The sequence below is a fragment of the Flavobacterium sp. CSZ genome (assembly GCF_015350725.1).
Lineage (GTDB): Bacteria > Bacteroidota > Bacteroidia > Flavobacteriales > Flavobacteriaceae > Flavobacterium.
This window is the reverse complement of the sequence record NZ_JADKPQ010000006.1, coordinates 230,686-288,356: the sequence shown is the minus strand read 5'-3', so window position 1 is coordinate 288,356 and position 57,671 is coordinate 230,686. Positions and strand designations below refer to the sequence as shown.

Here is a 57,671-nt window from a genome sequence, read left to right as displayed (position 1 = left end):
AACCCAACTTATGAATTAGCCTATTGGAACTGGGCTTTGAAAACAGCTATTGCCTGGAAGAAAAAACTAAACCAACCAGTACCTGAAAAATGGGAAAATGTTTTGGCTAAATTATCTCCCTTACCAGTTGCAGATCAGGTATATCTGGCAACAGAAAGCGCCAAAGATTCCTATATCAATCCGGAATTCAAAACCGATCATCCATCGGTATTAGGAACTTTTGGGATGCTGCCAGAAACGTCGCTTTTAGATAAAAAAATCATGAAAAATACTTTTGATCTGGTTTGGAAAACATGGACATGGGATAAAACCTGGGGATGGGATTTTCCAATGACAGCCATGTCGGCAGCACGTTTGCAAATGCCCGAAAAAGCAGTTGATGCCTTGTTTATGAATGTAACGACAAATACGTATTTAAAAAACGGACACAATTATCAGGCAGAAAGATTAACGCTTTACCTTCCCGGAAACGGAGGATTGTTAACCGCTGTGGCCATGATGTGCGCCGGTTGGGACGGAAGCACAGAACAAAATCCGGGTTTTCCAAAAGACGGAACCTGGAAAATACAAAGTGAAGGATTTAAAAAGATGTTTTAATTTTTTTAGAGTTACTAAGTTGCTAAGACTCTGAGTTGCTAAGTTTTTATTATGGTTTAATTTGGCATTTCGATTTCTATGATAAAAATATTTTTTTTCAGGAGCTAATCCCGCTATCCGTTGCAATCCTTTGTGGCGAAACCCGCCACAAAAGGATTTCCACTTCTATCTGGGCTAGGGCATTCGTTTTCATAACAATATTTTCGTCTAGTTTGTATGAAATGACAAATTTGATTTTAAAAACTTTGCGACAAATAAAAAAAATCCGTGAAAACCAGCTAAAACCCGTTCAATCAGTGGCCAATAACTAACTATAAAAAACACCAATCATGAAGCATAAAATTTTACTATTATTTCTTTTATCAAGCTTAGTTTCATTCGCTCAAAGGCAAATGGAAGATTTAGATCGTGGTGTAATTGCAATAAAAGACAAAGGTCATTTTTTTATTGGATGGCGGGTTTTAGGAACAGACTCAGATAATTTGGCTTTTAATTTATACCGAAAAAGTGGTACTAAGAAAGCCATCAAATTAAACGAAAAACCCATTTTGGGCGCAACCAATTTTGTAGACACCAAAGCCAGTAGTCAGCAGGAAAATACCTGGTTTGTAAAAACAGTTCTTAAAGGGAAAGAAACCGATGCAAAAGGAAGTTTTACCATTCCCGCCCAAAGTCCCGACAAAGACTATTTATCAATAAAATTAAAACCAGTTGAAGGATATATACCCAATGATCTTTCGGTTGGCGATTTAGACGGAGACGGAAGATACGATCTGATTGTACACATGACTGGAAAGGCGCATGATAACTCACATACGGGAATTACTGATCCGCCTATATTCCAGGCTTACACTTTAGATGGTAAATTTTTATGGCAAATAAACTTAGGAAAAAACATTCGCGAAGGGGCTCATTATACACAATTTATGGTGTACGATTTAGACGGTGACGGCATATCGGAATTTGTCTGTAAAACAGCCGATGGTACAACAGACAGTGAGAATAATGTTGTGGGTGATGCTTCAAAAGACTGGGTGGAGAGAGACCCGAATTCTCCTATTTTAGGAAAAATTCTAAAAGGTCCTGAATACCTTTCGGTTTTTGAGGGAAGAACAGGAAAACTAATTACTACTACAGATTATATTCCCGAGCGCGGTGATCTTGCCGGTTGGGGCGGACATGGCGGCAGCGGAGGAAATGATACTAAAGGAAACAGAATTGATCGTTTTACGGCTTGTATTGCTTATTTGGATGGTGTTCATCCAAGTGTGGTAATGTGCCGTGGTTATTACGGAAGAACCGTTTTGGCAGCCTGGGATTTTAAAGATAAGAAACTGACCTCGAGATGGGTTTTTGATAGTAAAGATGCCGAGAATCCATATTCGGGAATGGGAAATCATGGTCTAACGGTTGCGGATGTGGATAACGACGGAAAAGACGAAATCATCTACGGCTCAATGTGCGTGGATGATGACGGAAAAGGTTTGTATACCACAGGTTTTAGACATGGAGATGCTCTGCATGTTTCAGATCTTGATCTTGATGTTCCTGGCTTAGAAGTTTTTGGAATTCATGAAATAGAAAATGGAACTACAGGCCCGGGTGTAACATTGTTTTCTGCCGCTGACGGCAAAGTTTTGTTTACCAGTTCTATCAACGAAGATGTAGGTCGCGGAGTTGCTGATAATATCGATCCAACCCGAAAAGGCGTACAATGCTGGTGGTCAGGCTCTCCTTATTTGCATGATATGAAAGGAAACGAAATAGGAAAAGCGCCAGGTTCTATCAATTTTTTAATTTATTGGGACGCAGATACTTCAAGAGAACTTTTAAATTCTAATTACATTGATAAATACAATGCAGGGAGATTATTTACCGCAAGTGGAGCCGTATCAAATAATGGCACAAAATCAACACCGGCGCTTTCTGCAGATATTCTGGGAGACTGGCGCGAAGAACTAATCCTGAGATCTGAAGATAATACCCAATTAAGGATTTATTCCACTACAATTCCAACTGAAATAAGGCAATATACACTCATGCACGATCCGCAATACAGACTAAGTGTTGCATGGCAAAATGTGGGATACAATCAGCCGCCACATACTAGTTTTTATATGGGAGCGGGCATGAAAACTGCGCCAAAACCCAATATTGTACTGGTTAAATTTAAAGATAATTAAAACGTGATTTTTAATGTTATTCATTTTTTTAAACGATAATTTTAACATTTAAAGCACATCAGTATAAATATTTTGGAAATTAGATTTTGTGTTTTATTAAAATGCAAAATCTAATTTTTTTATTGTCTGTTGTAAGAAAAATTAAATATATTTGAACAAAATTGTTAAAGAAGCTTTCAGTAAATGGCTTTTTTGGGTGTATTAACACATCACTTTTTTTGTGTTATCCATTAAATAGTAATCCAAAATAAACCAAAATTAAACTGAGGCGATAAAATTATGACCTACATCAAGAAACTTTTCTTAACAACGATTATTACTTTCTGCTCTTACAATTTGACTTTAGCTAAAGCAAGAATACCAATTGGTAAAATTGACAAATTAGAGATTGTTTCAGATTTACCCAATACAGACGAATACCTCTCAAAAGAAGAATCAAATACACATTTAGATCTTGCCCGATTACATCAGCAATATAGTATCGCATGGATACCGGTTTGGATCACCCAGGAGCCGAAGTTGGTATTAGCAAAAGCGGATTCTGACAGATACTACGAACTCTCGAACAAAGAGCTTGAAAAAATAATCAGTACCAATAAATTAGACAAAGATCAATTACTGAAATTAGGATTTTATACGCAATATGGCGGAAAAATAATTCTGTTTTCACTGGTATGTTTAATTCTGTATGGGCTTTTTGGAAAAGACAAAAAGAAAGACGTGAAACCAATTAACCTTTAATAAATAATTAGATTATGAATCCACTTTTTTTAATTCCCGTTGTATTAGTAATTGCCGGTATCATTTTTATGGTAATCATGAATAAAAAACATGCAGCCGCAAAAACAGAAATTGACTTAGATCTTGAAAGAACCAAATACGATCTTCATAAAGAAGAAGTTTTAAAACAAGATTTTTCGCAATTAAAACAATGGATGAAAGGAAAATCAATAGATGCGTACACCTCTGGATCTGTTCCTCAGACCAAGGCCAATAAAGTTCAGGAAGTTGTAACTGACGGAATTAAAAATGTTGCCCTTTCTGCTGTAGGTGTAAAGCTTCAACGTGTCGAAACCGAATGTTTCTGGGTTTTGAGCGGTAATGATTTGCATTTTTTTAGCACTGATGCTGTTGGAGAATTAGACGAGCACGTTGTGTTTGATAATTTCCGTATCGAAGAGGCGCAACTCGAATATGGTGGTATTTTAAAATCACAATTAGGATTGTACTCCAAATCATCTGAGGAGTATTTACCAAAAACACATATTATTACATTTAATATAGATGGTAATCCTTTGGCACTTGAAATTCACGACAGATTACACTATGTACCGGATCCAACAGATATTTTAAACTTGAACAAACAATTACTAACAAGAGCAAAATATCAGGTAGTAGGAGAGAACTTTGTAAAAGTATTGCAAAATAAGTTTCCAAATCTACAAGTAGCATAAGGGCAAATGAGCGTATTTTCAAAAATTTTCAATGCATTTAAAAGCATTCGATTAAACGATAAAAATGTAGTAGTTGGTCAGCCGTTAGACTATTTATTAGTAAGTTCGATGTATGCAGAACAACAATCTGCCTATCTGAATTCGTATGAAACCGGACTCAGTAAAGCCACAATAAAAAAGCTTTTAGAAGAGTATTGGAGCGTTTTTGATAAAGAAACTGCAATCGAAATACTTTTGGATTTGCAAAATAGAAACGAGGATAAATACATAAATTTCGTTTATGATGCTTTCGAAAATAAAAGCAATTACGTTACGATCTTAAAATCAAATCTTCCTGCTGAAGAGGAAATTTTTAGAGGCTACTTAGATATTTATCGAAATCTAAATAATGTCGTACCTGAGCTTATAGAAGAAAATGTCATTGAAGATTTTGCCCAAATAAAAAGAATAAAAGATGCTGCCTGGAATTATGGAAGGGGAGCATTTTTATCACGTTGCTGTTATGAGGCGGGTTATCTTTCAGAATCAGAAATGAAAGAGTATCTAAGAAAATCATTTACAGATCTAAAAAAATATTGTAGCACATGGCAGGAATACACCATTAGTTACATTTTTGGAAGAGCACTTTGGGGAGGACCAAACAACAGCGGAATGATTCAGATTGCAGATGATTTACTTCATAACGAAAAAAGCCCTTTAAAAAATAAAAAGTATTTGTAAAAGCAAATGCATTTGTTTTTAGAAGAAATAAATACAAAAAAAGAGTCGCAAAGCCTAGTGTTTACAACATAGCTTTGCGTCTCTTTTTTTTGTCGTATATGTTAGTTTATTCTATTTCTTTGCTCATCATTTCCAAAGTTTCTTTCTTTAGATTTCATGCTTTGGTTACCAAATTTATAACTCAGCGAAATTCTGAAACCTCTTGTATCACTATAACTTTTTACGTTAGTTTTAATTCCGTTAGAACTATAGCTAATTAATGGTTTTTGGGCGTTTAGTAAATCTTCGCCAAGAATTGTAATGGACAGGTTTTTCTTTACAGTCAATAGTTTAACTGAGATATCTAAAATGTTCAAAGTTGAGATATTAAAAATTTGATAACGCCCCGCAAGCTGCAGGCCATAATTCAGCCCAATAAATAAGGTTTTGTTTTGGTTGATTGTAAAATCATTATTACTGTAAATGTATCCGTTATATCCATCAATAGACGCGATGAAATCTGTTTTTGATTTTACATTTTGATAGTTAAGATTAAATCCCGTAAAACTATTCCACCATGACCATTTATTGAAATTATATGAAGTGGAAAGTCCAATTTGATACGTATTAGCATAATTTATAGGCGTACTTCTGGTAACGTTTGTATCGGGATCGATGATAGATAATTCCTGTCCGAAATCTGAAACCTGAGAAAAATAAACAGAATTCACCCATTTTTGATTTCGGATAAAGGAAAATTCAAAATTATCAATCAGTGAAGGTTTCAAATACGGATTTCCTTGAGAATAATAATACGGACTTGTTCTAATTACAAAAGGATTTAGATAGTCAAAATCAGGTCGGCGTATTCTTCGGCTGTAATTTAATGAAAAAGAATTGTTTTCGTTAGGAACATAAGTTACATAAGCCGTTGGAAATAACTTCATGTAATTATTGGTATTGGTCTGATCCAGATTTTCAGAATAACCTTTGGTTTGTGTCGCTTCAGCTCGTAAACCAATTTGTGTTTCCCATTTGGCATTTATTTTTTTACTTGCCGAAAAATACAACGCCTGATTGTATTCTTTATAATTAAAAACATTCGACTGATTGGTATTGAAAACCGGGCTTCCTGTTTCGTTGTTATATACAACCAGATTATTATGGGTATTGTTATGAAAAGCTTTTGCTCCAAAAGTGATGTTAGCCCATTCATAAGGTAGCGTAACATCAATATTGGCCGAGTAATTTTTGATGGTATTCATGTTAGAATTGGTAGAAGAAAAGAAACTGCTGGGAATATTATTTTTATTAGCGTCTAATTCATTTCCTGAAAAGAAACGATAATCATTTTTGTTGTAATCAAAATAATCCAAATCGACAGCAATGTTTTTTCCTAAAGTGTCTAGTACGAAAGTATTATGAAAATTAACAGCATTCATTTTCGGATTATTTTCGGCATTAACATTCGAAGCAATATAAGAATCGATCATTCCTTTTTCGTTATTGTATCGGGTCGTAAACGGATTATTGGATGCCGTTTTACCTGTAAAACTTCCCAGGTATTTAACACCGGTACTCCATTTACTCGTTAGTTTATAATCAAAACCCAAACCTACACTCAAAACATCGGCAATAGATTTGTTTTTTACTTCCTGTTTCCAGGTTTCATCTTTATAAAAAATATTGCTCTGAGAAGTGGTTAATAATGTCTGTTTCCCTTTACTAACAGAAGCCTCAACAGAAAGATTATCATGATTATAAGTAAATAATCCGTTTAGGTTTCCTCCTGCATATGTTTTTTGCGTGTAAGAAGTTCCAATATTGGCATTCCAGGAATTTGCTTTTGAAGTTTTTAATTTAATATTAATGAGTCCGCTGTTACCCTCTGCGTCATACTTTGCAGGAGGAGTTGTAATGACTTCGATACTTTTGATATTATCTGAGGGAATTGATTTCAGAAATGCAGCCAGATCCTCCTGTGGCATTCTTTGCAAATGATCATCGATCATAACGAGAATTTCTCCTTTGCCCACAACCGAAATAATCTCATTCTGAACCCTTACAGTTGGCGTAGCTTTTAGAGCATCCAAAGCCGTTCCGCCGGTTGCCGTTACCGAATTCTCGACATTAAAAACAAGTCGGTCCACCTTTTGTTCAATGAGTTTTTTTCTTGTTTTTAAAGTTACGCCTTCAAGTTGTACTGATTGTTTAATTTCGATTATTCCAAGATCCATGTTTTGGTTCATTGTAATTTCTTTGTTGAGATATTCCGTGCCAAATTGTTCGAGTATCAAACGATAATTTCCTTTTTCGGCTTTTATAGAAAAACTTCCCAAACTATCCGTTGTTGCCTGTGCAATTATTTTTTTCTGATTGTCCAGTAAACTGCTGATTACAAATTCAACAGCTTGTTTGTTTTGACTGTTAACTTTTCCTTTAAGTTCGTATTGCTGAGCAAAGCAATAGGTTTGATATAAAAAGACAAGTAGTAAAAGGCTAATTTTTTTCATGGTTTTTGATTTAATTACAGTGCAAAACTGTGCTGAAAAAACGCCGAAAACTACTTTTATCGACAAACCCCCATGATTAATCTACAAACCCGTCTTTACACTTTTTTATGAATGTATATCTTTGAAAAAAATTACAAAAACATGTATAAAGGAACATTATCAAAAAGGGTAGAAGTACTCATTCATATTATATACTGGCTTTTGATGGGGTATTTTACATTTGTCAAAAATCTCGTTTTGGCAAAAAATTATATGCCGGATTTATTTCTCTCTACTTATATGATCGTATTTGTAATGACCTTTTACTTTCATTATTTTGTTGTGATGAAACTGGTTTTCAAATCCTTTCAATGGAAACGTTTTTTTGCCGGAGTATTAGTCTCTTATTTCTTTTTTACTTTTTTAAGATGGCTATTTGAGCAAGTAATAACCAAAATCCTATTTAATAAAATAAATTATGTAAATCCAACTTTCTTTGGCTATATGGAGGATAATCTTCATTACAGCAGCATGTCTATTATTTTGAGTTCGCTGCTTTGGTTTGTAATTTATTTTATTCGTTTGCTTGAATACAATCAGATTATTCTGGAAGAAAATAAGAATACCGAAATCAAATTCCTCAAAGCACAGATTAACCCGCATTTTATTTTCAATACATTAAATAACATCTATTCGATGGTTTATTTTCAGTCGGATAAATCTTTGACAGCAATTGAAAAGTTAAGTCAGATCATGCGTTTCACTACTTACGAATCTCAAAAAGAAAAGATTAAACTAACAGATGAAATCGATTATATAAAAGCCTATATCGAGCTTGAACAATTAAGACATCAGGAAAATACGTGTATTGATTTTAAAGTGGAAACAGAAAATATTTCCGAAGAAATCCCGCCTTATATTTTATCGCCATTAGTCGAAAATGCTTTAAAACATGGTGTAACCTCTAATGTAAAACCCATTGTAATTGATTTAAAATTAGAAGATAAAAAACTTAATTTTAAAGTCATAAATGACATTGCTGTACAAAAGAAAGATAAACTGGGAGGCATTGGACTGGACAATTTAAAAAAAAGATTAGAAATTCACTATCCACAAAAACATCAAATAAAATTAACCAATCACAATAACCAGTTTAGGGCTGAACTCGAAATAGATTTAAAATGAAAAAAATAAATTGTATCATATTAGATGATGAACCATTTGCTGTAAAACTAATGGCAGATTATGCTTCAAAAGTGCCAAGACTGAATGTTTTATATGCAGATTCAGATGTTTTTAAAGCAATAGAAATCTTAAATACCGAAGCAGTTGATTTGGTTTTTATTGACATTCAAATGCCGCAATTAACCGGTATTGAGTTAATGCAGATGTTCAATCAAAAACATAATTTCATCATTGCATCGGCTTATCCCGATTATGCTTTAGATGTTTTTCAGTTTCATGTGATTGACTATTTACTCAAACCAATTGTTTTTAACCGTTTTTATCAAAGCGTTGAGAAATTTATCCGCTGGCAGGAAACCTTCCAAAATCATCAAACCGAAGATTTTCTATTTGTAAAAGCCGACAGAAAACATCACAAAATTGCAACAGAAAATATTCTTTATATCGAAGGACTAAAAGACTATATCCGAATTCATACCAAAGGTGAAAAGATCATGGTTTTGGAGAACATGAAAGACATACTGGAGAAACTTCCTATCAACCAATTTGTACGCATTCATCGTTCTTATATTATTCCAAAAAATAAAATAAAAATTATCGAAGGGAATCAAATACAATTAATAAGCGGCGAACATCTACCTATTGGGGAAACTTATAGAAAGCTGGTTAGTGACTGGTTGAGTTAATTAATTATATTTATTAAAAAAAAACTTTGGAGGAATTTGAATTTATTTTTCAAGATGTATATTTATATGACTTTACATCTTAACATTTTGATAAATAATATATATGGAATTAATTAAAGAAAATTATCTGCCATTTTTAATTGAGTTAATAATTTTAGTAGTCATATATTTTATTGTAGTATATCTATTTAAACGTTTTAACTATAAAAAAAGCAAAGAAAAAATAGCTTCATTAGTGTTACTTCTCTTAGTTTTTTATTATGTTTTGTCTATTTTACTAGGGGTATTTTTCAAAATTGATATTTAATAAAAGTGTAGTTACTCTTTGTGAAGTTCTTATGTTTAGAAAGGTATATTGAACAACAAAAAAGTAAGATTAATAAAAAATATATGAAAAGAAAATTGCTTTTAAGTATTGCTCTAGGTCTAATAATTTGGTAGTGTTGCACATTAGGTGTTTTTATAATGTAACCACGTAACTAACTGAAAAAGAATATAAAATTTTAATTATTGAATAGAGAAAGAGACGACCAATAGGTCGTCTCTTTCGTTTTTTATCTTTTAATAAGGCTTAAAATGCTTTTGCCTTACCTTAGTGTTTCAAATTAGGTCATGAAAATAAAATGTAATTTTTGCAATGGTAAATGCATAAGAAATGGATTTCAATCTAACGGAAATCAGCGTTATAAATGTTGTGTTTGTCAAAAAAGACAGCAGATTGTCTATAGATATAATGCTTACAAAAGGAATATCAATCAGGAGATAGTGTTGTTCACAAAAGAAGGATTAGGAATAAGAAGCACAGCAAGAATATTAAAAATATCAGCCACAACATTATTGAAAAGAATTGTTTCAATTGCCAGAAGTATTACTAAACCAATTATCAGCAGAGGCAAAACTTATGAAGTTGATGAGCTGTGCACGTATATCAGACACAAGAAAAATTATATATGGTTGGTTTATGCTCTGGAAAAGAACTCTAAAAATGTGGTGAGTTTTAATGTTGGGAAACGAACTAATAAAACGCTGAATAGTGTTTTGGAAACTCTCAAATTATTTGACGCTAAGAAGATATTTACGGACAGACTTAAAAACTATAGGTATCTGATTGATGAGAAAGTGCATTCTATCAAACGTTTCGGAACAAATCATATTGAAAGGAAGAATCTGACACTCAGAACTCATCTGAAAAGACTCAACCGCAGGACAATCTGCTTCAGTAAAAGTTTGGTTATTTTTACTGCTGTTTTGAAGATTTATTTTTGGATTTGAGGAATAAAACAGTAAGTTTATCTTCTAAAATCATGTTCTTAAAAATTTTGTATTTAACAGGTGAAACCTTGTAAAAATAGTCGCAAATCCTTGTAAGTATAAGTACAATAGCAAGGAACTGCAAGACGAGAGTATTGGCGGGAATCAGCTGAATTTGTATGACTATGGAGCGAGAAATTATGACCCTGCACTTGGTCGTTGGATGAATGTTGATCCATTATCTGAAAAAATGAGAAGATGGTCGCCTTATAATTATGCATTTGATAATCCCGTTAAGTTTGTTGACCCAGATGGAATGAGTCCTTCGGATCCTTCAATAACTCCTAGTAATAATTATTCTATGACCTACAATGGGAAAAATAAGTATACATTAACGCAGGTAAGAACAACAAATGTAGAAACAACAAATGAAGATGGTTCAACAACAAGTATTATAACTAGGACAACTACAAATATCAATTATAAAATGTCGACTGATAAAGATGGAAATGCAGTAATGAAAATAACAGGCGGTTCTACTAGAATAAAAGCAACTGAGACCAATACCACTAGCACTTCATATGCAGGATCTATGGTAGGAGGTACAGGGGCTAATACTACAACAAATAATATTGCAGATTATTCAAAATCTATGACTTCAGCTACCGCTTCTTCTTCCGTTAAAAGTGATAAAAATTTATCTGCAGTTGCCACTGGTATTCAAGCTTATCATCAAGTAAATGGGCTAACCATAATATATTTATGGATCCAAAAAATACAGGTATTGATCCTTTGATTCCTGCCTCTGGTGGTATAGTTCAAGAAGGTTTGAAATTATTCACACCAGGTAATGGAGTTAATGGAGGTGGTGTGATAACAGCTATAATGGGATTTATACCAACTGCTGTAGATAAATATTATGCTGGTGATAGTGAAAGAAGTATAGGACGAAGTGCCACAATAGTGTCAAAAAAAGAATAACTAGAAACAAAAAATAATTAATTATGATGAATGTTCTCAAGGAAAAGCCAATTAAAATAATTTATAGGTCTTCACTGTTTTTATTTCTCTATATTATTTTTATGAATATTACGAAAAGAATAGATGTGGCATATTATATATCATCAAGTGTAATTATAAGCTTAATTTTTATATATTCAATTTATGTTAAATTGAATTTTGATTATGAAAAGGTAAATACAAAATTAAAACTATTGAGATTAAAGTTTGATATTGTAAATGGCTATTTGATTAATAAAGTTATAATTTATGTAATTACTTGTTTAACATTTATTTTATATAATACTAATCCTTTTCAGAAAGAGAGATTTGATTATATCTCAATTGTTTTTATTGTTATTATAACGATTTGTCTGTTAATGTTTGTAAAAATTACCCCAGCCAAACTTGACAGAAGTAATCAGTAATTTATCAATTGGATAGTAGTTGAGCAAACAAAAATTGGGTGATGCATCCTCCGCTCTCTGAAGAGTTCCTTATAAAAAAAACCGCTCCCCGCTCCCCGAAGAGTTCCTCATAAAAAGCTGTGCAATTGTCTCTGACTTTGCGCAATTTTTTTTGTTTTATCTAGAGCTTTTATTTATATAATCTCAATTCATAAAAACTTAGCGCCTTAGCGTACTCGTGGCAAAAAAACTAAATCGAATTTCGATCAATAAAATTAAAAGGCACTTTCACCTGTCCTTTTTCTTTATTCAGAATCATTCTGGCAACAGTTTCTCCCATTACATTAAAATCCGTAGACATTACCGTTATTCCTAGTAATTCTTTCAAAGGCGTATCGTTATACGAAATCACGCCAATATCCTTACCAAGAGTAAATTTTTCATCGCGAATTTGTTTCATTAAATTCACCAAATCCGATTCTTCAATGGTGATAAACAAATCTCCTTTTTTAAGAATCATATCGTCATAGACTTCGCTTAAAATTTCAAAATTGATTTCATGTTCTACACAAAATTTTCTAAACCCGTGTAATATTCTGCGCGGATACGGATAAACCGCTTTGTCCGGATATACCAGAATAAGTTTTTCGTATTTTGTTATTTTGGCAAGTCCTTCCTTTAAGGCATTGTAAATATCATTTTCAAAATCCTGATATATTTTGATGATTTCGCCTTCCATTCCAATTTTAATATTATCCATTAAAACCAGTTTTTCTTCGGGAATTCTCTGGATTGCTTTGGCAACTTCATCTGTAAAACTCAGGTGTTTTAATTCGTCTGTTTTAAAATGGGTTGTGATTACATAATAATCATAAGCACCTTCGAACTTGTCCAGTAAGTTCAAAAACAAAGTCTCGTCGCAATGGTAAATATGCAAATCAGTGTGCGCATTTGCTCCAATAGTATTGATGAAAGAATTGTACGTCTTCATTTTATATGCACTAAGTTTATTCAGTACAAAGAGAATATTTACTTTAGACTCCAGTTTTGTTCGGGTAATATAATATCCTTTTCCTCTGATGGAAGAAATGATTTTTCGCTCTTTTAAGATATTATAAGCCTTTTCGACAGTATCTCTGGACATATAAAACTCTTCGCTAAAACTATTTATAGAGGGTATTTTTTGATTTATTTTTAAATTTCCGTTGGCAATATTTTGCAGGATCGAGTCTACAATTTGTTTGTACTTAGGAATCCTGGACTCTTCATCTATTTTAATTAATTTAATCATTTTGTAAGTCTTGTAAATTATGCAGCAATGAGTTGCGATATAATTTTGAGTTATAATTTGTGTAAAAAGCTTTAGCCTAAAATGATAAAAATAATTCAGTCCGGTACTTTTCTCACAAAAGCTTTCAAATTAAATAAGGGTTGTTGTATGTTTTTGCTGATTTGTTTGTTTAAGGCAAATTGAGGATAATATAATTACGAAATCGATTGCTAAAATAGAAATTTTAAATTTATATTTCCAATAATATCGGGCAGTTGTTTGTAATAATCTTCAGTTTTAACATAAATAACAAAACTATAAAGGATAGTACAGGACAGTTTTCTTTTTTACATTCTATTATTTTACAAAACCAATTTAACTATCAAATTAACCAAAAACCAAATTATTAATGGAATCATTATTAGGAATCATTTTTCATTCTATCGGAGGATTTTCTTCAGGTAGTTTTTATATGCCATTTAAAAAGGTAAAAGAGTGGGCTTGGGAAAGCTACTGGATTGTGGGAGGATTTTTCTCCTGGCTAATAGTACCGCCCATTGCCGCCTACTTAACGATTCCAAATTTTGTCGATATCATTGCAACAGCATCACCAACCATAAAAGCGTTCACCTTTTTGATGGGACTCATTTGGGGAGTTGGAGGATTAACCTACGGCCTGGGAGTTCGCTATTTAGGAATGTCACTGGGAAACTCTATTATCCTTGGGTTTTGCTCGGCTTTTGGCGCCTTAGTTCCTTCTATTTACTATGATCTATATCCAACGGAAGGTAAAATTTCGTTTACCGATATGCTTTCAAATCCAGGAGGACGACTTGTTCTGGCTGGGGTTTTAGTTTGCCTTGTAGGTATTGCCATTTCAGGAAAAGCTGGAATCTTAAAAGAAAAAGATTTCGCAACAGGACACGAAGACAAAGACAAGGATTTTAGTTTGGTAAAAGGTTTAATTATCGCCGTTATCTCAGGAATTCTAAGCTCGTTTTTTAATTACGGAATCGAAGCTGGAAAACCAATGGCCGAAACCGCTGTAAATTATGGCTGTAATCCGTTATTTCAAAACAACGTGACCTATATCGTTTTGATGTGGGGAGGTTTAACTACCAATTTTATCTGGTGTATGTACCTTAATTTCAAAAATAAAACCTTCTCAGATTACACCAGTACCAAAACACCAATTGCCAGAAACGTCCTTTTTTCAGGTATTGCCGGAACGATGTGGTTTTTACAATTTTTCTTTTACGGAATGGGAGAAAGCAAATTAGGAAACGGGGCAAGTTCATGGATCCTGCACATGGCGACCATTATCCTGACAGCAAATTTCTGGGGCTTTTATCTCAAAGAATGGTCGGGAGTTTCTAAAAGAACACTTAGAACCTTTGGTTGGGGAATTGCACTGATCATGCTATCAATTGTATTGGTCGGAATTGGAAACTCATTATAAACATACAAACATAACATAACAACAATGTCGAATATAAATATAAATAATATGACTTTTAAGCATGTAAGCTATCTTTGGGATGACGCTAAGGCAGCAGCATTGGCAGGAGATGAAGTAGCGCTTTTCATTTTTCGATCTAATTTATTAGGAGCCGATTTAAGACTGACAAACTATGGTGGAGGAAACACTTCGGTAAAAATTACCGATAAAGATCCGCTAACCGGAGAAACCTCTGAAGTAATGTGGATTAAAGGTTCTGGTGGAGACATTGGTACATTGACAAAATCGGGTTGTGCGGCACTTTATTTAGACCGACTTCGTAATCTTGAAAATGTGTACAGAGGCATTGAGTTTGAAGATGAAATGGTCGAATTATTCAACCACTGTATTTTTGATCTGGCTTCAAAAGCACCTTCTATCGATACGCCTCTACATGGATTTTTACCTTTCAAACATATTGACCACCTTCATCCTGACGCGGCAATTGCAATTGCTGCAGCCAAAGACGGAGCTAAAATTACCCAGGAATTATTTGGTGGCGAAATTGGCTGGGTAGGATGGCAGCGTCCCGGTTTTGACTTGGGGCTTCAACTGAGAAGCTGTCTGGAAGAGGCAGACAAAAAAGGAAAAAAACTGCGTGGTATCATGCTGGGTTCTCACGGTTTGTTTACCTGGGGCGATACTGCTTACGAAAGTTATGTAAACACACTCGAAGTAATCGAGAAATGTGCTGAATATTTAGAAAGTAACTACGGAAAAAAAAGCGCTGTTTTTGGAGGTAAAAAAATAGAGAGCCTTCCTGAGGCTGATCGTAAAAGAAAAGCAGCAAAAGTAGCACCAATTTTAAGAGGTTTCTGTTCATCAGAGCGTCAAATGATTGGGCATTATACAGATGATGCAAGAGTTTTGGAATTCATTAATTCTAATGATTTAGCAAAATTAGCGCCACTTGGAACTTCTTGCCCGGATCACTTTTTACGTACCAAAATCAGCCCTTTGGTTTTAACCTTAGAACCAAATGAAGATTTATCAGATGTTGAGGCCATCAAAGCAAAACTTATACCTGCTTTTGAAAGTTACCGAGCGATGTACAAAGAGTATTACAATGCTTGCAAAAAGTCGAATTCGCCTGCAATGCGTGACCCAAATCCGGTGGTGATTTTATATCCGGGAGTAGGTATGTTTACCTTTGCCAAAGATAAAACAATGGCTCGTTTGGCATCAGAATATTATATCAATGCAGTAAATGTAATGAAAGGCGCCGAAGCAGTTTCAGAATATACTTCGCTGCCACATCAGGAAGCTTTTGATATTGAATATTGGTTGCTTGAAGAAGCAAAACTACAACGTATGCCAAAGCCTAAAGCATTGTCAGGAAGAGTAGCTGTAATTACAGGTTCTGCCGGCGGAATTGGCAAAGCAATTGCCAAAAAATTTGCTCAGGAAGGCGCTTGTGTTGTAATCAACGATATCAACGTAGAACGTTTAGAACAAGCTACTGCTGAGTTTATTAAGTTGTTTGGTAAAGATGCCGTTTCAAGTACACTGCTAAATGTAACCGATGAAAAAAGTACAGAAAAAGCATTAGACGAAGCATCATTAGCTTTTGGAGGTGCAGATATTATAGTGAACAATGCAGGAATTAGTATTTCTAAATCTATTGCAGAGCACACCCTTGAAGAGTGGGACAGATTGTATGACATTTTGGTAAAAGGACAATTTATTGTTTCAAAAGCCGGAATCGAAGTAATGCGCAAACAGGGATTTGGCGGAGACATTGTAAACATTGTTTCTAAAAATGCAGTTGTTGCGGGTCCAAATAATCCGGGATATGGTTCGGCCAAAGCAGCACAGGCGCATTTAACACGACTCATGGCAGCTGAATTAGGCGCCGATAAAATTCGCGTAAATACGGTAAATCCTGATGCGGTAATTTCAGATTCTAATATTTGGTCTGGCGGTTGGGCAGAAGGCCGTGCAAAAGCATACGGTATTACGGTTGCCGAATTACCGGCGTATTATGCAAAACGTACCTTACTAAATGAAATTATATTGCCCGATGATATTGCAAACGCTTGTTTTGCTTTCGTTGGCGGTTTACTGGACAAATCAACAGGAAACGCCCTGAATGTAGACGGCGGAGTATCAATGGGCTTTTACAGATAGATTGTTTCAAGTTTTTAAGTTTGTTTAAAGCAAAAGTGGTTTTTTGTGGTCTAACGTTCGATATCATTCGGACGTTAGATTTTTTTAGACATAACTGCCTGCAAAAATGCGCAAATAGCATAAAAGAGTAAAGTTAAACCAGAGTTCAATTTATATAATTTATATATTGTAATCTCTATTAAAAGATAAAATAATATGTTAATCGGATCAAACAATATCGCATCTCACAACGAAGATTTATTAAAAAAACATCAAAATAAATTTGCTTTTACAGTATCAGAAATTGGTGATACAGAATCTATTATTCAAAAACTAATCGATTTTCAAATCGCAATTCCATCCTGGGCGTTAGGAACAGGAGGAACAAGATTCGGACGTTTTGCAGGAGGTGGGGAACCACGTTCTATCGAAGAAAAAATCGAAGATGTTGGCTTGCTTCATGCTTTAAACAATTCCTCAGGGGCGATTTCATTACATATTCCCTGGGATATTCCGCAGGATTATAAAGCCATAAAAAGTCTTGCTGCACAGCACAATTTAAGATTTGATGCCATGAACTCCAATACCTTTCAGGATCAGGCAGGTCAGGACAACTCGTATAAATTCGGATCATTACAAAACGTAAACAAAGCAGTTCGTAAACAAGCCATTGCTCATAATATCGAAGTAATTCAGCACGGAATCGAATTAGGATCAGAATCATTAACGATTTGGCTTGCCGATGGATCTTCATTTCCGGGACAATTAAACTTTAGAAAAGCCTACCAAAATACACTGGAAAGTTTAGAAGAGATCTACGATGCATTACCTTCAAACTGGAAATTGTTTTTAGAATATAAATGCGCCGAACCTAATTTTTATTCCACTACAGTGGCCGATTGGGGACAATCGTATTCGTACGTGAAAAAATTAGGAAACAAAGCACAAACTCTGGTCGATTTAGGACATCATTTACCCAATGCCAATATCGAGCAAATCGTTTCATTATTATTGATGGAAGAAAAACTCGGAGGATTCCACTTTAACGATTCAAAATACGGAGACGACGATTTAACCGCCGGAGCTTTAAAACCGTACCAATTATTCTTGATTTTTAATGAATTAGTAGAAGGAATGGATGCGCGCGGAATGAATCACGCCAAAGATTTAGGCTGGATGATCGATGCATCACATAATATCAAAGATCCATTAGAAGATCTATTACAATCAGTAGAAGCTATTATGATTGCTTATGCCCAGGCACTTTTGGTAGACAGAAAAGCCTTAGAAACCGCTCAGCAAGAAAATGATGTTGTAAAAGCACAGGAAATTCTTCAGGATGCTTTCCGTACAGATGTTCGCGCACTGGTTGCTGAGGCTCGTTTGCGCTCAGGAGCGGCACTGAATCCGGTGGAATTGTACAGAAGTCTTTCTGTTAGAAAAAATCTAATTGGAGAAAGAGGATTAAAAACGATGGCGACAGGACTATAAATTATGAATGATGAGTTTTGAGTTATAGTAATACTCTATTGCTGTTTTTTATAAAACAAAAAATTAACTCCTAACTCATAATTCAAAACTCATAACTTATAATTAAATGAATGTAGTTGCAATTTTTGACATTGGTAAAACAAACAAGAAAGTATTTTTATTTGATGAAAATTATAAAATTGTCTGGGAAAAATCAGTAAATCTTGACGAAACCCTTGACGAAGATGGTTTTCCCTGCGAAGATATCGAAGTCCTTAAAAACTGGATATTCGATCGATTGACAGAAATTAGAAACCTATCGGATTATGTTTTAAAAGCCATTAATTTTAGTACGTATGGCGCCAGTTTTGTTTACATTGATCAAAAAGGAAAAGTTTTAACTCCTCTCTATAATTACTTAAAACAGTATCCCGAGGAGCTAAAAAATGACTTTTATAATAAATATAAAGGAAAAGAAGCTTTTGCAGTAAAAACAGCTTCTCCCGTATTAGGAAGCCTGAATTCAGGAATGCAGATTTACAGGCTCAAAGAAGAAAAACCGGAATTATTTAATCAGGTAAAATACTGTTTGCATTTACCGCAGTATTTGAGTTTTCTTTTAACCAGTGAAGCTTACGCTGATATTACAAGTATTGGATGCCATACCAATCTTTGGAATTTTAAAAAGATGAAATATCATAAATGGCTTAAAAATGAAGGTATTTTAGATAAAATCCCACCGCTTCATTATGGAAAAGATATCATAAAAAAACAAGACGGACTCGCCATTGGTGTTGGACTTCACGACAGTTCATCAGCCATTATTCCCTATACCATAAACTTTACAGAACCTTTTGTTTTATTATCGACCGGAACCTGGAGTATTTCGCTAAATCCTTTCAATAATAAACAACTGACTTTTGAAGAATTGCAAAACGATTGTTTGTGTTATATGCAGTACACAGAAAAGCCTGTAAAAGCCGCCCGTCTGTTTTCAGGGAATGAACATGAAGTGCAGACAAAAAGACTGGCAGAACATTTTAAAGTACCTGTAGATACTTATAAAGAGGTTTATTTTGATAAAAAGATAGTGTCGAATTTGCGAGCGCTAAACTTTCAGATTATTTATCCAAAGAAGTATGATTTTGATATTCTAAAGGAATGTCCGTTTCAAAAGAGAGATCTTGATAATTTTAAAAGCTACGAAATCGCCTATCATCAATTGATGCTGGATTTGGTAGAGCAACAGTTTTTTTCGACTAATTTGGTCATTAACAATAGTCCGGTAAAGAAGATTTTTGTAGATGGAGGTTTTAGCAAAAATTCCATTTTCATGAATTTATTGGCCGAAGCTTATCCCGATATCGAAGTTTTTGCAGCTTCGATGGCGCAGGCGAGTGCCTTGGGCGCTGCATTGGCGATTCATCAAAACTGGAATCCAAAACCCATCCAGAATGATTTGATTGATTTGAAGTTTTACAAGCATTGATGTTTAATTAAAAATTTAGAATTAAAAATTAAAAATCGGCTTGATCTGCGAGAGAAAAATAGCCACAGATTGAAAGATTAGAATGATTTTTTTAATACAATGTTGTCATCCTTCGTTCCTCGGGATTGTAAAAAATGAGAGAAGCAAAAATCTGCCTAATCTGCAAGATCTGCGAGACAAAAAAACAGCAAGAGATTAAAGGATTTTTGTTTCACGCAGATTTACACAGATTTAATTTTAGATTATAATCTGTGTAGATCTGTTTAAATCTTTTAAAATCTGCGTGAAATAATATTATAAAAATAGATTACACATAAAACATAAATTTTGTGCGTAAAAAAGAAATACAATTTTTTACATTAGCACTTTGAGATTTATTTGGAGTGAAAAGTCCCTTCATATTGATAAACAAACTCAAAGCGTTTAAAAAGACAGCATATGAAAATCGGATTATTTATACCGTGTTATGTCGATCAGTTTTACCCAAAAGTAGGGATTGCAACTTATGAACTTTTGCAGAAATTGGGTTGCGAGGTTCATTTTCCAATGGGGCAAACCTGCTGCGGACAACCTATGGCCAATAGCGGATACCAATATTTAACCAAAGGCTGTGATGCTAATTTTATAGCCAATTTTGCCGGATTCGATTATATTGTTTGTCCTTCGGGAAGTTGTGTTTTGCATGTGAAAGAACATTTGCATGACCAGAAACAAGAAAAAGTAGCGGCAGAAATGCGAAAGAAAGTTTTTGAACTCACAGAATTTATTACCGATATTCTAAAAGTAGATTCCATCTATGGATATTTCCCGTACAGAGTAGGAATGCATGTAAGTTGTCACGGCCAACGCGGATTAAAGCTTTCGCAGATGACAGAACTTAATGCGCCATTTTTCTCTAAACCTGAAAAATTACTGCACAATATAAAGGGATTAGATTTGGTTTCTTTATCCAGAAAAGATGAATGTTGTGGTTTTGGAGGAACATTTTGTGTAACCGAAGAAGCTGTTTCTGTAAAGATGGGACAAGACCGAATAAAAGATCATGAAAACCATCGCGTAGATTATATTACCGGTGGAGATATGTCGTGTTTGATGCATTTAGAAGGAATTCTAAAAAGACAAAAAAGCCCGATCAAAACCATTCATATTGCCGAAATATTAAATTCGTTGGAAAACTAGGTGATTTTAAAATTAAACTTAATTTTCTTTTCACCATTAAGAGATTAAGTAAGTTAAGGCAAAGCTTTATGAACTTAATATCTTAATGGTAAAAAAACAAAAGAAAGAGATGTCATCAGAAAAAGTTATACCGCACAGTCAGGCCGCAACACGTTTTAACAAAGATGTAGAACGCGTCAACTGGCACGATGAAACACTTTGGTTTGTTCGTGAAAAAAGGGATAAATCGGCGCATCAAATCCCCGATTGGGAATTGCTTCGCGAAACCGCTTCACAAATCAAAAATAATGTGTTGTCAAACATTCACGATTATTTGATCGAATTTGAAGTCAATGCCCAGAAAAATGGTATAAAAGTGCATTGGGCAGCCGATGCCAAAGAGCATAACCAAATTGTGCATTCGATCATGGCAAAACATGAGGTAAAGCAAATGGTGAAGTCAAAATCGATGCTTACAGAAGAATGCCATTTGAATGATTATCTGGCCGAGAAAGGTATCGAGGTAATCGATTCAGATTTGGGAGAATATATTGTGCAGCTTCGTAAAGAACCGCCAAGTCATATTGTTTTGCCCGCCATTCACCTTAAAAAAGAAGATGTAAGTGAAACTTTTCATGAACATTTGGGCACGGAAAAAGGAAACATCGATCCTCAATATCTAACAGAATCGGCTCGTTTGAGTTTAAGAAATACATTCCTGACCCGAAAAGTCGCCTTAACGGGAGTCAACTTTGCTATTGCAGAAACGGGCGAATTTGTGGTGTGTACCAATGAAGGAAATGCCGATATGGGCGCACATCTGGCCGATGTTCATATTGCCTGCATGGGGTTTGAAAAACTCATTCCGCAACGCAAACATTTAGGCGTTTTCCTGAGATTATTAGCCAGAAGTGCAACAGGGCAACCCATCACGACGTTTTCAAGTCATTTTAAGAAACCAAGAGACGGCAAAGAAATTCATATTGTGATAGTCGATAACGGCCGAAGCACACAACTGGGAAGAGAAGATTTTAGAAATTCCCTAAAATGCATTCGTTGTGGCGCGTGTATGAATACATGTCCGGTTTACAGACGAAGTGGCGGACACAGTTATCATAACGCCGTTGCGGGGCCAATAGGCTCAATTCTGGCACCTAATCTGGACATGAGTAAAAATGCCGATTTACCATTCGCCAGCACACTTTGTGGTTCTTGTACCAATGTTTGTCCGGTAAAAATAGATATACACGACCAATTGTACAAATGGCGTCAGGTTTTGGTAAAAGAAGGACATACGCCAACAGCCAAAACTCTTGCAATGAAAACCATGGCAAGTGTTCTGGCAAATCCTACTATTTTTAATATTGCCGGAAAATCAGGTCGTTTTGTAATGAAAAACATTCCCGGTCTGGTCAATAATAAAATGAACAAATGGTACGATCAGCGTGAAATGCCAGAGGTCCCGCAAGAATCTTTTAGAGAATGGTATAAGAAAAATTCAAGAGAAGCAAAAGCAAAAGACAATGAGTAGTAAAGCAGATATTTTAAATAAAATAAAGCAAAACCAACCTGCTGTAATTACAGACTTGCCTGATCTTAATCTTCTAAGCTCAGAGAATGCAGATGTGCTAGCAACCTACAAAACAGTACTCAAAAATATAGGAGGAGATCCTGTAGAAGTTGCCGATTATGCTGAAATCATAGAATATATAAAATCAAATTATAATCTCGAAAAACGCCTGACCACGACAATTCCGGAACTTTCGGAAATTGCAGCTTTAGACTGGAGAAACGATGATCCCCATTCGCTTGCCGATGTCGAATTGAATGTGATTAAAGCTCATTTTGGCGTAGCTGAAAATAGTGCACTTTGGGTTACAGACGACTTGTTAGGACAACGTGTGTCACCTTTTATCGCACAATATCTGGCCATTATCGTTCATAAAAAAGATATTTTGGCCACTATGCATCAGGCGTATGAAAGAATTGGAAATCAGCAATACGGTTTCGGGACTTTTATCGCCGGACCATCCAAAACAGCTGATATCGAACAATCATTAGTATTAGGTGCCCACGGCGCAAGAGGATTGATTGTTTTTTTATTGGATTAAAGTATTTAAGAGAAGAAATTTTTTACAGTTTATAAAATACAAATTATAAGAGGATTCAATATCCTCTTTTTTTTGTTTACAGATAACTATAACATTTGTGTACATCAAATAAAAGTTTAATTTTACCTTATTATATATTGCCTTCCCACTTGTCAGTGAAAAATAATCCTTCCTAATTATTTTGACAGGTTGTAGGTCTAAGAAGGTATTTTTTTTTTGAAAACTCATTTTCATTTACATAAACTCATAATTCATGTATTCACTTGTAAAATATATTTTGCTGCTTTTTTTAGCATCATTAAGTTTAGTTTCCTGTACTCAAAAACAAGGAGATAAAATAAAGGTTGGATTCTCTCAGGCCATGACCACAGATGATTGGCGCAAACAAATGACCAGTTCAATGAAAATTGAAGCCTCATTGCGCCCTGAGGTTGATTTAAAAATTAGCGATGCCAATAATAATGTCGCCAGACAAATCGACGATATCGAAAGGTTCATCGCCAATAGAGTAGATGTAATTATAGTATCGCCTATTGAATCAAAACCTCTAACAGCCGTTGTCGAAAAATCGATAAAAGCCGGAATTCCCGTTCTTGTGGTAGACCGCAAAATCGATGGCGAAAACTACACCGCTTATCTGGGGGCAGATAATATCGAAATAGGCAGAATTGCAGCCAGATATATTATCTCGCACAGTAAAGCTTCGGGTAAAATTATCGAAATTACAGGCGCAAACGGATCGTCGCCTGCCTATGAACGTAGTCTGGGTTTTACTCAGATTATTCAGGGAAACAAACGCTTTAGAGTTGTCAGTACCATTCAGGGCAATTGGGAAAAAGAGTCCGTAACCGCACCATTAAAAACAATTCTTTTACAAAATCCTGATGTCGAATACATTTTCGCCCATAACGATCGTATGGCATTAAGCGCCTGGGAAACAGCTAAAACAGTAGGTCTTGAAAATAAAATAAAATTTTTGGGAGTCGACGGATTAAACTCTGTCAATGGCGGAATTGAACTGGTAAAAAGCGGCGTTTTAGACGGAACCATTTTATATCCTACGGGAGGAAACGAAGCGCTAAAACTGGCTTTGAAAATGTACAATAAAGAACCTATTTCTAAAAATAATATCCTCAATACCATTGTAATTGACCATAATAACGCTGAGATTATCGAGAACCAAATGGATAAAGTCGATCAGCAGCAAACCGTTATCGAGTCACAGCAAGGAGCTATAAAAGTACAGGAAAGAGAATATGCATCGCAAAACAATTTGGTGAGGCTGCTGAGTTTTTTCTTAGTGATTATTCTGAGTTTGACCATTTACAGTATTTATTCGACGATTTCTATTTCCAGAAAGAAAAAACAACTCGAACGTATTAATCAGACCGTGATCGATCAAAACAATGAAATTCAGCAAATGGCTAAGGTTGCCGAGAAAAGCAACGAGGCAAAACTGAATTTCTTTACCGGACTTTCCCATGAATTTAAAACGCCCATAACCCTTATTATGAGCTATGTGGAGTCTTTGATCGAAAATGAAAAAATAAAAGGAACAGCCCTTATTGACGAGGTAAAACTCATTCATAAAAACTCAAACAGATTACTCCGCTTGATAAATCAGTTGCTGGATTTTAGAAAAATAGAAGAGCAAAAATTTACTTTAAGAGCCTCAAATACTAAGTTTTATGATTTTACCAATGAAATAATGACCAATTTTAAAGGTGAAGCAGTTCGTAGAAACATCGATTTTCAGCTGATTTGTAAAAACAAGAATCTGGAATTGTTCATCGATAGGGGACTCATGGATAAGGTATATTTTAATTTGCTTTCCAATGCTTTTAAATTCACACCCGATAACGGAAAAATTACCATTTCGATTATCGAAAACCAGGACAATACCGTTAAGATTAGTTGCAAGGATTCCGGAATAGGAATTCCTGAAAATGAACTCTCTAACGTGTTTAGTCCTTTTTTTAAGGCCTCAAATAATAATAAAAACAGTTCAGGAATCGGACTTCATTTATCCAAAGAATTTGTGCTTTTGCATCACGGAACTATCGAACTAAAATCCAAGCAGGGAAGTGATTTTGTCATTACATTACTCAAAGGTAACAGCCATCTGCAGCCATCAGAAATTGTAAATAAGTCTGAAAATTTGAACATAACGCCAAATTTAATAACAGATAATTTAGATATAGAATCAGATGTAAACCAGGTGAACGTTATTTCTGATGCAGAGAAACATGCTATTTTAATTATAGAAGACAATAACGATTTGGTTACTTTTCTAAAAGCTAAGTTATCCAATGAATATACCGTTTATACTTCTGATGGAAGCGACGCTGTTGAAAAAGCAATGGAAATAGTGCCCGATATCATCATCTGCGATATCAATCTGGTTGATAAAGACGGTTATGAGATCAGTAAAGAACTGAAAAAGGATTTACGCTCTTCGCATATTCCAATTATTATCCTAACGGCGCAAAGCAATAAAGAAGCTGTTTTAAAAGGCTTGCAAAGCGGCGTAGATCAATATCTTACCAAACCCTTTAGCCTTTCGATTCTAAAACAATCTATCTCAGGGCTTCTTTTCAACAGAGAAAAACTCCGTTATTATTATACCAATAACATTTACCGCATCGAACCCGAATCAAAATTTGGCAATCAGGAACAAACCTTCATTACCAAAATGAATGATATCATTAAGATCAATGTGGAAAACCCTAAGTTCTCTGTCGAAGATTTGGCAGACAAACTAAGTGTTTCAAGAGTTCAGTTGTATCGAAAAGTAAAGGCTATTATCGGTATTAATATTAGTGATCATATCAATAATGTCAAATTAGAGAAAGCCGCAGAGCTTTTAAAATCAAATGAGATGAATATTTCTGAAATTGCATACTCTCTTGGATTCTCTTCTCCTAACTATTTTTCGACCGCTTTTAAGAATAAATTTGGAATTTCGCCAAAAGAATACAAATCCTCTAATTCTAATTAGTATAAAAACGTATCATTTGATGTATCATTTTTATATTAAATGTAACAAAATCGAAACTACATGGTTTTCGTAAATAAATTTTAATAAGCGTAAAGGCTTGTCAATAAAGGTTTTGATCTCAAAGTGTCAAACTATCAATAATTATAGAATTAAATTGTAACATCATTAAAAATAAGTTGTTTTTTTTGCGGATATCTTAGCAACAAGTTTTTAATACATCTACAATGAATAAGATATTGATTTGGTCTGTTACTGCTGCACTGGCAGGTTTTCTATTCGGTTTTGATACCGTAGTTATTTCTGGAGCTGATAAACAATTACAGCTTCTATGGCATTCATCTGATGCTTTTCACGGTTCTGTTGTTATGGCAATGGCGCTCTGGGGAACTGTTATTGGAGCCATTTTTGGAGGAATTCCAACCAATAAGATAGGACGTAAAAAAACACTCTTCTGGATCGGGATCCTGTATTTTATTTCAGCCATTGGTGCTGCTTTTGCAAACGATCCATTTGTTTTTGCAGCCTTCAGATTTATTGGTGGTTTAGGCGTTGGCGCCTCGACTATTGCAGCTCCGGCTTATGTGTCTGAAATTGCTCCGGCAGATAAACGCGGCCGACTAGTAGCCTTGTATCAGTTTAATATTGTACTGGGAATTCTAATTGCTTTTATATCGAATTACTTTTTAAAAGATATTGGCCAGAATGCCTGGCGTTGGATGGTAGGGGTTCAGGCTTTTCCCTCTCTTATCTATATTCTTTTCATACTTACAATCCCGGAGAGTCCAAGATGGTTATTGTCTAAAAACCGTGATGAAGAGGCCCGTAAAGTTTTGTTTCAAATTGATCCCACTGCTGATCTTAAAGACATCATGGATGATTCAAGAGAAAACGGAGTGACCAAACACGAGAATATTTTCATGAAAAAATACCGTTTCCCGTTGATTCTGGCTTTTTTAATTGCATTTTTTAATCAGTTCTCAGGAATCAACGCCTTTTTATATTATGCGCCAAGAATTTTTGAAGAAGCAGGTTTGGGACAAAATACAGCCTTACTGAGCAGTATCGGAATCGGAATAACCAATCTTATATTTACCCTGATCGGAGTGGCATTAATTGACAAATTAGGAAGAAAGTTGTTAATGTACATTGGTTCAGTTGGATATATTATTTCTTTGGGATTGGTTTCTGCTTCTTTTTATTACAATTGGGGAGGATTATCAGTACCTACTTTTCTTTTCTTATTTATTGCATCGCACGCCATTGGCCAGGGAGCTGTAATCTGGGTGTTTATCTCAGAGATTTTTCCCAATCATATTCGTGCCTCGGGACAAGCTTTTGGGAGTTCAGTGCACTGGGTTTTAGCAGCCATTATTCCATCTCTAATACCAATGTTGTTCTCAGAAATTGGACCAGAAGTAGTATTCTTAATTTTTGCATTAATGATGGTGCTGCAATTACTCTTTGTAACATTTATAATGCCGGAAACTAAAGGAATCTCTTTAGAAGTTTTAAGTGAAAATCTAACCAAAAAAAAAATCAAAAAACATGACATCAAAGAAACATCTGCCCCTGGCATTATATAGTGCCGTATTATTATCGATAGGAGCTTGCAGGCCATATGTGGCTGTTGCACAAACAACTGCCGTGTCAGCATCAATAGCTACAGAAGAAAAAATGTACCGTCCTAATTTTCACTTTACACCAAAAAATGGATGGATGAATGATCCTAACGGAATGTTCTATGCTGATGGAGTTTATCATTTATATTATCAGCATTATCCTGAAAAAAGTGTTTGGGGGCCAATGCACTGGGGGCACGCCGTAAGTAAAGATCTAATTAAATGGGAAGAGCAGCCAATTGCGCTTTATCCCGACAAAGACAAATATATTTTTTCGGGAAGTGCTGTTGTAGATACACATAATACTTCAGGTTTAGGAACTGGTAAAAAGGCTCCAATTGTTGCGATTTATACGCTGCATGATATGACAAAAGAAAAAGAAGGCAAGATCGATGTGGAGCAGCAGGATATTGCCTATTCGAACGACAATGGTTTTACTTGGCAGAAATTTGAACAAGGAAATCCTGTCATTAAAAACCCTGGAATTCGTGATTTTCGTGATCCAAAGGTAAACTGGGATCAAACCCATAAACAATGGATCATGTCCTTGGCGGCGCAAGACCGAACTCAGTTTTACAGCTCTAAGGACCTTAAAAACTGGAAATATTTATCTGAGTTTGGGAAAAATATTGGCGCTCACGGAGGTGTTTGGGAATGTCCGGATTTCTTCGAGATAAAAGTAAAAGGAACTAGTGAAACCAAATGGGTTTTGATTCAGAATTTGAATCCCGGCGGAGCCAATGGAGGATCCGGAACACAATATTTTATTGGCGATTTCGACGGAACAACCTTTACTCTTGAATCTAATTTTGCTAAAAAAATAGAGACAGAAAAAGCAGTCTGGCTGGATTACGGAAAAGACAATTATGCTGGCGTAACCTGGAATAATGTTCCTGCTGCAGACGGTCGACGATTATTTATTGGCTGGATGTCAAATTGGGACTATGCACAACAAGTTCCAACACAATCCTGGAGAAGTGCCACGACAATTGCCCGTGAGCTGCAGATCATCAAAAAAGGAAACGATTACATTTTGATTAATAATCCTGTAAAAGAAATCAATAAATATATTGGTAAAACAATCAAAGCAAAAAGTCTGAAAGGAAAAGGGAAATTAGCGGTGGTTGAAGCAGGAAAAATTGATTTAACAAAAGCAATGCTTCAGTTTAATATCAAGAATCTGAAACAGGATACCTACACTTTTACACTTTCAAATCCAAATGGAGAAGCGGTGAGTTTCGGGATCAATAATACAGAGCATTATTTGTTTTTGGATCGATCGAAATCAGGAAAAATTGATTTCTCGGAAAAGTTTGCCTCAACAATTACCAAAGCAGTTTTAGACGCAAGTCAAAAAGAAGGTGTTTTTAAAATTATTCTGGACAAAACATCTATTGAAATATTTTACAATAATGGCGAGAAAGTAATTACCGAAATCTTTTTCCCCAACCAGCCCTATACAACTCTTTCTGTTTCTTCAAACAGTGGGGTTGAGCTAAGCAACTTAGAAATTAACCAATTAAATATAAACTAACCTTAAAACCAAAAACCACTAACTATGAAAACCAAACTCATTTATTTTCTATTTTTCTTTTTTCCCATGCTGGTGATAACCGCGCAGGAAACAGGAATAAAAGGAACGGTAATTTCCTCAGACGACGCAATGCCACTTCCCGGAGCAACCGTTGTTATTTCCGGAACCAATTTAAGTACAGTAACAGATTTTGACGGGAATTTCTCTTTTCAAAATGTAGCTGACAATGCCAAGATTGTTGTTTCTTTTATCGGATACAGCCCGCAATCGATTGAAGTAAAAGGACAAAAAGCATTCAACATCACTTTAAAAGTAGATAACAATCAACTCAATGAAGTGGTTGTAACAGGATATTCAAAACAAAAGAAAACTGATATTACCGGTGCCGTTGCCGTTGTAAACATGAAGGAAGTCATGAAGCAACCCGAACCTAACCCAATAAAAGCGCTGCAAGGAAGAGTGGCCGGAGTTAAAGTATCCTCTGATGGTTCGCCAAGTGGAGGAAATACAAAAGTGATCATTCGAGGTGTAGGAACTTTAAACAATACAGATCCTCTGTATGTAATTGACGGGATGCCAACAAAATCCGGAATGCATGAACTGAATTCCAATGATATTGAAACAATTCAGGTTCTAAAAGATGCTTCTTCGGCAAGTATTTACGGTTCGCGAGCTTCAAATGGAGTTATTATCATCACGACCAAAAAAGGGAAAGAAGGAAAAATGAGAATTAATTTTAGCACTTATACTTCTTTGTCTGATTATTCAAGAAAGCTTGATGTACTCAATGCCAATCAGTTTGGGCAAGCTTTATGGCAGGCCAATATCAATGACGGATTAAACCCGAACAACAATAATTTACGTTATCAGTTTGACTGGTCAGTAAACAATAACAAGCCTCAATTGAACAAGGTTTTGGTTCCGGAATATTTAGATGCTGCTCAAACCCTGAAAGCTTCGAATACCGATTGGTACGATGCCATTTCACAAACCGGAATTGCAAATTCGTACGATTTATCAGTTTCTAATGCATCAGATAAAGGAAATTATGTTTTCTCTTTGGGATATTATGGCAATGAAGGTGTTGTAAAAACGACCGATTTTCAAAGAATTTCTGCCCGTATGAATGGTTCATACAAATATTTTGATGGCAAACTGGTTATTGGCGAAAACTTCTCGATGACCCGCACCAATGAGGTTACTGATCCGGGAGTTCTGGATCCTGCGCTTCGTGCTTTGCCTATAATTCCGGTACATACCGTTGACGGAAAAGGCTGGGGAGGACCAGTGGGAGGAATGAACGACAGACAAAATCCGGTGCGACTTTTAGAATATAACAAAGACAATAAATACAATTACCTGCGTCTTTTCGGAAATATGTATGCTGATTTGGAAATCATAAAAAACCTGCACATCAAGAGTAGTTTTGGTATCGATTACGGATCCTATAAAAAGCGTACGCTGCAAAGAAGTTACCAGTCGGGTTATTTGCAAAACGATCAGACATCGGTAACTATCGATCAGTCATTGAGCGACAAATGGACGTGGTCCAACACAGCAATTTATAGTTTGAATTTTGGAAAAAGTAATTTGAATCTGCTGGCAGGAACAGAGATGAACAAAGATGTTTATGATACGACAATTTTGCGTAAAAACGATTTCCTGATCCAAACGCCTGATTATATGTATCCTGACGCAGGAACCGGAGAATCCTTTACAAACGGAAGCTCAACAACGTATTCATTGTTATCTTTCTTCGGAAAAGTAGATTATGAGTTTGATAATCGTTACCTACTTTCGGGTACTATTCGTCGTGACGGATCGTCTCGTTTTGGTAAAAACAATCAATTTGGAACCTTTCCGGCAGTTTCGGCAGGATGGAGAATCAGCAATGAAGATTTCATCAAAAATAATGCACCTGTTTTCTCTGATTTAAAATTAAGGGCAGGCTGGGGACAAACCGGAAATCAGGAAATTGATAATTTCGCTATTTATTCCCTTTATAAAGCAGATTATGCAGGGGGAAGTCCAACCTGGGCCACATCTTTTGGTACTGCTTATGATATTACAGGAAACGGAAAAGGCTTGTTGCCCTCAGGCTTTAGAGCTACCCAAACTGCTAACAACGACTTAAAATGGGAAACCACGACCCAAACTAACATTGGTTTAGATTTCGGATTATTCAAACAAAAACTAAGTGGTTCTGTTGATTATTACATCAAGAAAACAGAAGATATTTTGGTTTCACCACCTTATTTAGCAGTTAAAGGAGAAGGAGGAGATCGTTGGGTAAACGGTGCTTCAATGGAAAATAAGGGATGGGAATTTACTTTAGGATACCACGATGAAACATCATTTGGATTAAAATATGATATCTCGGCAAATGTTTCGGCCAATAAAAACAAGATTACAAAATTACCAGATGAAGTAATAAATAATTATGGAGGAGATGGACTAAATGATAATATTTTAGGTCGCCCTATAAACTCTATGTACGGCTATGTTACTGACGGATTATTTAAAAGCCAGGACGAAGTAGTCAACTCGGCCAATCAAGAAGGGAAAGGCCTTGGAAGAATTCGTTACAAAGATTTAAACGCAGATGGAGTAATTACAGATAAAGACCGTACCTGGATAGGAAATCCAAACCCGGGTTTGATTTATGGATTTAATTTAGGATTAGGGTATAAAAACTGGGATTTCACCACTTTCTGGGAAGGAGCAAGTGATGTTGACGTGATTAATAATACCAAATACCAAACTGATTTCTGGAGCGTAGATGATGTAGGTTCGAACAAAGGAACACGTTTATTGAATGCATGGTCATTGGATAATCCAAATTCAACTATTCCGGCTTTAACAACAGTTGATAAAAATGGCGAATCAAGATTTTCAACTTATTATGTAGAAAACGGAAATTACCTTAAACTGCGCGTTTTACAAGTAGGATACAGCCTGCCAAAAGATTTATTGAAAAAAATGAATTTAGATAGCTTTAGATTGTACATCAGCGGTCAAAATTTATTGATCATTGACGCCAAAAGTTTTACTGGTGTAGATCCTGAAAATGCAGGATTTGGATATCCGCAGCCCACTACTTTTACCGCTGGTCTTAATTTTACTTTATAATAAAATCTTAAATCAAAAAAAATGAAAAAATTACTATATATAACAGGGTTTTTAGTGCTTGGAATGTTGGGTTCCTGCTCAGATTTTCTGGAAAATGATCCTCGTGGTGTACTTTCAGAAGAAGATATTGTGACACCGGAATCGGTAGAAGGATTTATGAATGCAGCTTATGCACAATTGGGGAATGACCATTATGATTCGCCATATAGTTTATGGCCTTTTGGAAACGTTCGCTCTGATGATGCTTACAAAGGCGGAAGCGGAACAAACGACATTCAGGATTTTCACTTCTTTGAAGTATCCAATAATATCAGACCTGATTTTGCCGAATTAGACAATTTCTGGTACATCAGTTATGTTGGGGTTTCCAGAGCCAATAAAGCCTTGAAGGCATTAGAGCAAATTTCAGAAGCAGATTATCCGCTCAAGAAAACACGTATGGCCGAAATGCGTTTCTTAAGAGGACATTTTTATTTTATGTTGAAAATTATGTTCAGAAGTGTTCCTTATATCACAGAAGATATTCCGGTTGAAAATTATAAAACCATCTCAAACAAAGTACTTTCAAACGAAGAACTTTGGAACAAAATTGCCGAAGATTTCCAGGCTGCAGCAAATGCCCTGCCGGAAACTCAGCCGCAAGTGGGTCGTGCAACTCAAAAAGCAGCTTATGCTTATTTAGCCAAAACCCGTTTGTATCAGGCCTATACACAAGACGAAACGTATAAAGTTACTGGAATCAATCAACAACATTTGCAGGAAGTAATTGCGGCGACAGATAAAGTAATTGGGAAAGCAAGTTTAGAGCCTGATTTTGCCAATAACTTTTTGCCGGGAACTTTTGAAAATGGGACAGAATCTATTTTCTCTATTCAGTTCTCAGATAATGACGGAACTTTATACGGACGATTAAATTTTTCAGATGTACTCTCTACGCCTCAGGGTTTAGGATGCTGCGATTTTCATAAACCAAGTCAGAATTTAGTAAATGCATTTAAAACAGGTGCTAATGGTTTGCCGGAATTTGATACTTATAACGATCAGGATTTTGATTATAAAAACAGAGATGCCAATACGGTTGATCCAAGATTGTATCATACTGTTGCCATGCCGGGTTTACCATATAAATACGATCCTGAATTTTTGTACGTAGAGGCTTGGGTGAGATCTCCGGGAACATACGGTTATTTTGCTTCATTAAAAGAAAACGTAGCGCCAAGCTGTAGTTGCGTTGTAAATATTGATCCGTTTTACGGAAACTCAAAAAACAGAATCCAGATTCGTTATGCCGATGTGATTTTGATGCGTGCCGAAGCCCTGATTGAACTGGGAAGACAATCAGAAGCTTTGCCATTAATCAATCAAATCAGAGAGCGTGCGGGGCAAAGTACAGGAAGACTTCCGTATGCAAAAAACTTTAAAATCAACACTTATGTAGACGGAAGCAATTGCAACTGGACGCAGGATTTTGCCCGTAAAGCATTACGCTTTGAGCGCCGTTTAGAACTGGCGATGGAAGGAAATCGCTTCTTTGATTTGGTTCGTTGGGGCGTTACAGATGAAGTAATGAATGCATTTTACAGCGAAGAAAAAACAAAACGTACCTATTATCAGGATGCCTTTTTTGATGCTCATAAAGAAGAGTATTGCCCAATTCCGTTAAAGCAAATTAATTTTAGTCAGGGATTGTACAAACAAAATTTAGGTTATTAATCTATTTTAAGAAATCAATATGAGAAAACTCATCAATACATACTGGGTCAAAGTGACTGCAGTATTGGCTATCGTTTTTGTATTTACAGCTTGCGAAAATAGTTTTGAGAGCGGAGGTTTTGATGTCAATTCGCCATCGAATGTTACTTCTTTTAAAATAAACGGAGTTGCAGGAACCATCGACCAGAAAACCGGAGCAATTACTATAACAATGCCTTACGGATCAGACATAACGGGGGTAAAACCAGAAATTGTTTTGGCAGAAGGAGCAAGCTCAAATCTGGATCTGACTGCACCAATAAACTTTGCAAATCCTGTAAAGTTCAGAGTGGTAAACGGTAATTTATACAAAGATTACACGGTGACAACGGTAGTTTCAAGTCCAATTAAGAGTTTTACTATTAATGGAGTTGCAGCAGCGATAAACGATGTAAGTAAAACCATTACAATGACCTTACCTGAAAATACAAACCTGAAAGCACTTCAGCCTGTAATTGAATTAACAGGGGGCGTTTCGATTTCGCCGGCCTCAGGAACTACGATTGATTTTACGAGTTCGGTAACCTTTGTAGTAACCTCAAAGGGTAAAAGCGTCAACTATACCGCCAATGTAGGACTTCCGGTAACAGGTTTGGTAGTAGCCTTTTTAGGAACGGCAGCAACAAGATCAGCAATCACTAATATGGATGAAGTTACAGCATCAAACTGGTTGTTTGATAATTTCCCGGACGCCAGATATATTTCATTTGAAAGTGTTTTAAACGGAGCTGATTTAAGTGATATTAATGTGATCTGGTGGCATTTTGATACGGCTGCAAATTTACCTGCTCTAGCGTATAATCCTGCGGTAACAACAGCGCTCAAAAATTTCAGAACTAGTGGAGGAAATTTACTTTTAACCTCTTTTGCATCACAATATGTGGACGCTTTAGGAATTGTTCCCTCAGGAAAAGGGCCTAATAATGTTTTTGGAGATTTTCCTCCAAACGGATTCGTTGATGCAAATTCATGGGGAATGTCTTTTGTAGGTCATGAGAACCATCCAATATTTCAGGGATTGACCACTTTTGAAGCCGGAAAAGCCAATTTGCTGCAAGGCGGAACTTTCAGGTTAAATCATACCGCATGGTGGTTTTTACCCGAATGGGGAGGTTACACAAACGGAGAAGGCTGGAGAAACCAAACCGGAGGAATCAACCTGGCCAGTGAAGCCTGGGATAATGCCCTTGACGGAAGAGTGACCATTGCAGAGTTTCCTAATACAGCAACAAATAAAAATGTAATTGTGATCTCGATGGGAGCTTACGATTGGTACAATGAAGCTAATAGTTCCGGAGTACCAAGTCAGTCTAATGAGTTTATGGGCAATATTAAGCTTTTGACACAAAACAGCATCAATTATCTGGCTGAAAAATAATCTATTTTCAATTCAAAAAAAATGAAATACAGAAACATCATAACCATAGTTTGCATCTTCTTTTCCCTTGCCTCATGCAGTCAGGACGATAATTATACCGGGGGTTCGATTTCAGGAGGTAATACCGAGATAGCAAGTATCTTTCCTGTTCCGCCCTCACAGTGGATGGGAGCCAGTGATCCCTACTATAGCGCGGGTTATACAGGAGATATCATGCCATTTTTCGATAATGGAAAATTTCATATTTACTTCCTGCACGACGCTCAGAATAAACCCGCCGGAAAAGGATTTCATGATATTCATGAATACTTAAGTACGGATTTAGCCCATTTTACTTACGAAGGGCAAATGATTCCATTTGGCAAAACTACTGATCCTGATTTTGCCGTTGGCACAGGATCAGTTGTAAAAGTGGGTAATATTTATTACTTTTATTATACAGGTCACAATGAAACGCCTGCTTTTGTGCAGTCAAATGCCAGAGAAAGTGTTTTGTGCGCGACAAGTTCTGATTTAAAAAACTGGACAAAAGTGCCTTCATTTAAGATCACAGCACCAGAGGGATATTATAATTATGATTTTAGAGATCCGCATGTGTTTTACAACGATGAGCTTAAAAAGTATTCGATGTTGGTAAGTACACAAACAGAACCGGGAAGAAAAGCAGTGCTGCTGCATTTTACAAGTGCTGATCCGGTTTCTGGAAAGTGGGATGTTCAAACGCCAATTTACACCACAACTCCTCAGGAAAATTATCTGATGATGGAATGTGCCGATATCTTCAAAATGGGAAGTTACTGGTATTTGGTTTTTTCTGAAAATTGGAGCGGAAATAAAGGAACACATTACAAAATGTCAAGTTCGATCAATGGCCCGTGGACAACGCCGGAAATTGACAGAATCGATGGAGAATATTTTTATGCCGGAAAAACAGCTTCTGACGGAAACAAAAGATATGTTTTTGGATGGAATGCCAGAAAAACACCGGAAAATGATTTAGGAAATAAAGATTGGGCCGGAAATATGGTAATTCATGAGCTAACGCAAAATACAGATGGAACCTTAGCAATCCAGTCACCGCAAAAGGTAAAAGATTTATTTTCTAAAAAAGTAACGCCCGAAGTAGAGACAACTTTAGGAGATGTAACAGCAACATCAGGAACTTATACCTTGTCAGGGGCAACAAATAAAGCCTTAGTAACGTTTAAAACTATAGGTAAAAAAGCAAAAATAAAAGCAGAGCTTACTTTATCTGGTTCAAATGGTACTTCGGGATTTGTTTTTCATACCAATGAAACCGGAAGTTATTATAAAATTGTACTGGATATTACCAAAGGTAAAATAATAGGATATAATTCAGCATCGCAGGAAGCAACCGCAATACCATTTAAGCTGCAAACTAGTACAAAATACGATGTTGAGATAATTGTTGAAGGAAGTGTAGTGGTATTTTACATCAACGGAAAGGTGGCTTTAACGAATAGAATTTACGGAAGAGACAAAAATAAATGGGGATTAATTGCTGAAGGACAAAATAGTACAATTTCTAACCTTCAGATTACGCAACCGGAATAACATTAATATAAAATAGTTTTAGAATGAATAACGGAAAAAACCTTAAAGCTGTAGCCTACGGAGAAGTACTTTGGGATGTTTTTGATAACGAAAAAAAGATTGGCGGAGCGCCACTTAATGTCGCTTTACGCATGAAAACATTAGGTTGCGATGTAGCCATGATTAGCTGCGTAGGAAAAGATGCTGACGGAGAAGCAATTATCAATCAGGTCAAAAGTCTGGGACTTGAAACAGATGCAATCATGCAATCGGAAAATTTCCCGACCGGATTGGTGAATGTAACATTAAACGAGCGTGGTTCTGCAACTTATGAAATTGCCTATCCATCGGCCTGGGATAAAATTGTACTCAACGATTTTGCAAAAAAAGTAGTTGCGGATGCTGATGTGTTAATTTACGGCAGTTTGGTTTGCAGAGACGAAGTTTCAAGAAAATCTCTGGAAGAATTGTTACAGACAAAAGTATATAAGGTTTTTGATGTGAATTTAAGAAAGCCACATTATTCGTACGAGATTTTGGAGCAATTAATGCATTCGGCTAATTTTATAAAGTTTAATGACGAAGAATTATTAGAAATTGCCAAAGCTATGCATTCGCCTTTTACCGGCTTAGAAGAGAATATGCATTTTATGGCAGAAAAAACAAATGTTACCGCAATGTGTGTAACCAAAGGAAAACATGGCGCATTGTTAATGTGGGAAGGTACACTTTATGATAATAGCGGATACCCTGTTGAGGTTTCAGATACAGTAGGAGCAGGAGATTCATTTTTGGCAGCACTAACCACTTCGTTGCTTACTGGAAAAGAACCTCAGGCTGCTATAGATTTTGCCTGTGCAGTTGGAGCTTTGGTTGCTGAAGCGCCAGGTGCCAATCCCGAAATTTCACCTTCTAAAATTGAAAATTTAATGACTAAAGTTTCATAATTATTTAGTCTTTTAATTGTTTTTTGAAGAACATTAAAGTAAAAACCACTCCGATAAGGAGTGGTTTTTTGTTGTGAAAATTTCAAAAATAGTTTTATTCTTGCTCTACTAAGTTTCCTGCTTCGATAGCATTTTTTTGCGCCATAGTCTCTTTATGTTCTGCTCCCCAATTGCTTATTAAGCCCCAGATAGGAACTAATTTTAGGCTAATTTCAGTGAGTTCATATTCTACCCTTGGCGGAACTTCAGCATAAACAGTACGTTTTACCATTCCATCACGTTCCAGTTCGCGCAATTGCAAAGTAAGCATGCGTTCGGTAATATTGCATATTTGGTTTCTTAATTCACCAAATCTAAGTTTTCCTTTTTCAAGTTTGCACAGTATCAACAGTTTCCATCGGCCGCCCACAAGGCAAACGGCATAGGTCAGATTGCAGGTTGTGATATAGTTTCTATTTTCTGTATTTGTTGAACTTTCCTTTCTTTTTGCCATTACTTACTTTTTTGTTAGTACCCCACAATGGGACGTGAATAGTGTAAAAATATAGCACTCGCAGTAATTTTGCAATTCTAATTCAAAATTTTTATAAACATGTTTACATACTCATTGGTACTTATTATGGCAATTGCACTCACCAGAATACCCAGTCAGGGACAAGCCATCAAAAATGCCATTTATTCATCACTTAATTCTAAAAGTAATGAAGCTAAATAAAAAAATCGCATACGTTGGCTGTTTGGGAATGATTGGCATTATAACGACAGAATTTGGGATAATTGGAATCTTGCCACAAATTGCCGTTTATTATGGAATTACGATTGATAAAGCAGCTTACTTATTAAGTGCTTTTGCGTTGGTTATTGCACTTACAGGCCCGTTTATGACCTTACTGCTTTCGGGTTTTGACAGAAAAAAGATTATGCTTGTGACTATTTTTATCTTTTTCTTTTCTACAATTGTTTCTGCATTCTCTCCACCTTTTTGGCTTTTGATGATCGTTCGAATGTTGCCTGCATTTCTGCAACCGGTTTATATTGCTACAGCAATTGCAGCTGCCGTAGCATCTGGAAAAAAAAGTCAGGAGAATCAATTAATGGGAATCGTTCTTGGCGGAATTGCATTGGCAATGGTTACAACCGTGCCATTTGCAACCTATCTGGCTAGTATTTTTAGCTGGCAGGTTTCGTTTTATATTCAGACAATTGTTAGTACTTTAGCATTAGTGGCTATTTTTAAAACAATGCCATCCGGGGACATACCGGAGAAAAAATCATATGGAAGTCAGATCAGAATTTTAAAAGACAGTCCCTTTATATTAAGTACTGCAATGAATTTTTTTATGATCGCATCCTGGTTTTCTACCTACAGTTATTTTGCCGATTATTTAGTAAAAACAAGAAAATTAGATATGGCAACTATAAGTTATATGTTACTTCTATTTGGTGTTGTCGGCGTTTTTTCTAATTGGCTTGCCGGAAAAATGCTCACTAAAAGCATCACAAATACAATTGCTTTTTTTCTTTCCGGAACCATCATTATTCCTGTAATATTGGTCTATTCAGGAGATAGCATTTGGACAACTGTAATTGTCATTATCATTTGGGGATTTTTTTATGCGCCCTGTTTTTTAAATGCTTCGGCCTATATGATTTCAGCAGCGCCAAAATCTTTAGAGTTTGCCAATAGTCTGGCTACTTCTTTTGGGAATCTGGGCGTATTTCTGGGTACAGCCGTCGGAGGATGGATTATTTCTCATAGCGCGATTAATAATATTCCTTGGGCAGGAATGGCCTTTGGAATTTTAGCTTTATTGATGGTAGTCTGGAGAAGCATTTTAGAAAAGAAGAATAAAAAAGTAGTACCCATTGTGGTGAGCAATAAATAAAATCCTTTCAGATAAATTTGAAAATACCCTCAAAAAGTTAACTACTTTTCGAGGGTATTTTTTTATTATTTAATTGTGGTTAATTTTTAAAACAAAGTTGTGCTTTGCTAAAATCCTTGGTTAAAAATCAATCATTCAAAATAAGTAAGAGAAATTATCGATTTATGTTTTTATTTAACGTATTAGTGCGATTATTATCATTCAATGATTTTTGTCATATTTTTTGTTAATTGTGAGTTATAAATACATTTATTTGTTAACTTTTTGGTGTTTATAAATTTTTAACATGCTTGTTATCAATTTATTATGTACTGTTTTTTGTAAACTTTTTTAATCTAATTTTTTTTAGAGCTTATTTGGTTCTAAATTTAACACTCATAAAAAACGTCAAAAATATCATAATCATGGATGAATTATTAGCTGCAAAAAAGGAAACAATTATTTACACTCAGGATGAAGCAATTCAGACTTCTTTAGAATATTTTAAAGGAGATAGTCTTGCGGCAACAGTTTGGGTAAGCAAGTATGCTCTTAAAGATTCTCAGGGTAATATTTTCGAAAAATCACCCAATGATATGCACCATCGTATTGCGTCAGAAATTGCGCGAATCGAAAGTCGGTATGCAAATCCGCTTAGCGAAAAAGAAGTTTTTAATCTCATTAAAGATTTTAAATATCTCGTGCCTCAGGGAAGTCCAATGACCGGAATAGGAAATCCGTTTCAGGTGGCGTCATTGTCGAATTGTTTTGTAATTGGTAATGATAACTCAGACTCGTATGGTGGAATCATGAAAACCGATCAGGAACAAGTTCAGTTAATGAAGCGAAGAGGAGGAGTGGGACATGATTTGTCGCATGTTCGACCAAAAGGCTCTCCGGTTAGAAATTCTGCTTTAACCTCTACAGGATTGGTTCCTTTTATGGAGCGTTATTCAAACTCAACTCGCGAAGTGGCTCAGGATGGCCGTCGAGGCGCTTTGATGCTTTCGGTTTCTGTAAATCATCCCGATGCTGCCGATTTTATTGATGCCAAAATGGAACAGGGAAAAGTAACCGGTGCCAATGTTTCGGTGAGAATTGATGATATTTTTATGAAAGCAGTAAAAGACGATGCTTTATACGAACAGAAATATCCTATTTTTAGCGATAAACCGTTGTATTCTAAAGTAATAAAAGCAAAAGAACTTTGGGACAAAATCATTCACAATGCCTGGAAATCAGCAGAACCTGGAATTTTATTCTGGGACACTATTATCAACGAATCTTTGCCGGACTGTTATGCTGATTTAGGATACAAAACCTTATCTACGAATCCGTGTGGCGAGATCCCGCTTTGTGCTTATGATTCTTGTCGTTTATTGGCAATAAACCTTTTTTCGTATGTCATTCAGCCTTTCACGAAAGTGGCCTCTTTTGATTTTGAACTTTTCAAAAAACATGTAGCCGCAGCTCAAAGAATAATGGATGATATTATTGATCTTGAACTGGAAAAAATTGACGCTATTTTAGAAAAAATCAATCAGGATCCGGAAAGTGATGAGGTAAAAATGGTAGAGAAAAATCTTTGGTTAAACATCAAACATAAAGCCAATGAAGGCCGTCGTACCGGAATTGGAATCACTGCCGAAGGAGATATGCTGGCAGCATTAGGTTTACGTTACGGAAGCGACGAAGGTATTTTATTTGCTGAAAAAATTCATGAAACCCTTGCATTGGAAGCCTACCGCGGATCAGTAAATCTGGCAAAAGAACGCGGAATGTTTGCTATTTATGATGCTAAAAGAGAGAAGAACAATCCGTTTTTACTTCGATTAAAAAAATCCGATGCAGAATTATATAACCAAATGCAAAAATACGGCCGTCGTAATATTGCATTATTGACAATCGCACCAACGGGAACTACAAGTTTAATGACGCAAACTACATCTGGTATTGAGCCAGTTTTTCTCCCGGTTTATAAACGAAGAAGAAAAGTAAATCCAAATGATAAGGACGCCAGAGTTGATTTTGTAGATGAATTAGGAGATAGTTGGGAAGAATATGTGGTGTTTCATCACCGATTCAAAGAATGGATGCTGATCAACGGATACGATACTTCTAAAAACTACAGTGAGGAAGAAATTGATGTATTGGTCGAAAAATCGCCGTATTACAAAGCTACCAGTAATGATATCGATTGGCTGAATAAAGTAAAAATGCAGGGAAAAATCCAGAAATGGGTGGATCATTCCATTTCAGTAACCATAAATGTACCCAACGAAACACCAGAGGAAATGGTGAACAAACTGTATATGGAAGCTTGGGAAGCCGGATGTAAAGGTGTTACTGTGTATCGTGATGGTTCACGTTCAGGAGTTTTAATTTCAAATACAGAAAAGAAAGAAGAACCTACTGAAACGCATTCCAGTACTTTTACAACCAAACGTCCGCAAATATTAGAAGCCGATGTAGTGCGTTTTCAAAACAGTAAAGACAAATGGATCGCTTTTATCGGATTATTAGATGGCAAACCGTATGAAATTTTTACTGGTTTGGTAGATGATCAAGATGGTATTTTGATTCCGCGTTGGGTTTCTGAAGGCTTGATTATCAAAAATAAAAATGAAGACGGAAATACCCGTTACGATTTTCAATATAAAAATACAAGAGGATACAAAACTACGATCGAAGGACTTTCGCATAAATTTAATCCAGAATATTGGAATTATGCCAAACTAATTTCAAGTACCCTAAGACACGGAATGCCTATTGATAAAGTAGTAGATTTAATTAGCAGTTTACAACTAGACAGCGAATCTATAAATACCTGGAAAAATGGCGTATCGCGCGCCCTGAAACGCTACATCGTAGACGGAACAGAAGTACGCGGACAAAAATGCAGCAATTGCAACTCAGATAATCTTATTTATCAGGAAGGTTGTCTTACTTGCAGCGATTGCGGTTCGTCTAAGTGCGGTTAAAAGTTTTTTGCCACGAAGGCGCTAAGACACGAAGTTTTTTATAAAGTTTTGCCACCAAGACGCTAAGACGCAAAGTTTTTTTTATAATTTATAAATGATTGAAAGCTTTGTGACTTGGTGCCTTCGTGGCATTTTTTATTTTACCCAAAGCAATAAAGAATCTTAGTGTCTTTGTGCCTTCGTGGCCTTCCTTCTTAAGTACTAACCAATTAAAAACCTTTGTGTCTTTGTGCCTTTGTGGCATTTTTTATTTTACGCAGAGCAATAGAGAATCTTTGTGTCTTGGTACGTTCGTAGCATCAACTTTTTTTCACGTAGGGATTATTTTATTAAAAATTAAGATCAAGGTAAAATCCTATAAACACTGGGATGAAAGTGATTTTTATAACTATATTTTTATGATATATATAGAAATTTAGCTTATAATTGTACTATTTACACAAAATCAAAAAAACACCTTTTATTTTGAAGTATTTAGTTTTGCTTTTTACATTGCTAATGGGGTTTTCTCCAATGAGTTATGCACAGGACAATCCTGTAAAATTTCTTGATATTTCTGATGGATTGTCTAACAATTCCGTAACTACTATTTTTCAGGATAGTGACGGCTATATGTGGTTTGGGACTTACGACGGACTCAATCGTTATGACGGCTATAACTTTAAAGTTTTCCGTAACCGAATCAACGATAAAAAATCATTGTTGTTCAATACGATTTATAATATTGAGGGAGACTCTAAAAAAAATATTTGGGTCGGCGGTTCCAATGGTATTTGCATTTACAATAAAACCACAGCCACATTTCATAATGTACAATATACTGTATCGGGTAAAAAGCCTGAGGTTTTAAAAGATATTATTCACCAGATGCGTTCTGTTTCGGATAATTTGGTTTTAGTAGCTTCTCAAAACTTAGGTTTAATTGCTTTCGAAAATGGATCTTTTGTTGGGAAACACATTGCCTTAAATGTTCCGGGAAACAGAATCACTGTCAATAATTATGACGCAATTGCGATTCAGGATGATAAAAAAAATAAACGTAGCTGGATTTATATCAGGAATGTAGGAGTTTGCAGTTATAGTTATACCTCTAAAAATTTAAAAGTCGTTTTCCCGCTTTCTATAGAAGTCAAAGCAATGAAATTGGCTGGCGAGGGAAATTTATGGTTAGGAACTGATGAGGGTTTGTTTCTCTTTAATACGAAATCCGGCGCGCTGTCTGAGAATTACTTTTCCACCAAAAGCAGCGTTACCGATCTTCTCTTAGATAAAAAAAATGAAATCTGGATTACCACAGACGGTTCTGGAATTTATAAAGTCATTGGTAAGAGTAAAAAAGCTATTGCGGCAAATGCAATAAAAGAAAATCAGGTTGCCAAAAGTAATTCGGTTTGGAGTTTGTACGAAGATAAATCAGGCAACAAATGGTTTGGTTCTTTGCGAGGTGGAATAAGCATGCTCAGTAATACACCTAAATATTTTAAAAGCGTCAAATACAATTCAAAAGATCTTGTCGAAAACTTTATCCTGTCTTTTTGCGAAGACGAAAAAAACAATGTTTGGGTCGGTACAGATGGTGCAGGTCTAAAATATTGGGACAGGAAAAACAATACTTATACCAATTACACAGGCAAACTTTCCAGCAAATTTATTACCGGAATTGTACGCGACAATAACAACGAAATCTGGCTTTCGACCTGGGCGGGAGGCGTAAATAAAATTAACCCAAAAACCAATTCGGTTACGCCATATTCCTGTTACAATCCGTACACCAGACAAATCGAGAAGAATATTTGGTTTGTTTACAAAGATTCAAAAGCCAATATCTGGGCAAGTGGTACAAATGAGGGCGCTTTGTATTTTTTAGACAGGATAAAAAACAGTTTCACACTTTTTGATCCCTCGGTTACCAATTTGCAATGCATGACCGAAACCAGCGACGGAAAACTTTGGGCTGGAAATTATAGTTCTTTATTTTCTATCGAAAAAGCAACCCGAAAAATCAATAAAATTACCATTGGAAATCCCGTAAGATGCATTCACGAAGACAAGGATAAAAACCTCTGGCTGGGAACCCAGGAAGGTGGTTTGTTGTTGTTTGACCGAAAAACAAACACTTTTAAAAGACTAACCACAGATGATGGTTTACCTTCTAACACGGTTTTAAGATTACTCGAAGATAAAGAAGGCAATCTCTGGATGAGTACCTACAACGGTATTTGCAGATACGATAAAAAGAGAAAAACATTCCGTAATTTTTCTGTCAATGATGGTTTGCAAAGCAATCAGTTTAGTTTTAATGCCGGCCTTAAATTATCTACAGGAGAATTTTTGTTTGGAGGAATAAACGGTTTTAATGCCTTTTTTCCCGAAGCCATAAAAGGATTCAATCAAAAAAACAACTTACTGCTGTCTGATTTTTATGTCAACAATTTACCTATTGAAGAGAGTAAAAACGACCTGGAATGGGAGAATGGTAAGATCAAGCAAGTAAGCCTTCCGTATGATCAAACCACATTATCACTCGAGTTTGTAGCTTTGGATTATAACAATGCCGACAAAATAAATTACGCCTATTATTTAGAAGGCTGGGACGAACAATGGAATTATGTGGGTCAGGCCCGAAAAGCCAATTATGCCCGATTAACCGAGGGAAAATATGTTTTTAAAGTAAAAACAACCAATTTTAAAGGCGGCTGGAACAAAGAAGTAAGCTTGATTACTATTGAAGTTTTACCGCCATGGTATAGAACCTGGTGGGCATACGCCTTGTATTTACTGGCAGGTATTGGTGCTATTTTTGCCTATTTGCAATACAATAAAAACAAAGAAAAACTAAAGTATAAAGTCAAAATTGCTGAACTGGAAAGCAAGAAAGAAAAGGAAATTGCCGAGAAACAATCCTCGATGTTTACCTATATTTCGCATGAGTTTAGAACACCGCTTTCGCTGATTATAAATCCACTTAAAAAAGCAGTGCAGAAAGAAAGTGTACAAAACGGATCTTCGGGAAGTGATTTGGCCATTGCACACAGAAACGCCAGAAGACTTTTGAGTCTGGTCGATCAGTTGTTGCTTTTCAGGAAAGCAGAGAACGATGCAGATTCGCTCAGATTATCTCCTATAAATGTGAATAATCTTTGTAATGAAGTGTACCAATGTTTTGTCAATCAGGCAAAAGATAAAAGTATTCGATACAATTTTGGTATTCCCGATCATGAAATTGTGATCATTGGCGATTATGAAAAAATTGAAATTTCGCTGTTCAATTTAATGTCAAATGCTTTTAAATACACTCCAATTGGCGGAGAAATCAATCTTAAACTTACAGAAAGCGATCACCAGGTTCACTTAGAAATTTCCGATAGCGGAGACGGAATCGAAGCCAAAGATATTGAAGTGATTTTCGAAAAATTCAAACAAATAAAATCAAAGGTATCCATTGGAACGGGTTTCGGAATCGGACTTTATATCGTCAAACATTTTGTCGACAAACACAAAGGAACCGTAAGTTGTAGCAGTGAAATAGGAAAAGGAAGTACTTTTAAACTCACATTTCTAAAAGGAGACAGCCATTTTGATAATGTAGAAATTACAAATGAAATCCCAAAAAGAAGCCAGCTGTTTGATGAACTTATTATAGATGATGGTCAGGAGAATAATGCTGCGAATCCCCCAGTTTCAGAAAGTGATTTCCAAAAAATCATGCTTACCGATAAACGCACGGTTTTGATTATTGATGATAATGTCGAAATAAGAGCTTATCTGATCAAATTATTTTCAGAATCCTATATGGTTTACAGCGCAGAAAATGGGGAAGAAGGTCTAAAACTGACCAAGAAACACATGCCTGACCTGGTGATTAGTGATATCACGATGGAAGAAATGGATGGTTTGGAATTGTGCCGAAAAATAAAAGAAAATGACGCTTTGTCTCACATTCCGGTTATTTTACTAACAGCATCAAAAAATCCCGAAACCCATCTGCAGGGAATCAATGACGGAGCCGATGATTATATCACCAAACCTTTTGATGATGATATTCTCGTTGCGCGCGTAGAATCGTTGCTGCGAAACCGCAGCAATTTGCGCACCTATTTCTTAGATAGTATCACGCTCAAAGAGAATACCCAGAAAGTACCGCAGGAATATCAGGAAATTCTCAAAAAGTGTATTGAGATTGTCGAGGCCAATATTCATAAAAGAGATTTTACAATAAAAAACTTTGCCCTTGAGATGGGAATGAGTCATCGAACATTGTACACGAAAATTAAAATCATTTCAGGCCAGACCCTAAATGCTTTTATCCGTTCGGTTCGAATTCGAAGAGCGGCTATGTTAATGCTTACCGAAGATATCAATATTACCCAGGCAAGTGCCGAAGTAGGTTTTGAAGACCCTAAATATTTCAGACAGCAATTTGTAAAACTCTTCGGAATGACGCCTTCTGAATACATCAAAAAGTACAAGAGTTCTTTCAACTCAGATCTTAATGTTATTAAATAGATTTTTAAGCTCAAACTTGTCATTTCGACCGAAGAGAGAAATCCTCGCAAGTAACTCTGCAACGAAAGTCTAATTTTTGTAGAGCTTCTCGTGGAGATTTCTCCTCCGGCAAAATGATAAATCTTGAGTTGATATCTTATTGTCAAAAAAAAACGCAAACGTTTTAGCTGTAAAACATCATTTTATTTACTAATTACATATAATTCAAAAATACACTGGTATTTTTTCATAGTCCTTAATTTTTAATCCAAAATAATAGTTAATTGCAATTTTGACCTCCTTTTTTTTCCATTTTACCCCTCCTTAAAAGTGTTGATTATACATTTCTTTGCACTTATAGTAATCTGTTAGTTGAATTACTGTGTATAATATAAGTGTTTATTTTACGATAAGTTTTTTGATCTGTTTAAAGGAATTGAGCCTTCCTTGAAATAAGATAGTAAGAGTTGGTTTTACATGTTTACTTATCAAACCCGCAGTGAAAGCTGCGGGGTAAAATAAAGTTTAATTGTACAATTAGACCCGTAAGAAGTTGTCTTATTAAGACGAGAAGTATATAAAGAAAAAAGAAAAAAAGTAGCTAACAATTAACCAAACCCAATAATATGAAAATAACCACATAATGAATTTTTGTTCTTCTGTTTTTCCCCTAAAAAAATAGTAGCAACAATATCCTGACAAATTAACCTACAGAATTTTTTAAACTATCACTTTACAATACCTAACTAACCTAACCTTAAAAATCAAATGAAAAAAAATGTATTTTTATTTTTTCTTGCTGTTTTTGCTGTTCTCTTTACAGGATGTCAAAATAACGAATCTGATTTTCCAAGTTCTGATAATCCTACTGTTGTTGTTTCGACAAAGGAAATTTACGGAGCACCAAGCAGGAAATTTGAAATTAAAGCCGCTTTGGCTGACGATTTAGGATTAAAAAGCGTGAGAATTCAAATCCCTGAATTATCACTCGATAAAGTCATTGCTTTTGCAACTGATCCCTTACTTAAATCATACGATTTGAGTTATTTTTTTGAAGTTCCTGCCAATAGAGGAACCTCTGAAGCTTTCAAAATAAAATTAACCATTACCGATGTTTCAGGCAACGCAATTGATCAAGACATTAACTTACGTCTTGACGGAGAATTTGCTGCGCCATCCATAACTATGATAACTCCAAAAGAAGGAGGCGTTATTTTATTGTCGACAAGCAATCAAATGCCGGTAAATTTTGTTGTGAATGACGATTCAGGAATCGATTTTATTCAAATTCAGTGTGCTGCATTGGGTATCGACGAAACAGTTCAATTAACAGGATCACCTCAGTCGTATACTTTTAATAAAACCTACACTTTACCGGTAACGGCTGATAATTACACTTTAACAATTACGGCAAAAGACAAATTTGCGATTCCAAATACCGGAACATTAAATGTAAATGTTATTGCTACAAATGAGTATCCGGCCATCTACTTATGCGATCAGCCAAAAGGAACAAATCTTACCACTGATGCTGTTGGAGTTCCGATGTATTTCCATGACAAAAACGGACAAGATTTCGAATTCAAATATTATGCAGATAAAGACAATAAAGAAATTTATTTCTTAGGTCAGGAATCTGGTTTTGCGCCACATTGTTTTGGCTTAAATACTTCAGGAGAATTGGCAGATGATGTGGCTTCGACACCAATTATCTTACCTACAAAAGGATATTATGTAATAAAAGTAAATCCAAATACTTTAAAATATACTGCCACTAAATATACGCCTTCAAGCAAAGTCTGGGCAGATGTAGCCAACGGATTATGGCATGATGAGGAAGCAAAAAGAAAACCTTTTGTGAGTGTTTGCGGATCAGGAATTCAAGGTGCTGACTGGGATACCTGGACGGCTTGGGTTCAAACAGGATTGCACTTAGCCAATAACCCAAATAACCCTTACCAATTAGTAGGAGAGTATACCCTGACAGGAACTATGGAGGCAACTTTCACAGGTCAGTGGTGGAATCCATCATGGAGGTTAATTAAAAACGGTATTGCTACAATGTCGCCGGGAGAAAACGGAAATGCTAAATATCCTGCAGCTCCGGGAGTTTACAAAGTAGTGCTGGATACCGAATTGGAAAGACTTTTTGTTACTAAAAAATAGTAGGTTATACTCTGGCTATAACATTTAATTAAAAAATATCTTAATATGAAATATAGATTTATATGGTTGTTTATCACCATGTTGTGCAGTGCTGCGACATTTGGTCAAATAACAGTAAAAGGAAGCGTTAAGGATAAAGGCAATGTGCCCATTCCGGGAGTAAACTTATTGGTAAAAGGAACTGCTAGTACAGCGGCTACAGATTTTGATGGGAATTTTACGATTTCTGTTCCCAATAAAAATGCCCAGATCGAGTTTTCGTTCATTGGCTTTGCCAATAAAACAATCACGGTGGGAGAGCAAACCGTTCTCAATGTAACGCTTGAAGAATCCAGTCAGGTTTTAGACGAGATTGTTGTGGTGGGTTACGCCGCGGTAAAAAAGAGCGATGTTACCAGTTCGATTTCTTCTATAAAAGGAAAAGAATTACAAACCATGACAGTGGGTAACGTTGCGGAATCTTTGCAGGGTAAAGTTGCCGGAGTCCAGGTTACTGGTCAGGGTGGTCCTGGCGCTCAGCCAAGGGTTTTAATTCGTGGTATCTCTACGGTAAACTTAAACACAGATCCGCTTTATGTAGTTGACGGAATCCCGATGGGAACCAGCATCAACTTTTTAAGTAATAACGAGATTGAATCGATGGAGGTTTTAAAAGATGCTTCTGCGAGTGCCATTTATGGTTCTCGAGCTTCCAACGGAGTTATCCTGATCACGACCAAAAAAGGTAAAAGCGGTCAGACAAGATTCAATTTTGATATGAGTTCAGGGATTCAGATGATGAACAATCCTTATAATATGTCAGATGCTGTTGGTTATGCTACTATTATGAACAAAGCCTACAACAACTCTGGTTATGCAGATTATTTGCCAAATCCATCTCAATACCAGGGAAAAACGACTGATTGGTGGAAAGCAGGAATTAAGTCCGGAGCGCCTGTAACGAATGCTTCTTTGGGAGTAAGCGGAGGTTCTGATAAACATACTTATGCTATTAGTTTAAACTACTATAACTCAGAATCTATTTATGAAGTAGGAGGATGGGAAAGAATCACGATGAGAATCAATAACGATTTTAAATTCTCGGATAAATTCTCTGCCGGAATTACTTTAAATCCTCGTTACGAAACTTACGGAGCTCCTGGAAACTGGGCTGATTTTGATAAAATTGATCCTATTACCCCAGTGTACAAACCAGCAGATCAATTGACAGGATTAGAAAATGAATACAGCATTTTTGCACGTTCTCCTTCTTATGTTTGGAACCCTGTTGCATCTGTAAAACGTTATGATGATTTTACAGATCAGTACAACTTAAATACAAACGGTTACTTGCAATATACGCCAATAAAAGGTTTGGTAATTCGTACTCAGGCTTCTGTAGAAGTAGGAGATAAAGTAAGAAGCAAATTTACACCGGATTTCGTAATTGATGCTGCACACGAAAAAGCAGAGATTAACACGATCGAAAGATGGAATACAACAAATGTTGACTGGACATGGCAAAATACCATTACCTATTCAAGAGCATTTGCAGAAAAGCATAATTTCTCTTTAATGGTGGGCAATACTATGGAAGAATACAATGGTAAAGATCTTTGGGGTTACGGAGAAGGCGTGCCTAACAATACTGATGCCATGAGAGAATTAAATGCTGCAACCAAAAACCGTAATAGCGGTGGTAACAGCTGGTCAAGTTCTTTAATGTCGTATATCTCTCGTTTTTCGTACAACTATGACAGTAAGTATTATTTTACAGGAACATTCAGACGTGATGGTTCTTCTAAATTCATGACGAACAACAAATGGGCTAATTTCCCATCGGCATCTGTTTCATGGAGAATTCTAAACGAAGGATTTATGGAGTCTACAAAAGATGTTTTAAGCGATTTAAGATTTAGAGCAGGTTGGGGTAAAGTAGGAAATCAAGGTTTGCCAACAGCTGTTTATCAATCAAACATTGGTCAAGGGTTTTATCCTATTGGCGATGTAGTGGGCGATACTTCATTCCCATCATCAATGGCCAATAAAGACATTAAATGGGAAACGGTAGAAGATATCAGTTTTGGACTTGATTTCGGATTATGGAAAAACAAACTATCAGGATCGTTAGAATATTATCAAAAGAAAACAAAGGATATGTTGTTCTTGAAACAATTTCCAACTTACAGTGGTTTCCCGGATAATTCAACTATCTGGTCAAATGTAGGTTCTATGCAATCAAGCGGTATTGATTTATTGCTTTCTTATAAAGATAAAAAAGGGGATTTCTCTTACGGGGTTGATGTAACTTTTACAACAGTAAACGTAGAAATGTTGTCATTATCATCTGAAGGAGAAAGACTTTACGGATCAGGAAGCAGAACCTTGACGATAAAAGGTGAAGAACCTGGATTCTTTTACGGATATGTGGCTGACGGTTTATTCCAAAATCAAACACAATTGAATTCACATACAGACGAGCACGGAACAAAATTACAGCCTTATGCTCAGGTGGGAGATGTTCGTTTTAAAGATGTAAACGGTGACGGAAAAATAGACGAAAAAGACCGTGCAAAAATTGGTTCTCCATGGGCTGATTATAACGTAGGTCTGAACTTGAATTTTGCTTACAAACAATTTGATTTAGTAGCCAACTTCTATTCAAGTATTGGAAACGAAATCGTAAACGAAAACATTAAGGATTTATACAACGGAGCAAGCCTCACTAACAAAGTAAGCGGATTAGAACAAATGGCGTGGCATGGTGAGGGAACTTCAAACCGTGTTCCTCGTTTGTCTAAAGATGATAACAACGAAAACTTTACCAAATTCTCTTCTCTGTATGTTGAAGATGGTTCGTTTGTACGTATGAAAAACCTTCAGGTTGGATATTCATTCTACAACAAATTTGGTTTAGATAAACTCAGAATCTCATTATCAGGACAAAATTTATGGACATGGACCAAATACGATGGTGTTGATCCTGAAGTTGCAGGAGGAGATCCTGACAAAGGCGATAGAGTAAAAGGATCAGGTTTTGGAGGATGGAACTATCCGGTTCAGCCAACTATTTTGATGGGGCTTAATGTAGCATTTTAATAAAAAACGACATGAAAAAAACGATATTATCAATACTAGCTTTTTCTCTAATTGCAGTTTCATGCAGTGATTTTATTGAAAAAGAGGAAAGAGGTAAACAAACCTTAGAGAACTATTTTCAAACCGCGCAGGAATGCGAGAACTATGCCAATGAACTTACACAACGTTTATTGCTTGCCAAAGAATGGTGGGTTTTAACAGCGCCAAGAGTTACCAACGAAATGGCAACCGATGATGCCTGGATGGGTAATACAGGTCAGGATAACAGTGCACACAGACCAGCTTCACAATATTTGATAACCCCGGATAATATGGGAGATATGAATGGTGCTTATACTGCTCATTACTATACTATTCAATCAGCCAATATTGGTTTAGAGAAAATGGCAGCATCGCCAATCTCTGATGCCCAAAAAAATCAGTATATGGGAGAATCTTTATTTGTAAGAGCCTATTGCTATTATGAATTAGTGAATCTTTTTGGAGCAATTCCGTTATACACTAAATCTCTTGGAACTGCTGATTTAAATTTACAACGTAGTCCTGTTGTAGACGTTTATGCTCAGATTGAAGCCGATCTTAAAGAATCTGCTGCAAAACTGGATAAAACTCCTGTAGCCAGAAACGGAAGAATCAACAAATGGGCAGCTTATGCTTTACTAGCACGTGTTTCGTTGTTTCAGGAAAAATGGGCTGAAGCCAAATTATATTCAAACAAAGTAATTACCGAAGGGCCTTTTGCTCTTGAATCTGATTTCTTGAACATCTGGAATGTAAATAATCATAATGGTGTTGAATCTATTCTTGAAGCGCAAACTTCATCTGTACAGGATAAAAATCTTGGAGCTGCTTTACCAACTTTGGCTGGAGCCAGAGGTGAAGACAAGAAAAACTTTCCGAGTAATGATGCAGGAGATGTTCTGGACGGTTGGGGATGGTGTATGCCAACCAGCGATTTAGAGAATGCTTATCTTTCTGAAAATGATGTAATTCGTCGCAGAAGCACTATTACAAAATGGGGAGAAGCTGCTTACGGAGATGAGGTATTGAATCCAACACACAAATTCAGTTTAAACGATAATAAATCAGGACGTATCATTCGTAAATATTACATCCCGATCGCGACACGTCGTGCATTAGACAAAAAAGACGGACACTTACCACTTAATATTCCGCTAATTCGTTTGGCCGAAATGTATCTTACAAGAGCAGAAGCTAACTATCATACTGGCGGAGATGCTTTAGGTGATATCAACATCATTCGAGCCCGTGTAAAATTAGATCCAAAAACAGGATTATCAGGACCAACACTTTTAAGACAAATCTACAAAGAGCGTCGTTTAGAATTGGCTTTCGAAGGATTGCGTTTGTATGATATTCGTCGTGAAAAAGATCCAAATACAGGAAGACCGGTAATCGAATCTTTGATGGGACCAAACGGAACTTTTGTTCAGTATAACCTGAATTCTACAGATCCGTACGAAACAACCAATTTAAGAGAACCTCAGGATAAAGGAATCAATTTTAATCCTGCAAAACACTTATTATGGCCAATACCTCAAATCGAAATTGATTTAAGTGGCGGATTAATCACTCAAAATCCTAATTACTAAAATGAGATTTATAAACAACAATAAAGTAAGTCTGCTGTGTGCAGGCTTACTTTTCGCAAACTCGTTTTTAGTAAGCTGCGATTCAGAAAACAACACAAACTCAGATGCAGACAATTCTACAGCAGAGTTGAGTATCAATCTGGATGCAAATCTTCAAACAATGGAAAGTTTTGGCGCTTCTGATGCCTGGCAATGTAATTTTATAGGAAGAAATTGGCCTTCGGATAAAAAAAATAAAATAGCCGATTTACTTTTCAGTAAAGAATTAGATGCAGAGGGAAATCCAAAAGGAATTGGATTATCATTATGGCGTTTCAACCTTGGTTCAGGAAGTGCTGAGCAAGGTGATGCAAGTGATATTACAGATGAATGGAGACGTACAGAATGTTTTACCAATGATGGAGTTAGCTATAACATGAACAAACAAGCCGGTCAGGTTTGGTTTATGAAAGCAGCAAAAGAGCGTGGCTTAGAGAAATTACTGGCTTTTACCAATAGTGCTCCGGTGTATTTAACACAAAACGGAAAAGCGCACGCATCCATCAAAGAATTTTATAATTTAAAAGATGGAAAATGGTCGGAATTAGCTGATTTCTGGACTAACTCTTTGGATAAACTAAAATCAGAACACGGTTTAACAATCGATTATGTGTCTCCCTTTAATGAGCCACAATACGAGTGGGACGGTTCAGGACAAGAAGGTTCACCGGCAACGAATACCAATATCTACAGTTTTGTAAATGTCCTTTCTCCAAAATTACAATCAAAAGGATTGACTTCTCAGATTGTGGTAGGAGAAACAGCAGCTTACGAGCACTTATACAAAACGGTTTCTGGTAAAGAAAACAGATCAAACCAGATCGATTATTTCTTCGGAGTAAATTCGGCTAAAAATATTGCAGGATTACCCAACGTAAAAAAGACCATTTCAGGACACAGTTACTGGCAAGCATGGCCTTTGACAGAGTTGGTGTATTCAAGACAATTGGCAGCAACAAGAACGCAGTCAGTTCCTGGATTAAGCCTTTGGTCATCAGAATATTGTGTTTTAGAAAGCCCTGGAACTGCTGAATTACCAGGCGGAGCAGGTCCGGGAAGAGATTTAGGAATCCAGACTGCACTTTGGACAGCTCGTATTATCAGTACAGATATTGCCGTTGGTGGTGTTTCATCATGGCAATGGTGGACCGCTATTAGCCGCGGAGATTACAAAGACGGTTTAATTCACGTAGATGATGGTTCAAGCAACGGAGCCGGAAATGCAGATTATTGCAAAAACGACGGTTTTGTCAGAGATGCAAAAACACTTTGGGCATTAGGAAACTTTTCATTCTTCGTAAAGCCGGGAATGGTCAGAGTGCAGATTCCAAGTGTTGATAATGCCACTTCGGTCAATGGTGTAATGGTAACTGCATACAAAGATGCGACAACAAAAAAAATAGTAGTTGTAGCAGTAAACGTTGGCAAATCGGCGAAAGCCTATAAACTGAACCTTTCAGGCGGTGCATTAACAGATAATAAATTGACACCTTATACAACTTCTGAAACTTTGAGTTTGAAAAAAGGAACCGCTGTTGAAGCTTCTGGTTTTGAAATTCCGGCGAAGTCAATTGTGACTTATGTAGGGACATATAAATAAGAGTAAAAAATTAACCGCAAAGCGCTCAAAGAAAGACCGCAAAGGTTCGCAAAGCTGATATAAACTTTGCGAACCTTGCGAAAACTTAGCGTCTTTGCGGTTGAAAAAACAAAAAGAATAAATGAGAAAAGTATACATCTCGCTTTTATTGGTCATGAGTTCGCTGTCGTATGCACAGCGAACCGTAACCATTAGCACTGATAATGTAGTACAAACCATGGACGGTTTTGGAGGCTCTGATGCCTGGAGATGCCAGTTTGTGGGTAAAAATTGGCCGGAACAAAAAAAGAATGCCATTGCCGATTTACTTTTTAGCAAAGAAATCGATGCACAGGGAAATCCAAAAGGAATCGGACTTTCGATCTGGAGATTTAATCTGGGTGCGGGAAGTACAGAGCAAGGCGAAAAAAGTAAAGTTTCGGACGAGTGGAGAAGAAGTGAATCTTTTTTGCAGGCAGATGGCACTTACGATTTCAATAAACAAGAAGGACAAAGATGGTTCCTGCAGGCGGCGAAAAAGCGTGGCGTGGAAAAATTCCTGATTTTTACCAATAGTGCGCCGGTTTACATGACCAAAAACGGATTATCTTTTGCATCTGAAAAGAATAAGCTGAATCTAAAAGATGGCGCAATTCCAAAATTTGCCGATTTTCTAGTTCAAAGTATTCAGGGATTGGAAAAGAAAGAAGCAATCAAATTTGATTATGTAAGCCCGATCAACGAGCCGCAATGGGAGTGGATGCCAAAACATGGCGACACCAACAGTCAGGAAGGAACTCCGGCAACCAATCAGGAAATTTACGATTTGACCAAATCACTTTCGCAAAAACTCAAAGCCAATAAAATGAATACAGAAATAGTCATTGCCGAAGCCGCCCAAATCGATTATTTATACGAAAATGTAAATTCGGAAAACCGCGATAAGCAAATTGATTATTTCTTTGGAAAAACAAAAACAAACGTTTCAAAATTCCCAAATCTAAAAAACGTCATTTTAGGACATAGTTATTTTACCACCTGGCCAATTGAAAGACAGGTTTTAAGCAGAAAATTAATTGCCGCCAAGATCAAAGAAAATCCGGGATTAAAATACTGGCAATCGGAATATTGTATTTTAGAGAATCCTGGAGAAGCTGAAATTCCTGGCGGTTCAGGCGGAGGAAGAGATTTAGGAATGCAGACGGCTTTATTTGTAGGACGTTTGATTCACAATGACATTGCTGTTGCCAATGCCGCTTCATGGCAATGGTGGACATCGCTAACACGTGTTGATTACAAAGACGGTTTGATTTATCTTGATGACGGAAAAAGCAACGGAGGAACAGCGCCGGATTACGTAAAAAATGACGGAGAATTTCACGATTCAAAATTACTTTGGGCTTTAGGAAATTACTCTTTGTTTGTACGTCCGGGAATGCTTAGAATCGATGTTCCCAACCAAAACGATCTCGAAGCAGCAAACGATGTAATGCTAACCGCTTACAAAGATCTCGAAAACAAAAAGCTAATTGTAGTGGCTGTAAACGTTGGAAAATCAGCCCAGAAATACAAATTCAATTTATCGAAAGGAACTGTGAAAAACAATGATTTTACACCTTACATAACCTCAGATAATTCGAATTTGAAAAGAGCAGCAACTCAAAAAATCGGCAATCTCGAAATTCCCGCAAAATCGATAGTGACCTTTGTGGGGGAGCTACAATATTAAAAAGTTTCAAGTTTCAGGTTTCAGGTTTTGAGTCGCAGTGACAGTCTTAGTTCAAGCCTGAAACCTGAAACAAAAAATAATAATTAAAAATAACAAAAGCTTAGAATCTTAGATTCTCAGCACTTTAGCACCTTAAAAAAAAATGTTTACAAAAAAGATCTTACTTCCCG

Annotated in this window: 38 protein-coding genes (2 of these 38 only partly in view); 35 read left to right on the top strand and 3 right to left on the bottom strand. The window is 36.1% G+C overall.

Annotation, left to right across the window (positions count from 1 at the left end):
- From IRZ78_RS09385 to IRZ78_RS09365, 5 genes are all read left to right on the top strand, one after another.
- On the top strand, window positions 1-597 hold the 3' portion of the coding sequence (locus IRZ78_RS09385; protein ID WP_194616275.1) for a hypothetical protein. Its footprint begins 1,530 nt before the window's first position; only the last 597 of its 2,127 coding nucleotides appear in the window; its start codon lies off the left edge, out of view; its stop codon occupies window positions 595-597.
- Between the two features lie 329 nt (window positions 598-926).
- Window positions 927-2,780: a rhamnogalacturonan lyase gene (locus tag IRZ78_RS09380; RefSeq protein ID WP_194616274.1), complete on the top strand. Its 1,854-nt coding sequence runs from the start codon at window positions 927-929 to the stop codon at window positions 2,778-2,780.
- Window positions 2,781-3,059: 279 nt separating this feature from the next.
- On the top strand, window positions 3,060-3,521 hold the full coding sequence (locus IRZ78_RS09375) for a hypothetical protein (RefSeq protein ID WP_194616273.1): 462 nt from the start codon (window positions 3,060-3,062) through the stop codon (window positions 3,519-3,521).
- Between the two features lie 14 nt (window positions 3,522-3,535).
- Complete coding sequence (locus tag IRZ78_RS09370) at window positions 3,536-4,234, top strand: hypothetical protein (RefSeq protein ID WP_194616272.1); 699 nt, start codon at window positions 3,536-3,538, stop codon at window positions 4,232-4,234.
- Between the two features lie 6 nt (window positions 4,235-4,240).
- On the top strand, window positions 4,241-4,954 hold the full coding sequence (locus IRZ78_RS09365; RefSeq protein WP_194616271.1) for a DUF1266 domain-containing protein: 714 nt from the start codon (window positions 4,241-4,243) through the stop codon (window positions 4,952-4,954).
- A gap of 101 nt (window positions 4,955-5,055) precedes the next feature.
- Here IRZ78_RS09365 and IRZ78_RS09360 read toward each other — a convergent pair whose 3' ends face one another.
- Window positions 5,056-7,446: an outer membrane beta-barrel family protein gene (locus tag IRZ78_RS09360; protein ID WP_194616270.1), complete on the bottom strand. Its 2,391-nt coding sequence runs from the start codon at window positions 7,444-7,446 to the stop codon at window positions 5,056-5,058.
- Between the two features lie 141 nt (window positions 7,447-7,587).
- On the opposite strand from IRZ78_RS09360, the gene IRZ78_RS09355 reads away from it, so the two are divergent.
- From IRZ78_RS09355 to IRZ78_RS09335, 5 genes are all read left to right on the top strand, one after another.
- Window positions 7,588-8,610, top strand: a complete 1,023-nt coding sequence (locus IRZ78_RS09355; RefSeq protein WP_194616269.1) for a histidine kinase — start codon at window positions 7,588-7,590, stop codon at window positions 8,608-8,610.
- The gene (locus tag IRZ78_RS09350) at window positions 8,607-9,296 is read left to right on the top strand and encodes a LytTR family DNA-binding domain-containing protein (RefSeq protein ID WP_194616268.1); all 690 of its coding nucleotides are present in this window, start codon (window positions 8,607-8,609) and stop codon (window positions 9,294-9,296) included. Before IRZ78_RS09355 ends, IRZ78_RS09350 begins: the two co-directional genes overlap by 4 nt.
- A gap of 612 nt (window positions 9,297-9,908) precedes the next feature.
- Window positions 9,909-10,568 carry an IS1 family transposase gene (locus IRZ78_RS09345; RefSeq protein ID WP_194616267.1) on the top strand — a complete coding sequence of 220 codons (660 nt, stop codon included), beginning with the start codon at window positions 9,909-9,911 and terminating at the stop codon, window positions 10,566-10,568.
- A gap of 76 nt (window positions 10,569-10,644) precedes the next feature.
- Complete coding sequence (locus IRZ78_RS26405) at window positions 10,645-11,343, top strand: RHS repeat-associated core domain-containing protein (RefSeq protein ID WP_347349820.1); 699 nt, start codon at window positions 10,645-10,647, stop codon at window positions 11,341-11,343.
- Window positions 11,310-11,528, top strand: coding sequence for a hypothetical protein (locus IRZ78_RS09335; protein ID WP_194616266.1), 219 nt, complete (start codon window positions 11,310-11,312; stop codon window positions 11,526-11,528). Before IRZ78_RS26405 ends, IRZ78_RS09335 begins: the two co-directional genes overlap by 34 nt.
- Before the next feature lie 675 nt (window positions 11,529-12,203).
- Here the strand turns inward: IRZ78_RS09335 and IRZ78_RS09330 are convergent.
- The gene (locus IRZ78_RS09330) at window positions 12,204-13,244 is read right to left on the bottom strand and encodes a GntR family transcriptional regulator (protein WP_194616265.1); all 1,041 of its coding nucleotides are present in this window, start codon (window positions 13,242-13,244) and stop codon (window positions 12,204-12,206) included.
- 388 nt (window positions 13,245-13,632) lie between these two features.
- Between IRZ78_RS09330 and rhaT the strand changes: the two genes are divergently transcribed.
- From rhaT to IRZ78_RS09255, 15 genes are all read left to right on the top strand, one after another.
- Window positions 13,633-14,682, top strand: coding sequence for an L-rhamnose/proton symporter RhaT (gene rhaT, locus IRZ78_RS09325; RefSeq protein ID WP_194616264.1), 1,050 nt, complete (start codon window positions 13,633-13,635; stop codon window positions 14,680-14,682).
- 24 nt (window positions 14,683-14,706) lie between these two features.
- Window positions 14,707-16,848: a bifunctional aldolase/short-chain dehydrogenase gene (locus IRZ78_RS09320; protein WP_194616263.1), complete on the top strand. Its 2,142-nt coding sequence runs from the start codon at window positions 14,707-14,709 to the stop codon at window positions 16,846-16,848.
- A 195-nt stretch (window positions 16,849-17,043) separates the two neighbouring features.
- On the top strand, window positions 17,044-18,318 hold the full coding sequence (locus tag IRZ78_RS09315) for a TIM barrel protein (protein ID WP_194616262.1): 1,275 nt from the start codon (window positions 17,044-17,046) through the stop codon (window positions 18,316-18,318).
- A gap of 106 nt (window positions 18,319-18,424) precedes the next feature.
- On the top strand, window positions 18,425-19,786 hold the full coding sequence (locus IRZ78_RS09310; RefSeq protein WP_194616261.1) for an FGGY-family carbohydrate kinase: 1,362 nt from the start codon (window positions 18,425-18,427) through the stop codon (window positions 19,784-19,786).
- A gap of 438 nt (window positions 19,787-20,224) precedes the next feature.
- Window positions 20,225-20,965: a (Fe-S)-binding protein gene (locus IRZ78_RS09305; protein WP_194616260.1), complete on the top strand. Its 741-nt coding sequence runs from the start codon at window positions 20,225-20,227 to the stop codon at window positions 20,963-20,965.
- Window positions 20,966-21,074: 109 nt separating this feature from the next.
- Window positions 21,075-22,475, top strand: a complete 1,401-nt coding sequence (locus IRZ78_RS09300) for a lactate utilization protein B (RefSeq protein ID WP_194616259.1) — start codon at window positions 21,075-21,077, stop codon at window positions 22,473-22,475.
- Entirely contained in the window at window positions 22,468-23,055 is a 588-nt protein-coding gene (locus IRZ78_RS09295; protein WP_194616258.1) for an LUD domain-containing protein, read from the top strand. Before IRZ78_RS09300 ends, IRZ78_RS09295 begins: the two co-directional genes overlap by 8 nt.
- A 253-nt stretch (window positions 23,056-23,308) precedes the next feature.
- Window positions 23,309-26,053 carry a substrate-binding domain-containing protein gene (locus IRZ78_RS09290; protein WP_194616257.1) on the top strand — a complete coding sequence of 915 codons (2,745 nt, stop codon included), beginning with the start codon at window positions 23,309-23,311 and terminating at the stop codon, window positions 26,051-26,053.
- Window positions 26,054-26,277: 224 nt separating this feature from the next.
- Window positions 26,278-27,636 (top strand): sugar porter family MFS transporter, encoded by a 1,359-nt coding sequence (locus IRZ78_RS09285; RefSeq protein ID WP_194616256.1) that lies wholly within the window; start codon window positions 26,278-26,280, stop codon window positions 27,634-27,636.
- Entirely contained in the window at window positions 27,599-29,206 is a 1,608-nt protein-coding gene (locus IRZ78_RS09280; protein ID WP_228520421.1) for a glycoside hydrolase family 32 protein, read from the top strand. Before IRZ78_RS09285 ends, IRZ78_RS09280 begins: the two co-directional genes overlap by 38 nt.
- 24 nt (window positions 29,207-29,230) lie before the next feature.
- Window positions 29,231-32,335: a TonB-dependent receptor gene (locus IRZ78_RS09275; RefSeq protein WP_194616255.1), complete on the top strand. Its 3,105-nt coding sequence runs from the start codon at window positions 29,231-29,233 to the stop codon at window positions 32,333-32,335.
- A 21-nt stretch (window positions 32,336-32,356) separates the two neighbouring features.
- Window positions 32,357-34,048 carry a RagB/SusD family nutrient uptake outer membrane protein gene (locus IRZ78_RS09270; protein ID WP_194616254.1) on the top strand — a complete coding sequence of 564 codons (1,692 nt, stop codon included), beginning with the start codon at window positions 32,357-32,359 and terminating at the stop codon, window positions 34,046-34,048.
- A 19-nt stretch (window positions 34,049-34,067) separates the two neighbouring features.
- A complete protein-coding gene (locus IRZ78_RS09265; protein ID WP_194616253.1) occupies window positions 34,068-35,465 on the top strand; it encodes a DUF4960 domain-containing protein in 1,398 nt (465 codons plus the stop codon).
- Between the two features lie 21 nt (window positions 35,466-35,486).
- On the top strand, window positions 35,487-37,040 hold the full coding sequence (locus IRZ78_RS09260) for a glycoside hydrolase family 32 protein (protein WP_194616252.1): 1,554 nt from the start codon (window positions 35,487-35,489) through the stop codon (window positions 37,038-37,040).
- A gap of 23 nt (window positions 37,041-37,063) precedes the next feature.
- Window positions 37,064-37,966, top strand: a complete 903-nt coding sequence (locus IRZ78_RS09255) for a carbohydrate kinase (RefSeq protein WP_194616251.1) — start codon at window positions 37,064-37,066, stop codon at window positions 37,964-37,966.
- A gap of 94 nt (window positions 37,967-38,060) precedes the next feature.
- On the opposite strand, the gene IRZ78_RS09250 is transcribed toward IRZ78_RS09255, so the two are convergent.
- Window positions 38,061-38,459 carry a helix-turn-helix domain-containing protein gene (locus IRZ78_RS09250; RefSeq protein ID WP_194616250.1) on the bottom strand — a complete coding sequence of 133 codons (399 nt, stop codon included), beginning with the start codon at window positions 38,457-38,459 and terminating at the stop codon, window positions 38,061-38,063.
- 99 nt (window positions 38,460-38,558) lie between these two features.
- On the opposite strand from IRZ78_RS09250, the gene IRZ78_RS26310 reads away from it, so the two are divergent.
- The 10 genes from IRZ78_RS26310 to IRZ78_RS09205 all read left to right on the top strand — a co-directional run.
- Window positions 38,559-38,681, top strand: coding sequence for a hypothetical protein (locus IRZ78_RS26310; protein ID WP_255552160.1), 123 nt, complete (start codon window positions 38,559-38,561; stop codon window positions 38,679-38,681).
- On the top strand, window positions 38,668-39,852 hold the full coding sequence (locus IRZ78_RS09245) for an MFS transporter (RefSeq protein ID WP_194616249.1): 1,185 nt from the start codon (window positions 38,668-38,670) through the stop codon (window positions 39,850-39,852). Before IRZ78_RS26310 ends, IRZ78_RS09245 begins: the two co-directional genes overlap by 14 nt.
- A gap of 404 nt (window positions 39,853-40,256) precedes the next feature.
- On the top strand, window positions 40,257-42,812 hold the full coding sequence (locus tag IRZ78_RS09240) for an adenosylcobalamin-dependent ribonucleoside-diphosphate reductase (protein ID WP_194616248.1): 2,556 nt from the start codon (window positions 40,257-40,259) through the stop codon (window positions 42,810-42,812).
- A 465-nt stretch (window positions 42,813-43,277) separates the two neighbouring features.
- Entirely contained in the window at window positions 43,278-47,318 is a 4,041-nt protein-coding gene (locus IRZ78_RS09235; protein WP_228520420.1) for a hybrid sensor histidine kinase/response regulator transcription factor, read from the top strand.
- 747 nt (window positions 47,319-48,065) lie between these two features.
- Window positions 48,066-49,463 (top strand): hypothetical protein, encoded by a 1,398-nt coding sequence (locus IRZ78_RS09230; RefSeq protein WP_194616247.1) that lies wholly within the window; start codon window positions 48,066-48,068, stop codon window positions 49,461-49,463.
- 45 nt (window positions 49,464-49,508) lie between these two features.
- A complete protein-coding gene (locus IRZ78_RS09225; protein WP_194616246.1) occupies window positions 49,509-52,541 on the top strand; it encodes a TonB-dependent receptor in 3,033 nt (1,010 codons plus the stop codon).
- Window positions 52,542-52,552: 11 nt separating this feature from the next.
- Complete coding sequence (locus IRZ78_RS09220; protein WP_194616245.1) at window positions 52,553-54,154, top strand: RagB/SusD family nutrient uptake outer membrane protein; 1,602 nt, start codon at window positions 52,553-52,555, stop codon at window positions 54,152-54,154.
- A gap of 1 nt (window position 54,155) precedes the next feature.
- The gene (locus IRZ78_RS09215; RefSeq protein WP_194616244.1) at window positions 54,156-55,793 is read left to right on the top strand and encodes a glycoside hydrolase; all 1,638 of its coding nucleotides are present in this window, start codon (window positions 54,156-54,158) and stop codon (window positions 55,791-55,793) included.
- A gap of 121 nt (window positions 55,794-55,914) precedes the next feature.
- Window positions 55,915-57,501, top strand: coding sequence for a glycoside hydrolase (locus tag IRZ78_RS09210; protein WP_194616243.1), 1,587 nt, complete (start codon window positions 55,915-55,917; stop codon window positions 57,499-57,501).
- Window positions 57,502-57,643: 142 nt separating this feature from the next.
- Window positions 57,644-57,671: the beginning of a sugar-binding domain-containing protein gene (locus IRZ78_RS09205; RefSeq protein WP_194616242.1), read on the top strand. The gene runs 2,393 nt beyond the window's last position; the window shows 28 of its 2,421 coding nt (coding positions 1-28); its start codon is at window positions 57,644-57,646; its stop codon lies off the right edge, out of view.

Excerpts from the sequence above, each read along its gene's own strand:
- IRZ78_RS09280 (WP_228520421.1), top strand. The coding sequence starts at position 27,599 with ATGACATCAAAGAAACATCTGCCCCTGGCATTATATAGTGCCGTATTA.
- IRZ78_RS09260 (WP_194616252.1), top strand. The coding sequence starts at position 35,487 with ATGAAATACAGAAACATCATAACCATAGTTTGCATCTTCTTTTCCCTT.
- IRZ78_RS09265 (WP_194616253.1), top strand. The coding sequence starts at position 34,068 with ATGAGAAAACTCATCAATACATACTGGGTCAAAGTGACTGCAGTATTG.
- IRZ78_RS09345 (WP_194616267.1), top strand. The coding sequence starts at position 9,909 with ATGAAAATAAAATGTAATTTTTGCAATGGTAAATGCATAAGAAATGGA.
- IRZ78_RS09320 (WP_194616263.1), top strand. The coding sequence starts at position 14,707 with ATGTCGAATATAAATATAAATAATATGACTTTTAAGCATGTAAGCTAT.
- IRZ78_RS09210 (WP_194616243.1), top strand. The coding sequence starts at position 55,915 with ATGAGAAAAGTATACATCTCGCTTTTATTGGTCATGAGTTCGCTGTCG.
- IRZ78_RS09285 (WP_194616256.1), top strand. The coding sequence starts at position 26,278 with ATGAATAAGATATTGATTTGGTCTGTTACTGCTGCACTGGCAGGTTTT.
- IRZ78_RS09300 (WP_194616259.1), top strand. The coding sequence starts at position 21,075 with ATGTCATCAGAAAAAGTTATACCGCACAGTCAGGCCGCAACACGTTTT.
- IRZ78_RS09355 (WP_194616269.1), top strand. The coding sequence starts at position 7,588 with ATGTATAAAGGAACATTATCAAAAAGGGTAGAAGTACTCATTCATATT.
- IRZ78_RS09330 (WP_194616265.1), bottom strand. The coding sequence starts at position 13,244 with ATGATTAAATTAATTAAAATAGATGAAGAGTCCAGGATTCCTAAGTAC.
- IRZ78_RS26310 (WP_255552160.1), top strand. The coding sequence starts at position 38,559 with ATGTTTACATACTCATTGGTACTTATTATGGCAATTGCACTCACCAGA.
- IRZ78_RS09275 (WP_194616255.1), top strand. The coding sequence starts at position 29,231 with ATGAAAACCAAACTCATTTATTTTCTATTTTTCTTTTTTCCCATGCTG.
- IRZ78_RS09350 (WP_194616268.1), top strand. The coding sequence starts at position 8,607 with ATGAAAAAAATAAATTGTATCATATTAGATGATGAACCATTTGCTGTA.
- IRZ78_RS09230 (WP_194616247.1), top strand. The coding sequence starts at position 48,066 with ATGAAAAAAAATGTATTTTTATTTTTTCTTGCTGTTTTTGCTGTTCTC.
- IRZ78_RS09335 (WP_194616266.1), top strand. The coding sequence starts at position 11,310 with ATGGATCCAAAAAATACAGGTATTGATCCTTTGATTCCTGCCTCTGGT.
- IRZ78_RS09245 (WP_194616249.1), top strand. The coding sequence starts at position 38,668 with ATGAAGCTAAATAAAAAAATCGCATACGTTGGCTGTTTGGGAATGATT.
- IRZ78_RS09305 (WP_194616260.1), top strand. The coding sequence starts at position 20,225 with ATGAAAATCGGATTATTTATACCGTGTTATGTCGATCAGTTTTACCCA.
- IRZ78_RS09220 (WP_194616245.1), top strand. The coding sequence starts at position 52,553 with ATGAAAAAAACGATATTATCAATACTAGCTTTTTCTCTAATTGCAGTT.
- IRZ78_RS09290 (WP_194616257.1), top strand. The coding sequence starts at position 23,309 with ATGTATTCACTTGTAAAATATATTTTGCTGCTTTTTTTAGCATCATTA.
- IRZ78_RS09370 (WP_194616272.1), top strand. The coding sequence starts at position 3,536 with ATGAATCCACTTTTTTTAATTCCCGTTGTATTAGTAATTGCCGGTATC.
- IRZ78_RS09255 (WP_194616251.1), top strand. The coding sequence starts at position 37,064 with ATGAATAACGGAAAAAACCTTAAAGCTGTAGCCTACGGAGAAGTACTT.
- IRZ78_RS09360 (WP_194616270.1), bottom strand. The coding sequence starts at position 7,446 with ATGAAAAAAATTAGCCTTTTACTACTTGTCTTTTTATATCAAACCTAT.
- IRZ78_RS09310 (WP_194616261.1), top strand. The coding sequence starts at position 18,425 with ATGAATGTAGTTGCAATTTTTGACATTGGTAAAACAAACAAGAAAGTA.
- IRZ78_RS09250 (WP_194616250.1), bottom strand. The coding sequence starts at position 38,459 with ATGGCAAAAAGAAAGGAAAGTTCAACAAATACAGAAAATAGAAACTAT.
- IRZ78_RS09295 (WP_194616258.1), top strand. The coding sequence starts at position 22,468 with ATGAGTAGTAAAGCAGATATTTTAAATAAAATAAAGCAAAACCAACCT.
- IRZ78_RS09375 (WP_194616273.1), top strand. The coding sequence starts at position 3,060 with ATGACCTACATCAAGAAACTTTTCTTAACAACGATTATTACTTTCTGC.
- IRZ78_RS09315 (WP_194616262.1), top strand. The coding sequence starts at position 17,044 with ATGTTAATCGGATCAAACAATATCGCATCTCACAACGAAGATTTATTA.
- IRZ78_RS09215 (WP_194616244.1), top strand. The coding sequence starts at position 54,156 with ATGAGATTTATAAACAACAATAAAGTAAGTCTGCTGTGTGCAGGCTTA.
- rhaT (WP_194616264.1), top strand. The coding sequence starts at position 13,633 with ATGGAATCATTATTAGGAATCATTTTTCATTCTATCGGAGGATTTTCT.
- IRZ78_RS09380 (WP_194616274.1), top strand. The coding sequence starts at position 927 with ATGAAGCATAAAATTTTACTATTATTTCTTTTATCAAGCTTAGTTTCA.
- IRZ78_RS09270 (WP_194616254.1), top strand. The coding sequence starts at position 32,357 with ATGAAAAAATTACTATATATAACAGGGTTTTTAGTGCTTGGAATGTTG.
- IRZ78_RS09365 (WP_194616271.1), top strand. The coding sequence starts at position 4,241 with ATGAGCGTATTTTCAAAAATTTTCAATGCATTTAAAAGCATTCGATTA.
- IRZ78_RS09225 (WP_194616246.1), top strand. The coding sequence starts at position 49,509 with ATGAAATATAGATTTATATGGTTGTTTATCACCATGTTGTGCAGTGCT.
- IRZ78_RS09240 (WP_194616248.1), top strand. The coding sequence starts at position 40,257 with ATGGATGAATTATTAGCTGCAAAAAAGGAAACAATTATTTACACTCAG.